Genomic DNA, 55,151 nt, shown 5'->3' with positions numbered 1-55,151 from the left:
TGGGTGTCGCGCCGAGTTCCGCTGCCACCTCAGCGAGGTCGACCATCGCGATCCGGTGAGAGTTACTCCGCGGTGTCGAACATCCATTCCTGCCGGGGGTCATGCATCTGGGGTGTATCGACCACGACCTCGGTACCGGCCGCGAAGTTGCCGTCTCGGGCGGAGAGGGCCACCCTGGGGTCGTAAGGCATCAGCATTTCGTAGTTGTATGCCCACAGTTGGTTCAGGCTCTCCGGTCGTTCCCGCCTACGGGCTTGAGCTACGGATGCACCAGGCGCGATACTGGCGCCGCCCTCGTATCCGACGACTTCCAGGACCAGTCCACTGTTCTTGTTGACGAGGAACCCGTCGTCATATTTCCACAGTTGGTTGGCGCTACTGCCGGACTTCCGGTGCCAGACAACCGCCTTCGCGCCTTCCGCGGTGCTGCCGTATTTGATGTCCACCACAAGGCCGCTGGAGACGTTTCGGATGTAGAAGAAGCCTTCGGGAAATACTCCATCTCGGGCGGCGGCGGTGGGTGCCACGACTACGGCGGACAGCAGCAGGGTCGCGATAGCACCTATCAAGACCATCAGACGCGAACTGGGCATTCATCCTCCACGGAATCGATGGATCTGTGGTCGGGACACCTTCCGCACGTCAACCACGCGCGAACTCACTCGCGCATCATTCCCCACCCCTGACACTGCACATGGATTCCGGCCAGCCACGTCAGCGTGTCGGCCGAGCCCCGCGCGACATCACCAGCCGCTCGGCACCGACCACCCTCGCCGGTGGTGCCCTCGACACAGGCCAGCAGTTCTGCCTGTGTCGACCCCCATGTCCTCAGAACCGAAACCTATGTCCGCACTCCGCAACAACCGCCGAAAACAAACCCCGAACGCCGAAACCTATACCCGGACAGAACAGCAGCAGCGAGCAGCCACGCGCCAGCGACAACGGACAACGGACAACGGACGCAGCGGGCAACGGCGGCAACGGGCAACGGGCAACGGTGGCAGCAGGCAGCAGGCCGTCTAATCGTTCGAGCACGCCGCACCGACGACGCCCGGCCGAAAACTGTGGCAACACTCTGGTGCCAACCGCAGCCCGCCACCACTCAGACCCGACAAACTCGACTACCCCGCAACCGGAGAACCGACACCCGGCCAGAACCCAATCGGTGAGAACGAGCCGGCAACGCAGTCGATGAAGAAGGGTAGAACGATTCCGACGATGATCCGTTCCGTATCCGCCGACGTCGCTTGAATAGTCGAACACGATGTCGAACACGATAAGGAGACGATTGGCATGTTCGATGATGACCTTGCACAAATTCTGGTGGACCGGGCTACCACGTTCCAGCGGGCTCTCGTCGCCACATCATGCTTGAACCGAGCGGTCGCCCTCACGCACGACGAGTGGACCGACCGTGCGGTACCTGGCTTCCGTCAACTCATCGATGACTCAACGGAATTCTGTCGGGCCCGAGCGGTCGGCGGTCGGCCCCGGACTGGTGCGGATCTCCTGGACGCACGATTCCGCGAGATTCTCGGCCCGGACGATTGGCCTATCGACGAACCCGACGGTCTCGCGGCCTGGCTCATCGACGTGGTCTCGATCGCGGACTATGTGATGCGGACGTGGAACGAGCCCGACCTGAGCGATTCTCGGTGCTTCAATGTCCTTGTCGCCTCCTATTCCCTAGCGGGAATGTTGAACGACGATGCTGTTCAAACCGGCGCCGAGGACCTCGGCGAGCTCGAGGTCACGAGGCAGATCGCCGACCTGCGAGCGGTCACCAGCCTGCACGATCCGATCGGCGTCGACCAGCTGGACTCGCTGATGACGGAATCGGATGCGCTCCGTGAAGCGTATAGGCGAAGATTCCAGGATGTTGTCTCTGAGTATGAATCGGAGCAATGACTGAGCCACCTCGCAACCGCGATGATTCCGAGCGTCACCGAAATCGCCTACCTTGCACCGTGATAGCTGTGCTCTCCGGACTCGCTCCGACCACATTTGATCCTGGTCAAGTGCCGACGACAGCACCAGCGCCCCTAGCGGGTGCGATGACGCCAAGCTCAACACCAGGGGTGTGTGACTGCACGACTCGATCGCTGTGAAGGACTACGCGGCGGCCGGCAGGATAGGAGCGTAGGCCAGTCGGTAGCGTCGCGGGGTGGACTCATTGCGACAGCTGCGGTACTTCGTCGCCGTTGCCGAAGAACTGCATTTCGGGCGTGCGGCCGAACGTCTCGGTATCGCGCAGCCGCCGCTGAGCCAGCGCATTCGCAAACTCGAGCAGGATCTCGGCGCGCGCCTGTTCGATCGGGACAGCCGACGGGTTGAACTCACCGAGGCGGGCCAGATCCTGCTCGCCGAATCCCGCGATCTGCTGGCCCGCTGGGATCGGGCGCAGCGGCTGGTCGGCAAGGCGCATCGGGGTGAGATCGATGCGCTGCGGGTCGGGGTACCGCCCGAGTTGGCCGGACGGGTGCTTGCCGCGATCCTCACCGCCTTCGAAAGCCGCGACGTCCAGGTCGATCTGCAGGAACTGACCACTGCCGAACAGATTCGGCTGCTCGCCGACCGCCAGCTCGATGCCGGGCTGCTGCAGCATCCGGTCGATGTGGTCGGCCTCGAACTCGGCCCCGAAGTCGAGACGCCGCTGGGCGTGGTGCTGCCGCGCGACTCGCCGCTGGCCGCTCGCTCCGCGCTCACCCTGGCCGACCTGGCCGGACTCGGTTTGGTCATCTTTCCGCGGGCCGCAGCGCCCGGACTCTACGACGCGACCCTGCGCACCTGCTGGGAGCACGGCTTCCGCCCCAGTCGGGTCCAGCACGCCCGCAATCCCGAATTCGTGCTCGGCATGGTGCTTTCCGGCCGCGGTGTCGCCTTCGACCAGGGCATGGTGGCGCAGAAGGAGCCCAGAGTCGTCTGGCGTCCGCTGACCGACACCTTGAGCTGGCGGCTCTCGCTGGCATGGCCCGCTGCGGCGCCGCATCCGCTGGTGCGCGAACTCGCCGACCTCATCGTCGCGGTGATCCAAGGCGACGGCGCGTCGCGGCCCGCACCCGCTCAGGAGGTGGCGCAGCGGCCGTGGAATGTCGTGTTCGGCAGGTCGTGACGGATGCGCTGAATCGCAAGCCGCGCGGCCGCACCGATCGCGTGATCGACGTCGGGCAATCGTTGCACGAGGGTGTCGGCCCTGGTGAATACCGCGACGGCATAACGACTTCCGCAGGGATACTCCACCACGCCGATCTCATTGCGAATCGCGGGCAGTGAACCGGTCTTGCCCCAGACCGATACCTCCGGCGGGAAGGCCGCGGCGAGTCGATGCCAATTGAGCTGGTGCGCCATGAGTTCGCGCACCCACCGGCAGGCCTCGGCGGGGCCGGCGCGGTCCCGGCCGAGCAGGGTGAGCAGGCGGGTCATATCGCGCGGCGTGCTCGCGGTGGTGCGGTGCGGGTCCATGGCTCGGGTGCCGAGCACTTCCGACACACTCAGGGTCGGGAAGCGGCGCGCGAATTCGGCGGTATCGGATGCGCCGATATCCTCGGCCATGGTCTGCACGACGTACCGGGGCGAGCCGACGATCCGGGTGCCGGTCAGGCCCAATTCGCGGACCAGCGAGCGCACATTGTCCAGGCCGACGCGATCGAACAGCAGGTCGGCGGCGGTGTTATCGCTCACCGACAGCGCGAAGAACGCGGCATCGCGCAGGCTGAACTCGACATCGTCCAGACAGCCCGCGGTACCGACCCCGCCGAGCCGGTCCGCCGCGGTCGCCCGCACCCGATCGGTCGGATCGAGCTGACCGGCCACGACCTGACGCGCGAACTCCAGTACCAACGGCACCTTCACCACCGAGGCCAGCACGACCGGTTCGTCGGCACCGAGACCCGCCGCACCGTCGCAATCGAAACATCGGGCGTGCACCCAGCCGCGCACGCCGACCTTGTCGAAGATCTCCCGCACGCCTGCCAAACTTCCATACGGGATCGATCGGAGTCATCTTGACTCTCCCGTCGATGGAGGGTTCACGCTCGTGAGCGTCCGGAATTTCGACACGGAGGACCCCGATGAAACTCGACCTGGCCAAGAGCGATAAGCACTACTACGACGCCACTGCGCAACCGCAGCTGCGCACCTTCGACACCTACGGCTATCTGACGGTCACCGGTTCCGGCGCACCCGGTGGCGAGGTGTACACCGAGGCGGTGCAGACGCTGTATCGAACCGCCTACGGCGCCAAGAAGATCGCCAAGGCGGATGGACAGGATTTCGTGGTACCGAAGCTGGAGGGCCAGTGGTGGGTGGATTCCGATGAGCCGCCGCTGTCGGTGCCGCGCGAACAGTGGCAGTGGAAGTTGATGATCCGGATGCCCGATGCCGTCACCGCCGAGATGGTCTCCGGTGCGACGTTCGAGCGACTGACCGAGGGTGAGTCGATCCAGGTCATGCACATCGGACCGTATGCGACCGAACCGGAGACGCTGGCTCGGATGGAGGCGTTCATGGCGGCCGAGGGTTTGCTCATGAACGGCCGCCATCACGAGATCTATCTCTCGGATCCACGCAAATCCCCGGCCGCGAATACCCGCACCATCCTGCGCCATCCGGTTCGCCGCGCCTGACGGCAGTCAGTTACCCGATCAGCACGCCCGCCCGAGATAGCCGAGCAGCCGCCGGTGCGCCGGCGCATCCGCGGGCACGGCGACCTCTGCATCGAACATGCCCGGCTTGCGGAAGCCGTCGAGACCGCCCATGGCATGCATGGTGGTCAGCAGTTCGGCGCACAGTTCGTCATCGGCGAGGTCGGTGCGGTCGATGGCCACCGCGATATCGATGCCGTGCGTGACGACCTCGGTGAGATGGACCATGGCGGCGGCCGGACCGGGGAGATCGCCGAGCGAGAAGTGAACGGTACCGGTCAGGGCGTCGGGGCGATGCCAGGCGGCGCGGTCGACCTCGGACGCCGCGGCGAAGGCGCCCTGCGGATCGATACCGAGCCAGTCGTCATCGTGTCCGGCGCCCGCATCGGTGCCGCTCAACTCGGCGGCGAACAGGTGCATCCCGCCGACGGCGTGGTTGAGCACGGCGTGCACATCCCACTCCTGACAGGGCGTCGGCGCCGCCAGCCGGTCGCTGTCGACGGCGGCGACCACGATCGCGCCTGTCATATCCAGAGCGCGGTCGATCTGTCCGATCACATTGTCCATGGGCATCCTTCGCTCGAAGAGTTCGCAGAATAGGTAGCACGACCAGGTGACATCCAAACTCGATCCAACGCCGCCCAGATCACGGAATCCAGCACGACAAGGACCCGAACGGGTTGCGCTGCTTCCCTTCCGGCGATACCCATGGGGTCCGAAACCGAAATGTCAACCGGTCCTGCCGGGTTCCGGATGCCCTCGATGTCCGCGCGGTCGCGGACGAGGATTTCGGACCTGCCGCTGCCGACCGGCGGTCCTGGACCGGCGGCCGGCAGCAGCCGAAATGCGTTATCCGAGAACCGGATAGTTGGAACGGATCACCGACAGCGGGTCGCGGGCACGCTTGATCTCGCGCAACCGCGCGAGCGTGGTCTCGTCGAACGCCGCCGCGGCCGTCTCTTCCGGGGTGAGGAAGGTGAACGGCTTGCGGCCGCTGATGTGCGCACCGATCGCATCGACGATTTCGGTTCGTCGGGCCGTGACCGCCGCCTTCAGGTGCGGCAGTCCGAGGCCGAGCGCGTAGAGCAGGTACGGCTCGGCGACCGGGCCGCGCGCGCCGCCGTCGGCGACCGCGGTGGCCAATGCACCACCGAGATGGCGGATCTGGATATCGACCAGTGGGGCGACGGGTTCGTCGAGCAGGGTTTTGACGACCGCGTCGCCGAGGTCGGTGAGCAGTTCGCCACGCGAGATGGACGGGCTCGGATCGGTCGGCTCGGTGGTGATATCGCCGAGGTACGCCACCGACATCGCACCGCGCTTATCGACGATCGGCCCGTCGATCGCGTCCAACCGGGTCAGCAGTGACCGACCCAGCGCTCGATCGCCGAGGTAGGCGACATCCAGCGCGACCATTGGCGGCGCATCCGGAAACTGGAACCGGTGGAACCACACCGACAGTTCGTCGGGTGCGTCGGCGGTGATCTCCTGGAATGCCTCGAAGACCTCCGCTGTGCGCGCACCGTGCCACATCACCCGCCCGCCGTAGAGACCCGGAGCCGGGAAGAGATCGAACTCGAGCCCGGTCACCACCGCGAAATCGCCACCGCCACCACGCAGTGCCCAGAACAGCTCCGGATCGTTCGCGGCGCTCACCCGCGTCACCGCGCCCTCGGCGTCGACGATCTCGAAGGCGCGCACCGCATCCGAAGCCCAGCCGTACTTGCGGCCGAACCAGCTCAGCCCGCCGCCGAGGGTATATCCGGTCACACCGACCACCGGGTTGCTGCCCGCCAGTCCGGTCAGCCCGTGCACCGCGGCCGCGGCCTGCACCGCGCCCCAATTCGCACCGGCGCCGACCTTCGCCACCCGCCGCTCGGCATCGATCTCGACGCGGTCCAGTCCCCCGGTGCGCAGCAGAATCGCATCCTCGATCCCACCTGAGGCTCCGTGTCCGGTCGGCTGCGCGATCACCGGCACTCCGGCCCGGCGCGCGTGCGCCACGACGGCGGCAACGTCCTGCGCGTCGGCCGCCCGGACCACCGCGGCAACCGGCTGGGTGACCACGGTGGACCACGGCTGTGCCGCCGCGTCGAAGCCGTCCTCGCCCGGCACCAGCACCCGGCCGGTCAGATCAGCGCGCAGATCCTCGAATGTCATTGCTATTTCCCTCACTTCGCAGCTGTGCCCGAAAGCACCTGCGGCCCGTGGATCGTGCCGCGCTACCCCATTGACGAAATACGACCGGCAAACATAACAACGGCCACCCGAAGTGATCGGGTGGCCGTTGTCACAGCGTGCGGTATCAGCTCTTATCGGGCCGGTCGTCCGGCTCGGCGCCGTTCTGCTCGAGCCGGGTGATGCCGGGCTCGGTGCCCTCGTCGGCCTCCTGATCCGGCTCGGGATGGTCGGGCTCGAAGGTCGCGGGCAAACCCTTGATATGCCGGTTCATCGACCGCACCAACAGCACGGTCCCGGCGAGCAGCACCAGAATGATCACCAGACCCAGCGGCGATGCCTTGCCGAACTCGGGTCCGGTCGGCGTGCCAGGGGCTTGGGCGAGCAGAGCCAGCATCACCGGTGCTCGTCTTCGATACCGGCGAACAGGTCGGTCTCCGGGCGCGAGGTCGGCACCCGCGACTCGGCCAGTTCGAACTCCTCGGTCGGCCACAGCCGCTGCTGCATCTCCATCGGAATCGCGAAGAACGCGCCGTTGGGATCGATCTGCGTGGCGTGTGCGCGCAGGGCGTCGTCACGCTGCGGGAAGTATTTGGCGCATTCGATCTGCGTGGTCACCCGGGTCATCCCGTCCGGGCGGCCCTGGCGGTAGGTGCGCATCCGCTCCAGCCACTCCTGTAACGGGAACGGCTCGCCGATCCGCTCGTACTCCGTGGCGAAAACATCCAGGCGCGCCATGGTGAAGCCGTGGTCGTAGTAGATCTTCAGCGGCTGCCACGGCTCGCCCGCGTCCGGGAATCGCTGCGGATCGCCCGCCGCCGCGAATGCGGCCATCGACACCTCGTGGCAGCGGATGTGATCCGGATGCGGGTAGCCGCCGTTCTCGTCATAGGTCGTCATCACATGCGGTTTGAACTCGCGCACCACGCGGACCAAGGCCTCGACGGCCTCTTCCAGCGGGACCAGCGCGAAGCTGCCCTCCGGCAGCGGTGGCGGCGGATCGCCCTCGGGCAGGCCGGAGTCGACGAATCCGAGCCAGGTCTGTCGCACACCGAGTGCGGCGGCCGCGGCATCCATCTCCTCGCGCCGGATCTCCTCGATCCGCTCCAACACCCCGGGGGTGTCCATCGCGGGATTGAGGATGCTGCCGCGTTCGCCGCCGGTCAGCGTCACGATGAGGACGTCGTGGCCCTCGTCGGCGTAGCGTGCGGTCGTCGCGGCACCCTTGCTCGATTCGTCGTCGGGGTGGGCGTGAACCGCCATGAGGCGAAAGCCACTCACGTCTCGTTCACCTCAGAACTCACCGTCATACCTCGTATCTCCGCCGCCGGGGTCCGATCTGCCTGTCCCTATAGTTCCATTCGACAGACTTTTGTTCCGACGTACCCCCCGGGAGTGATGCACCATGAGTGATACGCCCGGTGCCGCCGCTTCAGCACCCGCCGATCGACGTACCGACCGGTACGGTACGACGCCACGCCCGAGTCGCCGCTGGATTCCGCTCGCGCTCGGCGCGGTCGTACTCGCTGCGGGCCTCGGGGTCGCCTACCTCGGATTCCAGAAGTACGGCCCGAACGATATCGACGCCGAACAGCTCGGCTACACCGTCGTCGACGATGCCACGATCTCGGTGCATCTCAAGGTCACCCGCAAGGATCCGGAGCAGCCGGTGGTGTGTTTCGTGCGCGCGATGGCCAGGGACGGTTCCGAACTGGGCCGCCGCGAGGTGCTGATCGAGCCGTCCAGCAGTGGCACCATCGAGCTGACGACCATCGTCCGGGCATCCGCTCGGCCGGTCTCGAGCAGTATCTACGGCTGTAGCGATGATGTCCCGAAGTACCTGCGGGCGGGCTGATTCCGGTAACTACCCCATCACAGCATCCACAAAATGAACGCCGACCTGCATGTTTGTGATTCATGCTAAAATGGCGTGATACACGGTTCCGGGGCTCGGAGCCGTGTTTGCTGCATTGGCGGCCAGCGCTGTCAGTTCCGGGTGTGTGAGTTTGCCGGACCTGAAGCCTGTCGGGGTTCGATGAACTTCCCCAGGATGGCACTAGCCGTCGGCTGGTGCGTGCCCGCCCCCTGTGGGCACTGCAGCGGATCAGGGAACCCGGCCTCGGCCGGGAACAACTACTAGGGAGTGATCGAGATGACTGAGACGCAAGTGACTTGGCTGACCCCGGAGTCGCACGACAGGCTCAAGGGTGAACTCGACGCGCTCATCGCCAATCGTCCGGTCATCGCCGCCGAGATCAACGAACGCCGCGAAGAGGGCGACCTCAAGGAAAACGGCGGATACCACGCCGCGCGCGAAGAGCAGGGTCAGCAGGAAGCGCGCATCCGGCAGCTGCAGGAGCTGCTGAACAACGCCAAGGTCGGCGTTGCGCCCACCAAGTCCGGCGTCGCACTGCCGGGTTCGGTCGTCAAGGTCTACTACGACGGCGACGAGTCCGACACCGAGACCTTCCTCATCGCGACCCGCGAAGAGGGCATCAACGATTCCAAGCTCGAGACCTACTCGCCGAATTCGCCGCTCGGTGGCGCGCTCATCGACGCCAAGGTCGGCGACACCCGTGAGTACACGCTGCCCAACGGCAAGACCATGAAGGTGACGTTGGTCAGCGCGGAGCCCTACCACAGCTGATCTCCGCCCCGAAACGAGCGGCCGCATCCGACAGATTCGGATGCGGCCGCTCGTTCGGTTCATGATCAGTTCGCCAATGCCTGTTCGATATCGGCGAGCAGGTCGCTGACATCCTCGATGCCGACCGAGAGCCGCACCAGATCGTCCGGCACCTCCAACTGCGAGCCGGCCGTGGAGGCATGTGTCATCGCGGCCGGATGCTCGATCAGCGATTCCACACCGCCGAGCGATTCGGCGAGGGTGAAGATCTTGGTGCGCGAGCAGAATTCGTGCGCGGCGGCCTTGCCGCCGTTGAGCCGGACCGAGATCATGCCGCCGAAGCGCTTCATCTGCTTATCGGCGATGAAGTGGCCCGGATGCTCGGCCAGGCCGGGGTAGATGACCTTCGAGATCGCCGGATGCCTGGTCAGGAATTCGGCGATGGTCTCGGCGTTGTCGCAGTGCCGATCCATCCGCACCGCGAGGGTTTTGGTACCGCGCAGGGTGAGGAAGGCGTCGAACGGACCGGGCACCGCGCCGGCGCCGTTCTGCAGGAAGGCGAATGCCGCGTCGAGCTCCGGATCATTGGTGATCAACGCACCGCCGACGACATCGGAGTGCCCGCCCAGGTACTTGGTGGTCGAATGGGTGACGATATCGGCGCCGAGCAGCAGCGGCTGCTGCAGATACGGCGTGGCAAAGGTGTTGTCCACCACCAGTTTCGCGCCCGCGGTGTGCGCGATATCCGCCAGCGCCGGGATATCGCCGATGCTCAGCAGCGGGTTGGTCGGGGTTTCGATCCAGATCAGCTTGGTATTGGGCCGGATCGCGGCGCGCATCTCGTCGACGTTGAATACATGGGCGGGCGAATGCTCGATGCCCCACTGGCTGAACACCTTGTCGATCAGCCGGAAGGTGCCGCCGTAGGCGTCATCCGGGATGACGATGTGGTCGCCGGGGCGCAGCGTCGCCCGCAGCGCACAGTCGGTGGCGGCCATGCCAGAGGCGAATGCCCGTCCGTAGCGGCCCGATTCGAGCGCGGCGAGGTTCGCTTCCAGCGCGGTCCTGGTCGGGTTGCCGGTGCGGCCGTATTCATAGCCGTCGCGCAGCCCGCCCACCCCGTCCTGGGCGAACGTCGAACTCGCGTAGATGGGCACGTTCACCGCACCGGTCCGCGCTTCGGGGTCGTATCCGGCGTGCACGGCTCTGGTGGAGAATCCCAGCTCACTCATGCCGGTCAGCCTAGCCCCGGGCGATCTGCGGGCTATCGGCCGGTGGGCCCGGATCATCGTTGTGTACCGATCCCGGCTTTCGCCAGGCGTGCGGCGGTAGGTTGAGCTCATGCTGAGCGTTGATGAACTGTTCGCGATCGATGCCCTGTTGACCGCGGACGAGTGCGAGATCCGCGATACCGTCCGCACGTTCGCGAACCAGCGGTTGCGACCGCATATCGCCGATTGGTTCGAGGCGGGGACCTTTCCGGCCCGCGAGATCGCGCCGGAACTCGGCAATGTCGGGTTGCTCGGGATGCACTTGGATGGCTACGGGTGCGCCGGCCTGTCGGCGACCGCTTACGGTCTGGCCTGCCAGGAGCTCGAAGCGGTCGATTCCGGTGTGCGCAGCATGGTCTCGGTACAGGGCTCACTCGCTATGACCGCGATCCACAAATACGGCTCCGAGGAGCAGAAGCAGCACTGGCTGCCCGAGCTGGCGGCGGGACGCGCCCTCGGCTGTTTCGGCCTGACCGAACCGGACTTCGGCTCCAATCCGGGCGGTATGCGGACCCGAGCCAAGCGCGACGGCACCGACTGGGTGCTGAACGGCTCGAAGATGTGGATCACCAATGGATCGGTGGCCGATATCGCGGTGGTGTGGGCGCAGACCGAGGACGAGGGCAAACAGGTGGTGCGCGGATTCCTGGTACCGGCCGGCACGCAGGGATTCAGTGCCCGCGAGATGCATCACAAGCTGTCGCTGCGCGCCTCGGTGACCGCGGAACTGGACTTCGACGATGTGCGACTGCCGGCCGATGCGGTGCTGCCGCAGTCCCGCGGACTGAGCTCCCCGCTCGCCTGCCTGAGCGAGGCACGTTTCGGCATCATTTTCGGCGCACTCGGTGCGGCCCGCGACTGCCTGGCCACGACCATCGAATACGCGCGGACCAGGGAGGTATTCGATAAGCCGCTGGCCGCCTACCAGCTGACCCAGGCGAAGCTGGCCGATATGGCCCTCGAGTACGGCAAGGGGCAATTGCTCGCGCTGCAGATCGGCAGACTCAAGGATCGCGGCGAGGTGCTGGCCGAGCAGATCAGCGCGGGCAAGCTGAACAGCACCAGAGAGGCCATCGCGATCGCCCGCGAGTGCCGGACCATTCTCGGCGCGAACGGCATCACCCTGGACTATCCGGTACTGCGGCATGCGAACAATCTCGAGTCGGTGCTCACCTACGAGGGCACGGCGGAGGTGCACCAACTGGTGCTCGGCAAGGCCCTCACCGACGCGAACGCCTTCCGGTAGCGCCAGCGCATACATAGCGAATCGCGACTGGATGGATAGAAGTTTTTGCTCGGCCCCGTGTTGCTCGAGGGGTCGGCGCGAAGGACTTTGAACCGCCTGCACAAGACGCACGGGGTACCGGCGCTCGCCGCGGCCGCGGATCTGCCCGGGCTCTCGACAGCGCTGGACCAGCACGCCGCGGCGGTGCGCGACCTTCTCGAACATGGCATCGAGGCGTCGGCAGGGATTCCGACCAGCGTGTTGCTTGCGGGTTATGCGCGGGGGTTGCTCGATCAGGCACGCGATACCGACTTGCGGCCCACGCTGCCGCGGGAGACGTCGGACCCGACCGACACCGACGCCGGCCTGCGCAGGACACCGCCGACCGATGTGAGCGGCTGGAGAAACGCCGGATGGCTGCCATTGCGGCTGGCCGGTGTCTGTCTGCACGCGAATAACCAGCAGGACCGACAGCGATATCCGTCGCGACTGGACCGGTCGCGACGGTTATCGAAAGTTGTTCGGGCGCCTGGCTTTTCGCTGGGATATCCGGCGCATTCTCAATACATATCGCGCGGATCGCCGTACTGCAGGTATTCACCTCGCCCTGATCAGGGGCATCCATGCGTGCGGCGTTCGAGCCCTGATTCGCCGAATCATGCTGGGCAACTGGCATATTGGAGCGTGTTCCGAACTGGTCGGCCTACTTCACATCACCGCTCGCATCATGTGGAGAACATTGTTACTACCGGTCATCGCTGTGCCATCTTCGTGTCACCGATTCGCCAAGGCAGATAGTGCAAGCTGTATCCGCACTCGGTTTCGGGAAGGCCTCACAGCATAGGGGGCAGACAGCGTCCCGGATCAACGCGGCGAATCCGAGTGCACCGACCGCTTATTCGGAGGTGCACCATGTACATGCCGTCGCTCGATCTGGGGGCCCATCATGTTCGTGCGTAACCGCGCGCCGATCATCGAGGGCGTCACAATGTTGCCGGACCAGCGCGAGTTGGTCAATGCGTTCGGCGGGCAGCCGCCCGACCCGGACCATGACCACCCCCTGCTGCCGTTCGCGCGCAAACTCGCCGAACTGCACCGGCAACGCCACCACGACCCGCTGGCCACCGCCGGAATCGATTGCCGCCGAGCCGAACTCGTCGCCGCTATCGATAACTGGGTGCACACCCGGGTGCCGCGTCGACAATCCACCGCGCATATCCGCGCCGGAGCGATCGGCGCGACCGTGGATCGCATGGCCGCCGCCCACGTGCACGCCAGCCACCTGCTGCACACCGCCGACAAGGTCGCCGATGACCGAGTGCACGCGGCCTGGTATCGCCTCGCCCTGCTCGTCGACCATTGGACCGACCTGATAACCGGTTCCGCACACGGTGATTCGCGGGTCCGTCAGTCGGCGTAGTCCGCCTACCCGACCAACTCGGCGGCGCGAACTCAGATAGATCCGGTGCTGAGGAATCCGAGCAGATCGTGTCGAGTGATCACACCGACCGGCTTACCGTCCTCGACCACCATCAACGCATCGGTATCCGAGAGCGCCTTGGTCGCGGCCGAAATGGGTTCGCCCGAACCGATCAGCGGGAACGACGGACTCATATGCTGGGCCACCGAATCGGTCAGCTGCGCACGCCCTTCGAAGACCGCGGAGAGCAGATCGCGCTCGGTGACGCTGCCCGCGACCTCACCCGCCATCACCGGCGGTTCGGCGCCGACGACCGGCATCTGCGAAACCCCGTACTCGCGCAGGATCTCGATCGCATCGCGCAGGGTCTCCGAGGGATGGGTGTGCACCAGATCGGGCAGCGCGCCCGACTTACCGCGCAGCACATCCCCGACCAGCGGCTCCGCGGTGCCGTCGAGACGTTCGCGCAGGAAGCCGTAGGAGCTCATCCACTGGTCGTTGAAGATCTTCGACAGGTAGCCGCGGCCGCCGTCGGGCAGCAGTACGACGACCAGTGCGTCGGGATCGCGGCGCGCCACCTCGATGGCCGCCACCACCGCCATCCCGCAGGAGCCGCCCACCAGCAAACCCTCCTCGCGCGCGAGCCGACGGGTCATATCGAAGGAGTCGGCATCGGAGACGGCGATGATCTCGTCGGGGACGGCCGGGTCGTAGGCCGAGGGCCAGAAGTCCTCGCCGACACCCTCGACCAGATATGGCCGACCGGTGCCACCGGAGTACACCGAACCCTCCGGATCCGCGCCGACGATCTGCACCTTGCCGCCGGAGACCTCCTTCAGATACCGGCCGGTGCCGGTGATGGTGCCGCCGGTGCCCACGCCCGCGACGAAGTGGGTGACCTTGCCGTCGGTATCGCGCCAGATCTCCGGACCGGTGGTCTCGTAGTGGCTGTCCGGGCCGCCCGGGTTGGAGTACTGATCGGGCTTCCACGCGCCGTCGATCTCGCGAACCAGCCGGTCGGAAACGCTGTAGTAGCTGTCCGGGTGGTCCGGCGGCACCGCGGTCGGGCACACCACCACCTCGGCGCCATAGGCGCGCAGCACGTTGCGCTTATCCTCGCTGACCTTGTCCGGGCAGACGAACACGCACTTGTAGCCGCGCTGCTGCGCGACGAGCGCGAGCCCGACACCGGTGTTGCCCGAGGTCGGCTCGACGATGGTGCCGCCGGGCCGCAGGGCACCGGAGGCCTCCGCCGCCTCGATCATCTTCACCGCGATGCGGTCCTTGGAGCTGCCGCCGGGATTCAGATATTCGATCTTGGCCGCGACGACGCCAGCGTTGGGCCCCACCACCGCGTTCAACCGAACCAGCGGCGTATTGCCGATGAGGTCAACGACATGATCAGCGATGCGCATGCCCCTATAGTTGCAGAAGGGTTACCACGGCGTTCGCGACGGCCCCGGCGGCGCCACCACAGTGTTTTGCGCCACAAACGCACCCGATGCCTCTTCCTTGCCTAGGATCGCGATCATGAGGCAGCCGAACATCGCTCGCGCCGCGACAGTTCTGGCCGGAGCAGCACTGGCCGCGGGAGTCGTCGGGGCGGCACCAGCCGATGCCGCGACCGTCGAATTCCCGCAGGTACCGACGCTGGCCCACGGCGGCATCTGCTGGACGAGCATCCACACCTGGGCCGAGACCAGCCCACAGTGGCCGGGCCGGGCCATACTGAATGTGCGCGCGGATCCGGTGGCCGGTGTCGGGCCGGGCGACTATCCGCTGGCCCCACTCTGCGAGGTCCGCACCACCGTCGCATGGCGCAACCTGAATACCGGTGCGACGGGTGTCTACGAGAACAACGTCGTCACCGGTCTCTACGGCAGCATTCAGTACGCCCTGTTCCAGGACACCGGTCCGGGTCGTGTCGAGGTCACCGTCAGCACCGACACCGCGAGCGTCCCGGCGCACGGCACCTTCGACGTCCCAGCCTGATCCCGCTGGCCGGGACTCGACCGCCGCAGTGACAGTCCGGCGTGCGGTTGCCCGCCGCGCGGCGACGAGCACCAATGTGGTGCCGGGGCCGCATATCCGGTGAGTAGGACCGCCCAGTTCAACCAACCGCAGGTCGCCGATCACCACGTACTATTTCTAGTCGTGGCACCTCGAATCAGTTGGCGGACCGCCGCGGTGACGAGTATGGCTACCGTGCTGGCCGGATCCAGTGCGGGCACCGCGTCTTGGGCCGCATATCGACTCCTCATGGCGCAGGCCGGGGCGGCGCGCGGCGTGATCGGGCGCGATACCACCAAACCGCCGGAAGCCGACGGTATCTATTCGGCCGGATGCGACGCCCCCGAGCCGTGGCGTCCCGGTCGGCCGGTCGACGTCCACCTGATGGTCTTCGGTGACTCCACCGCCGCGGGCGTGGGCTGCGTGACCGCCGAAGAGGTACCGGGTGTTCGCATCGCCCGCGGGCTGGCCGAGACCACCGGCATGCGGATCCGGTTGAGCACCAAGGCGATCTCCGGTGCCACCTCCAAGGGGCTGGCCGGACAGGTCGACGCCATGTTCGTGGCGGGGCCGCCGCCGGATGCCGCGGTCATCTTCATCGGCGCGAACGACATCACCAAGAAGCATTCGATATCCGCGTCGGCGCGCAGGCTGGGCGCGGCGGTCGCGCGGCTGCATGCGGCCGGGAGCGTCGTGGTCGTCGGCACCTGCCCGGATCTGGGCACCGTCGGCGCCATTCCGCAACCCCTGCGCACGATCGTCCACAACTGGAGCATTCGACTGGCCAAGGCACAGTTCGCGGTCACCCACACCGCGGGCGGCAGCCCGGTGCCGATGGGCGATCTCGGACCGGAATTCCTCACCGCGCCGGACCGGCTCTTCGCCGACGACGGCTTCCATCCTTCTGCCGACGGCTACGCATTGGCCGCCGCGCACCTGCTGCCGATCCTGGTAACGGCACTCGCGCAGCGGCGCGCGGAATCGCCGCAGGCCCGCTCGGCCGAACGTCGCGGCATCACCGCTCGGCTGCGCGGACTCATCGAATCACCGGGGTGGCGACTGCGCCGCTCAGCGGATTCGGTACACATAGAAGTGCCAGTACAAAACTGAGCAGCGAGTACCTAAGGAGCCCTCATGCCTGAGGCAGTTATCGTTTCGACCGCCCGCTCACCCATCGGCCGGGCCGCAAAGGGGTCGCTGGTCGATATGCGGCCCGACGATCTGACCACCCAGATCGTGCGCGCGGCGCTCGACAAGGTGCCTGCCCTGGATCCGGCCCAGATCGACGACCTGATCCTCGGCTGCGGCTCACCCGGCGGCGAGCAGGGCTTCAACATCGCCCGCATCGTCGCGGTGCAGTTGGGCTACGACTTCGTGCCCGGTACCACCGTGCACCGCTACTGCGCCTCATCGCTGCAGTCCACCCGGATGGCCTTCCACGCCATCAAGGCCGGCGAGGGTGATGTGTTCATCTCCGCCGGCGTGGAGACCGTGTCGCGCTACAAGAACGGCTCCGCCGACAGCTGGCCGAACACCAAGAACGCGCTGTTCGCCGAGGCCGAGGCCCGGACCGCGAAGACCGCGGAGGGCGGCGCTGGCATCTGGCACGACCCGCGCGAGGACGGCCTGATCCCGGACGCCTACATCGCCATGGGCCAGACCGCCGAGAACGTCGCGTCGTCGACCGGCATCACCCGCGAAGAGCAGGACCGCTGGGGCGTGCGCTCGCAGAACCGTGCGGAGGAGGCCATCAAGACCGGCTTCTTCGAGCGCGAGATCACCCCGATTACGCTGCCCGACGGCACCGTGATCTCCAAGGACGACGGCCCGCGCGCCGGAGTCACCTACGAGGCGGTCAGCCAGCTGAAGCCGGTGTTCCGCCCGGACGGCACCGTCACCGCCGGCAACTGCTGCCCGCTCAACGACGGTGCGGCCGCACTGGTCATCATGAGCGACACCAAGGCCAAGGAGCTCGGTCTCACCCCGCTGGCGCGCATCGTATCCACCGGTGTCTCCGGCCTGTCCCCCGAAATCATGGGCCTCGGCCCGATCGAGGCCGTCAAGCGTGCGCTCGCGCTGGCGGGTAAGTCCGTCGACGATATCGACCTCTTCGAGATCAACGAGGCCTTCGCGGTGCAGGTGCTCGGCTCGGCCCGCGCGCTGAAGATCGACGAGGACAAGCTGAACGTCTCCGGCGGCGCGATCGCGCTCGGCCACCCGTTCGGTATGACCGGCGCCCGCATCACCACCACGCTGCTCAATAACCTGCAGACCTACGACAAGCAGTTCGGCGTGGAGACCATGTGCGTCGGCGGCGGCCAGGGCATGGCGATGGTCATCGAGCGCCTGAGCTGATCGGGTAGTCGACTCACGAAATCGCTACAGCGGCTCCCCACCTCGATGGATGGGGGGCCGTTGATGCTATCCGCGAAACTTGTTCGCGGACAGCGGAAATCGTCCGAGGCTCGGTCCGGCCCGGATCGAATGATCCTAGGCCGGACCGGGATTCGCCTGCGGGTCAGTTGAGCACGGCGTCGAACATGCCGGGCTCGTAGGAGCCTCCCCGCATGCGCACGATCACGCCGAGCCGGTTGGCCGCGTTGATCATGGCAACCAGGTAGACCAGCGCGGCGATCTGGTCGTCGTCGTAGTGCTTGCGCACCCCAGCCCAGGTCTCGTCGGACACGCCGTGATGGGCGTCGGCGAGCCGGGTGCCCTCCTCGGCCAGCGCCAACGCGGCCCGCTCGGCCTCGGTGAACACCGTGGACTCGCGCCAGGCGGCGACGAGGTTGATGCGGACCGCGGTTTCACCGGCGGCCGCGAGATCCTTGGTGTGGACGTCGGTGCACCATCCGCAGCCGTTGATCTGGCTGGCGCGCAGTTCCACCAGTTCCAGCGTGGACTTGGGCAGTGTCGACTGCATGATCGCCATGCTGGTGTTGGCGAACCGCTTGCCGATCTTCGCGCCGAGCTCGTTGTCGTTCAGGTTGAAACGGGGTTCCATGATCTGGTCCTCACTCGTGGTGCTGAATTGAACGACCATGAGACGGCGGCGACCAGATCCGCGTAACAGCGCACTGACGTGACGTACACCACTCCGGTTCAGTGTTATCGGACGGCAGGGTCCGGCGTCTGGTGGGTGACACAGTCGAGAGGAAGCAGGTGCCACTCATGGCCGATACGTCGTCGACCACGCCCGAGGCTCGCGGCGGGAGCACAGGCCGCGGCGATCGCCCGGATACCGCTACCGAGGCGTTCGTCGCCCATCGCAATCTGCTGTTCACCGTCGCCTACGAAATGCTCGGCTCGGCCGCCGACGCCGAGGACGTCCTGCAGGAGACCTGGCTGCGGTGGACGGGAGTCGACCTCGACACCGTGCGGGATCAGCGCGCATACCTGGTCCGGATCGCCACCCGCCAGGCGCTCGACCGGCTACGGACACTCGGCCGCCGCAGGGAGTCCTACGTCGGACCATGGTTGCCCGAGCCGCTGCTGACCGCGCCCGATGTGGCCGAGGACGTCGAACTGGCCGACAGCGTGTCGATGGCGATGCTGCTGGTGCTGGAGACGCTCACGCCGACCGAGCGGGCGGTGTTCGTGCTGCGCGAGGTGTTCGATCTGGACTATGACGAGATCGCCGAAGCCGTCGACAAGAGCCCGGCCGCGGTCCGCCAGCTCGCGTACCGGGCGCGGGCACACGTCGCCGCGCGCCGACCGCGCGGCATCGTTTCCGCGGCCGAGACCCGAGACGTACTCGAGGCGTTCCATCGAGCGATCGAAACGGGCGATCTACAAAACCTGTTCGACATCCTCGCGCCCGATGTCGTCCTCCTCACTGACGGTGGCGGGGTCGTGCGGGCTGCACTGTCGCCAGTCGTGGGGGCCGACCTGGTGGCTCGCGTGCTGGGTCGGATCGCCGCCACGACGTCGCTGCGGCCCGCGCAAGTCAATGGCCATCCGGCGCTGATCATCCAGCTAGAGGGCAAGGTCGACACCATCGTGGCAATGCGCATCGACGACGGCCTCATCACCGGGCTCTATGCCGTGCGCAATCCCGAGAAGCTGTCGCGTATGCAGCGCGAGACCGCCCTACGCCGCTGATGTCACAGTCCGCACCCGGGTTCCGTCTACTCAGCGAACATGCAGTTGAACCTGTTCCCAAGGAGCCCATTCCCATGCACACCGCATACCTGATCGTCACCGTCCTGGCCGCCGCTTGGGTTGGCTTCTCCGGATTTTCGCTGCTGCGGCGGGCAAAGTTCGTGGTCGAGTCGCTGATCGAATACGGCGTTCCCGAATCCTGGTGGACCTGGCTGGGTCTTGCCAAGACCGCTGGCGCGATCGGACTCATCGTCGGCCTGTGGATCCCGGTCATCGGTTACCTCGCCGCAATCGGCATCGTGCTCTACTTCGCAGGCGCCATCATCACCAACATCCGGGCCCGCGCCTACGCCAGCATCCCGTTCCCGCTGCTGTACATGGTTCCGGTCATCATCGCGACAGGACTGGGGATCGCCGCCTGATCCGCAGCGGGTTGCCCCGAGTATTACTCCCGAGGTAATCGACTCGACTACCTCGAGACGGAAATATAAAGGACACCAAGGCAACAACCGCTTCAGGAGATACCGATGACCGCCTACGCCATCGCCCATATGCACGACGTCAACGTCGGCGCCGATATCGTCGAATACCTCCGGCGCATCGACGCCGCGCTGGCCCCGTTCGGCGGCAAGTTCATCGTGCACGGTGGCCGACAGGTCACCGTCGAAGGTCCGGCGAACAGCAATATCGTGGTGATCGAATTCCCGGATTTCGAGGCCGCCGAGAACTGGTACAACTCCCCCGCCTACCGGGAGATCCTCCCGTTGCGCACCGAGAATGCCCCGGGCGCGACGCTGCTGGCCGAGCGTTGCGACGACGACCATCTGGCGACCGATGTGCTCGGCGACCTGACTGTGCCGGAAGGAGTTACGGCCCCGGTCGCCTGGATTACCAGGGCAACCGGGGCCGCATCGTCAGCCGGACCGGATGGCCGGATCAGTCGTTGTTGAAGTAGCTGAGCAGGCGCAGGATTTCGATGTAGAGCCAGACCAGGGTGACGGTCAGGCCGAGGGCGACGCCCCATGCGGCCTTCTCCGGAGCCTGGGCGCGGATCAGTTGGTCGGCGGCGTCGAAGTCGAGCAGGAAGCTGAACGCGGCGACCGCGATGACGACCAGGCTGAAGACAACGGCGAGGGGGCCGCCGTCACGCAGGCCGAGACCGCCGTCGATGAAGAAGCTGGCGATCAGGTTGCCGACGATGAGCACCAGGATGCCGATCATCGCGCCGAAGATCATGCGGGTGAAGCGCGGGGTGACGCGGATCGCACCGGTTTTGTAGACCACCAGCATGCCCACGAAGACGCCGAAGGTGCCGAGGACGGCCTGCGCGATCATCGCACTGCCGCCGACGCCGCCGAATTCGATATTGGTGAACATGAACGACAGCGCGCCGACGAACAAACCCTCGAAGACCGCGTACGAGAGCACGACGACCGGGTTGTCCATCTTCCTGGCGAACGTCGCGACCAGCACCAGCACGAAGCCGATCAGACCGCCGCCGATGACGAACAGCGGGGCCAGTGCGGTATTGGCGTTGGTGAGGCCGTAGGAGACGATGGCCGACAGCGCCAGGACACCGAGGGTGATGGCGGTCTTGGTGACGACATCGTCGATGGTCATGGCCCGGGTGGTGGGGGCCTGCTGATACGGCTGCTGGTACTGGGGGTACTGGCCGTACTGCTGGCTCATCTGGCCCGCGCTCGTCACCCCTGATCCGAAGTTGGCATAGCCACCGCCCTCTTGCCGAGGAAGTTGACGGAATACCGGATTGCTAGTGGTGCGCACCGTGAATGCCTTTCTGGAGTCGTGGTCCACATCGCCGTCGCCGATCGTTGGCGACTGCTTGCAGGTCGCTCGAAGATCGGTCCCGAGCCGTGTCTTTCGAGCCGGTCGCTCGATATCCAACTAGGTTGTCCAACGTGTATCGGCCCGCTCGAGTTCCCGAGCAACCCTTAGGTACGGACAAATCGGACTCTACTACCGCTGGACGTCGTGCAGCCCACGCACGGATCGCGTGACCGTGAATTTCCGATTGCGGCCGATCACCTCGGTCTGGCCGACCATGCGCTGAACCACGCCGCGATAGTTCAGATGTGAGTTGTACACCGTCCACAACTCACCGCCGGGCCGCAATACCCGGCCGGTCTCGGCGAACATCTTGATCGCCGATCCGGTGTGCACGGCCGCACCGACATGGAACGGCGGATTGCACAGCACCAGATCGGCGCTGTTGTCGGCGGCCGAGGACATGGCATCGTCACGCACCACCGTCACACGATCGGCGACCTGGTTGGCCTCGGCGGTCGCCCGCGCCGATGCCACCGCCGCCGCCGACTGATCGGTGCCGACGACGCGGATGCCGGGCCGCGCCTTGGCCAGTGCGACGGCCAGAATGCCGGTACCGCAACCGAGATCGATGGCGTCGCGGGCATCGGGTTTCATCCATTTGAAGTGCTGCAACAGGAATCGAGTTCCGATATCCAATGTCGCGCCGGAGAACGCGGCACCGTGCGCGACCACATCGATATCGATATCGTCGATCCGCTCGCGCACCGGAAATGGCGGCGCGGCAACGGGTTTCGGACCGCTCACCAAGAGCGTGCGCGACTTCTGCCGCCCCCGGCTCGCGCGCACCTGCGAGAACGATTCGGCCAGCACATCGTTCATGGATTTGGTCAGGTATTTATCGCGGCCGCCCGCGATAACCACCACCGCGGGGCCCGCGTAGCGGGCGATCGCATCGGCGACCTCGGTCAGTCCGGCGAGCATGCGCGGTAGTCGCAGCAAGACGACCTCGGCGTCGGCGAGCAACCCTTCGGAAAGCGGGTGTGCGGCATAGCGATCCGCGAGGCCGAGCATGCGGGCATTGTTGGCGAGCGCGAGTTCGCCGGTGAGCAGGTCCTGATGGACCCGGACATCGCGCAGGTCGTGCCCGGCGATCGCACCGAGAGTGAGCGCGCCGTAAGCGTCGCCGATCACGGCGATCCGGCCGCTGCCAGCGGCATTGATGGCGTCCGCGGCCACATCGAGGATCAGCCGGTCGGCGGCATCGACGGCGTAGAGGTTCAGCGCCTCCACATCCGGATACCGCCGCAGCCGGCCAAGTACGTCCTCGACATCTCCCACACCTCAAGTGTGCTAGATCGTTGCCGATACATCGCGGCCGACCCGCCCTATCCGCGACACCCCGGCGGCAAACACCGGGTCGGCGCAAATCCCGTGCAGCACGGTCGGCGGCCAATACCATCAGCCACATGCGTAACAGGATGGTGCTGATGATCGCCGCCGCGGCGATGGTGCTCGTTGGCTGCGGCGATGGCGGATCCAGCTCGAACACCACGACCGCGCCCACCACGACCGGCACATTCACCGACGCGCCGAACAGTGCGCCGCGCGATGCCCTGCCCAAGCGCGGGACCCCATCCCGTGACGCGGGCGTGACCGTGACCGGTATACGGATCGGACATCATCCCGGATTCGACCGCGTGGTCTACGAATTCGGCGGCGCCGGCACGCCCGGCTGGATCGTGCAGTACACCGAGCGGGCCATCCAGGACGGCAGCGGCAAAGTCGTCGATGTCGCGGGCGCCTCGATTCTGGAGGTCCAGATCACGGGTTCGGCCTATCCATTCGACAACGGTGTGACGCCGTACTCCGGTCCCGATCCCGCCACCGACCCCAGCGCACCCGCCATCGCGGGCGTCTACCGGACCAGTGTCTTCGAGGGCACCACCCAATCGTTCATCGGGGTGAATGCCGATCGCCCGGCCTTCGCGGTGAGCACGCTGACCGATCCCACCCGGCTGGTCATCGATATCGCGACCGCATAGCCGGTGTCTATACGGCCAGGGGGTATCGAGGGTCGACCGTCCGGCCCGTTCTAGAATGGCGGCGTGGTCGAACAGCACCTGCCTGCGCGCACCACCGGACTTGTCCGGGTGCTCGGTGTGCTGGTGCTGCTCGCGGGGATCGTGGCAATGCACGCTGGGGTTTTCGCGGTCGCGCCCGCGCATGGCGACCACCAGGGCACAACGACTATGGCCAAGCCCGCCGACAATGCCACCGCCGGATCGGACTGCACCGACGACGGTTGCGGCAACGCACATGGCGGCATGCACGCCTGCGTCTTCATCCTCACGGCCATGGCATTGGCCCTGATGCTCGTCCTGCTCTACTGGATCACCCTCGATCGACCGGGTGGCGGTGTGTCGACACCGCGCCAGTGGCGGCCGGTACGCGAACGCGCACCACCGTGGACCGTGCTGTCCCTGGCCGAATTGTCGATTCTGCGGATCTGACAGGCCCACCGCGCCCGCAATCACGGTCGCGGCTTCCGCCTGTCCGACATCCGGTCAATTCTTCAGGAGCACAGACATGTCCATCACCCGTAGCCGAATCACCCTTGCCATCGCCGCAACCAGCACCGCCGCAGCACTTTTCGCCGCTGGCTGTAGCGACAACGACTCCATGCCCGGCATGGATCACGCTTCCTCGTCGAGCTCGGCGACCTCCGGAAAGCCCGCCGCCCGAACCGATTTCAACGATGCCGACGTGACCTTCCTGCAGATGATGTACCCGCATCACGCGCAGGCGATCGAGATGGCGCGGCTGGTCCCGAGCCGCACGCAGAACGAGCAGGTGCGCGCGCTCGCCGCGGATATCGAGAAGGCGCAGGCGCCGGAAATGCAGCAGATCACCGAGCTGCTCGAGAGCTTCGGTAAGCCCGCGCCCAGCAGCACCGGACACAATATGGAGATGCCGGGCATGACCAGCACGATGAATATGCCCGGCATGACCACAATGCCCGGCATGACGACGGTGCCCAGCACCTCGAGCATGCCGGGAATGATGTCGAACGAGCAGATGAACGCGCTGGCAGCGGCCTCAGGAGCCGATTTCGACCGGCAGTGGATGGAGCTGATGATCGAGCACCACACCGGCGCGATCGCCATGGCGAATACCGAACTCGCCAACGGCGTCGATCCGGATGCGAAGGCACTCGCCAGCGCCATCCGCACCGCCCAGCAGGCCGAAATCAGCACCATGCGCGGCCTGCTCGGCCAGCGCTGACCCATCGCCACCGGGCGCACCGGGACCAGCGCGGTCCCGATGCGCTCGGTGCTGCCCTCCTGCCGCCTCCAGCCTGACCTGCATCTTCAGGCCCGCTGGATATCGGTTGGTCATCGATCTGGGTCCGGTCGGCTGACGTCGACGGTCGCGAACAAGTACGGTCGTTACGTCCGGCCTCCTTCGCGCCTCCAGCGGCCGGGTGTTCGGAGGGGAGAGAGGGGAAACCGACATGCGACGTCTAGAACGTGCGGGCCTCGTCGCCGCCGCGGCCGCGACCGCGGCCGGCGTCCTGACCATCGGCGCGTGCTCGAAGCAGATCACCGGCAGCGCACAGGTCAACCAGACCGAACTCGCCGCATACACCTCCGAGGTCACGGCATCGTCGGTGGCCGCATCCTCCTCGCGCGCGGCGGCGGCCGAACGGGCCACCGGTACCGCGTGCGATACCTTCACCACCGCGAACAGCAGCTCGATCAGTAGCTTCAACGACTACATCGACGCGAGCAATGGCAAGGGCATCAACGACCCGGTGACCAATGCCAAGGCCAATGACGCCGTTACGGCGCTGCGCAATAACGCGCGCACCATTGATTCGAAGGTGACCTCCGAGGTGCCGTTGACCGTCGCGACCCCGCTGCGCAGCTACCGCGACGACACCAACGCACTCGCCGACACCCTCGATCGGCGCGCGCCGACCGATACCCTCAATGCCGCGATCGATAAGTTCAACGCCACCAAGAACATTGCCGAGGACGCCTGTAAAGGCCACTGACCCAGCTCATTTCGGCGACACAGCTCATATCGCGTTCTTCTCGGCGCGCACCGAGAAGTCTTCGAGCAGTTCGTTGAACGCAGCGCCGGTATCGGGCGGGCGGTATCGAATCGCTGCTGACCGGCAATGCATCCGCGGCCGCCCGACGCGACGTTGCGGTGCTGAGCGCGGAAATCCGGCAGATGCCAACGGCGGCAGCGGTTGCCGAGGAACTGGTGGTCGAATACCGAGGGTGAATCAGGCGCCCGGCGGGACGATCGGCTGCTGGGACGATGGCTGCTGCGGCCCGCGTGGCTGCGGGCGACGGCCACGACGTTCGAACAGGACGAGCGCCACGCCGCTGAGCGATGCGATGATGGCGACGAGCGCGAAGATGTATGCCGCGCCGGGGAAGCCGACCACCCCGATGGCCGCGGCGGCGATCGCGACGAGTCCGCCGATGATCAGTAGGACGAATCCGGGCCAATTTCTGGCGTCCGCCAACGTAATTCCGGGCTGCGGCTCATTTGCGCGAGCGATATCCGGAGCGTCGTCGAGCGGGGGAATTTCCCACGGCCCTTCCGCTGTCATGGTGGTACCTCACATTTCGGTCTCAGGCTGGGTGCTCGATGCCTGATATCTATGGGGATGCCCCCAGCGCGCCGATCCGAAACAGCCAGGTCGGATACGTCCCGGTGCGAGTGAGGATGCGCGCGAGCACGCGGGTGAGCCCGTCGGCCGGATCGGACGGCGTGGTCTGCGCACGCCAGGCGATGATCTGATCGGGTCGCACGAGCAGAACGCCCTGCTCGGGAATTCCGACCTGCCGCAACCAGTCCGGCGCATCGATCACCATGGCCTGCAGGGGGTACGAGCAGACGATCGGCAACACTGTGCGCAGCCCGCAGCCACGGCGCACCGTTCGTCCGGCCCATTGTTGCCAGACCATCGCGGTCCGGCTGGAACTGCCGGTTCGCGAGTCGATTCCGTCAGCGGGCCAGGCTCTGGAAGGCGGTGCGGTAGGCGTGCGGACTGGTGCCGACAACTCGTTTGAAACGGTCGCGGAAGGCGGTGGGGGAACCGAATCCGACCCGGGTGGCAATGCGATCGACCGGATGGTTGGTGGCTTCGAGCAGGTATTGGGCCTGACGGATGCGGGCTCGGTGCAGCCACTGCAACGGGGTGGTGCCCGTCTGTTCGCGGAAGCGTCGGTTGAGAGTGCGTTGGCTCATACCGGCATGCGCCGCAACATTTTCCAGGGTGAGGGACTTCGCGGCATTCTCTTCGAGCCAGCGCAGCAGCGGTTCCATCGACGCGCCCTGCGGCGTCGGCGGCTGGTCGTGCACGATGAACTGGGCCTGTCCCCCTTCGCGCTCCAGCGGCATCACCGCCAGGCGGGCCGCATCGGCGGCCACCGCCGAACCGTGATCACGGCGAATCATGTGCAGGCACAGGTCGATTCCGGCGGCGGCGCCCGCCGAGGTGAGGAACTGACCGTTATCGACGTAGAGCACGTCGGGGTCGACATCGATCGCCGGGTAGCGGTCGGCGAGCGTGGGTGCGGCCAGCCAGTGTGTGGTGGCGCGCAAACCGTCGAGCAGTCCGGTGGCGGCGAGGGTGAACGCGCCGACGCAGATCGAGGCGATGCGGGTGCCGTTCGCCGCGGCCGCGCGCAGCGCGTCGACAACATCGGTAGGTACCGGCGCGGTGGGGTCCGAGCAGCCGGGTACGACGATCGTGTCGGCCTCGGCCAGTGCCTCCAGCCCCCAGCGGGCCCGGATGGTGAACAGTTCGGTCTCGACAGTCGGTGTGGCGGCGCAGACGCGGACCCGGTAGGCCGGACGGCCGTCGGGCAGTCGACAGCGGGTGAAGGATTCGATCGGCGTGGACAGGTCGAAGGGCAGGACCTGGTCCACTGCGAGGACGGCCACGGTGTGCATGCCGATACCCTAGGCGATCAGCGGATTCCCGCCAAGCGGTCTGACCTGGACAGATTGATCGAATGTGCATTTCAGCCGTATTGGCGAGAATCCGTTGCTATATGGCAATTCCGCCAGTTCCCGCACCGCTTCTCGATCACTAGCGTCGGCAGCACCGACAACGAGAAGGAGCTGATCCGGGTGCTCGCCCAGTTCGTACTATTCGACGGATTCGACCCGCTGGATGTCATCGCGCCGTTCGAGGTGCTCGACGCCGCACATCTGGTGACCGACGGCGGACCGACCGCCGAATTGGTCTCCGCCGAGGGCGCGCGCCGGGTGCCGAGCTTCCAGCCGTGACGAAACTTCTACTCTCCCTGCATGTTCTGGCCGCGATCATTGCCATCGGCCCGGTGACGGTGGCCGCCAGTATGTTTCCGGCCACCGTTCGCCGAGCGCTCACCACCCCGACCGACCAACACCACCTGGCCACCGCCCGCACCCTGCACCGCATCTGCCGTGTCTATGCCGCCATCGGCCTCGCGGTCCCGGTCTTCGGTCTGGCCACCGCGGCGAGCCTCGGTGTCCTGACCGATATCTGGCTCACCGTCTCCATCGCCTTGACCGGGATCGCCGCCGGAATCCTCGCCCTGGTGATCCTTCCCGATCAAACTCGCATCCTCGCCGCCCTGTCCGGCACGACACCCCAGCCCGCCCCCGCCCCCGCCCAACTGGCCATGTTCACCGGCATCTTCAACCTTCTCTGGGCCGTGGTCACCGTGCTGATGATCGTCCGACCCGGCTCGACGACAGGGGCATGAGCCGGGGTGGCGGGGTCACGGGATGAGGACAACCTTGCCGGTGACGGTTCCGGTTTCGGTTTCGGATTCGGCGAGTTCCATCGCACCGGCGGCCTCGGCCAGCGGGATACGCGCAGCCACCAGCGCGCGCAGGATTCCGGCCGCGGCCAGGTCGAATACCGCGGTGAGATCCGCGGCGATCTCGGCGCGGAATCGGGCTCGATTGCGCTTTCCCGCCCAGAGGTTGAAGAAGTGCGCATTCCGCTTGTTGGGCAACAGGTTCCACCAGATCAGGCGCCCACCAGTGCGAGCACCGGGAAGCGCGAGTTGCCGGGATCGCCTTCCTCAGCGCTTCGGATCGACGTGACGGATACCTGCGCTCAGCATTCGTGCCCAATCGCTGTCGAGACTGTCCAGTCCGAGCGTGGTGATCAGATGGCAGAGTTGGCCGTAGGCGATGAAACGCTGCACCGCATCATCGGCGGCGCCGGATCGCGTCTTCGCGAAGGTCGTCACACGCTCTAGCCCGCGCCGCACGGCCTCGGCGACCTCCGGAATGTCGACCGCCGATTGCGCGTGCACCTGCAGTAACAACAGGTTTCGATCGGCGATCAGCTCCGCGTACGCCGCGCCCATCTCGTACAGGATCGCGTCGGGTGCGGCACCGTCGACCCGGGCCGCACCCGCCGATAACGCCGCCTCCACCAGCTCGTAGCACCGATCCAGCGCCGCGACGAACAGTGCGACCTTGCCGGGAAAGAGCTTGAACACATAGGCGGGCGAGATGTTCGCCCGCGCCGCAACGGTATTGATCGGTGTGCCGTGATATCCAGCCTGTGCGAATTCAGCGATCGCGGCATCGACCACCGCTTCGCGCCGGATCTCCGACGTAGAAAGTGTGATACCGCGTCTGCTCATGTGAGTGACTATACACTCACTGTTCGGTGCGCTGTCAACCCCGAGATTGTCGGACCCCGCCGCTACCGTATGCCCATGGCGGATACCGAGCGCGCGGTGCGGCATGGGCAGTTGCTCACCGGTCTGCTGCGTGCGGATGCGCGGCCGTCCGAGATCCGTTGGCAGCTGGTGGAACTCGCACAGCTGCAGGCCAGCGTCGCGGAATGTGCCGGGCGGGTGGAGTTCTACTCGCGGATGTTGGCCGAAGGGCGCTCTACCGCCGCCGCGCATGCGCAGAGCGTGCTTGCCGAATTGCATTCGGAGGGAGCGCTCGCGAGCGAGGACGTGGTTTCGCTCTCGCGAGCGGTACTCGCGCGCACCGAGAAGAAACTGGTGCGCACACAGTTGAGCTGGTTGGAGCGGGCGGTTCGGGGTGCGCCGGGGTGTGCTTCAGCGGCGGCGCGAGTGCTGGCGGAAGCCATCGAGACGACCGCGGATATCGCGCTGCGCGAGCGGATGGCGCGGATCATCACCCGGCAGCTGCGGGCGGCGGACGAGCGGACGCGGGCGGAGTTGGCGAACGCGGCGCGGGTGTGGGAGATCGAGGAGCGCTTTCCGCTGCCGCCGCGGGCTCCGCTCGTTCGAATCACGGTCGCGGACACGGCTGTGGAGATGGTGGAGTTGTACCGCCGGGTGACCGCGCGACATCACGACGGCTGGTCACTGGATGAGCGCTTCCTCGATGGCATCATCCGTTTCACCTACCGGGATCGTGACTCGTTGTCGGCGGCTCTCGGCCCGCTCGTCGACCACGAAGTTCCTGTGGCGCAACAGGATCCGTCGTGGTGGCAGCGACAACAGCAGCGTCGATGGTGCAATAGGCAGCCGTGGTCGATGCGTACCCTCACCGCGATCGCCACGGGCGCACTGCGGTATCCGCCGCGCGGGTCTACCCGCTCCACGCCACTGGCCGACCGCATGGCCGAGTGGGGCACCCTGGTGCTGGAAGGTGCTGTGCTACCGCCGTTCTCGCTGGCCACACCCACTTTCGACAATGGCGCGATCGATGCCGCCGAACTCGTCGGACGGCTCGGCGAATACGCCGAGTTGGGCCTGCGGCCCGGTCCGATCGACTTCGCCCAAGCGCTGGTGCGGGTCGCGCCGACATCGCGACCCGAGGTGTTGTTGATGGCCGACGCACTGCGGTCACCCGAGGGGGCACGCCTGGCCGCTTGGCTGCGCAGTGGTCACTCCGGGGTGGAGATCGACGCGTTCCCGAAGTACCTGAGCGCGGCGTTGCGTGGCCCGCCGCCGAATGAGCGCTGGTACTCCAGCCCGCTGCCCGAAGACCAGCTACCCATCCCGGAGATGCAGGCCGCGTGGCTGGCAGCGGTGGACCGAGATCGGTTGCCGCGCATCGTGAATCTGCCCGGCACCAAGGGGCCGCAGGTGCATCGGGCGGTCATGAACGCACTCGTGAGCGAGGACGACCGCGACCGCACCGTGGGCGTCGACGCACTGGTCGTCCTAGCTGGCGCCGACGAACTCCGACCGGATCTGCTGGCGCGGGCGATACCCGTTCGCGCACCCGCCGGACGACTCGCGAGTTCCCTGCGCGATACCCGACGCGCGCTGGGCGCACACCGCACCTGGCCCCTGCTCGCGGCCATCCTGCCCGTGCTGTTCGCGAGCAACCCGACGCCCGGCCTACCCGACCTGGTGGCGGTTGCGGCCGACTGCGCCCGTAAATCGGGCACCCGCGCTGACGTACCCGGGCTCGATATGGTGCTGCAGCGCGGCGGTTCCAGCCGATTGGCCGGGGCGGCCCGCGCACTGTTGGTCGCCTTGTCGAGCAGTTGACAGCGGCGTAGGTCCCGACAAGCGCCTAAGCGCGGTCGGCCCAACGCTCGACCCAAACCTGTAGTGGCCCGAGCGCCGCGACGAGTTCAAGGCCGTCGGCGGTGAGGCGGTACCCCTGCGAATCCGTGTCGACGATCGCCACCTCGCGCAACTCGCGCAGCCGATCGTTCAGGACGCTGGCCGACACCCCGCCGGTCAGACTCTGCAATTCACGGAAGGTAACGCTGGTTCCGTCACGCAACTCCCACAGCACCCGCAGCGTCCAGCGACGTCCGAGGAGATCCAGCAGCGCCATGATCGGGCGGCCGGTGTGTGATCCCCGGACGGGTTTCCCGACCACCGGCATATTGTCCGCTTCGGATTCCGAAGCTACCATCGAGACCGTCCTTGCTCTGTTTTTCGAAGCACGAAGGCCAGTCTAACGAGGTTTGATCAATGACCACTGAATCCACACCCCGAATCGCCCCGCTGCGCCCGCCCTACGCCCCCGATATCGACGCGCAACTGAAGAAGTGGATGCCGCCGCAAGCCGCGGTCGAGCCGCTCGTGCTGTTCCGCACGCTGGCAGTGCACGATGAACTCTTCGCGCGCATGCGTCCACTCGGCGCGGGAATTCTCGGCCACGGCCGCGTGCCGCCGCGCGAGCGCGAGATCGTCATCCATCGCACCTGCGCCCGGGCGGGCGCCGAGTACGAATGGGGCGTGCACGCTGTGGTCCAGGGTCCGCAGGTCGGCCTGACCGCCGCCCAAATCGACGCAGCCGCGGTCGGTCCGGCCGACGATCCGGCGTGGACCGCCGCGGACAGCGTGCTGGTGCGCATGGCCGACGAACTCCACGACACCGGGGATATCTCCGATGCTGTCTGGACCCGGCTGACCGAACGCTACGCCGACGACCAAATCCTGGAACTGATCATCATCGCGGGCTGGTATCGCTTGCTCAGCACCGTGATCAACAGTGCCCGTATCGAATTCGAACCCTGGGCCCGGCACTTTCCGGCGCGAAGCCGTCAGTGTGGCGATACCGTCAGGTCGTAGACCGCGATATTGCCGATGTGCACCGCTTGATAGTGCTCGGCCACCCAGTCGCCGATGTCCTTGTGGCCGATCGGCCGCCACAGCTCATCGTTGGGCGCCGCAGCCGGGGCGTCGCCTTGATCGGGAACCCGCCAGGAATCGGGCAGCTTCACTTCCTGCGCAAGGTAATAGGTGACCTGATGGCTGCGCACCAGTTCCTGGAACTGACCGAGTGTCGGCACCGGATCTTCGGAGGTGAAGCCGCCGATCGCGATAATCGGTGTGCGACTGGCCAATTCGAGGGTGGCCGCAGTCGACGAGCGGTCAACGGCGGCCGACCAGCGCGTCGTCGTATCGCTGAGCATGCTCACCACTTGCGGCTCCGCGAAATCGCCGCCCATGAACCGGCGCATCTGCGATTGGGCTGCATTTGCCGGGCCTGGCTTCTGCTTGCGAGCCGGGCCTACCGTCGGACCGCCGCCGGTATGCGACTGCGGCAGCGTCACCACCGCATACGCCGTCGACCCACCGAGACCGGCTAGCACACCCGCGATCACCAGCACCGAGGTCACCCAGTCGCGCATCCGGCGCCGCCCGGCCGCCGGAACCGATGCCACGAGCAGACCGACCGCCGCGAGCACTGATATCACGAGGATGGTCCACCGCAGCCAGGGCTGCCAGTCCGAGTTGCGCTGCAGGACAACGAATGCCCATACCCCTGCGGTCAGAATGAGTGCGGCGGAGCCGATTCGGCCGAAGACGCCGTCGCGGCGACGCCACATTTCGTGCACACCGAGTGCGAACATTCCGGCCACGGCGGGTCCGATCGCCAGGGTGTAGTACGCATGCATGCCGCCCTTCATGGTCGAGAAGGCGACGCCGTCGATGATCAGCCACAACCCGAAGGTCAATGCCGCACCACGCACCAGATCGGTGCGCGGCGCACGCCACCGTGACGCCAGCACCAATCCGAAGGCGAGGATCGCCGCGGGCAGCAGCCAGGAGATCTCATAGCCGATTTCGCCGGTGAACAACCGGTCCGGTCCCGAGCCGAAGCCGCCGAAGCCCTGTCCCGGTCCGGCATTGTGCGGCATTTCGTAGCCGGGTGGCAGCTCGAAGCGGTTGCCGCCCTTATGGTTGCGGCCGAGGAAGCGCGCGAACCCGTTGTAGCCGAGCACCAGATCCATGAAGGTGTTGTTCGTCGACCCGGCCAGATAGGGCCGCGAGGATTCCGGCCACAGGATGGTCAGCACCACGAACCAGCCGGACGAGACGATCAGCGCTCCCGCCGCGGCCAGCAGGTGCAGCAGGCGCGTCCGCAGTGCGGTGGGCGCGACGACCAGATACGCGATGCCCAACGCGGGCAATACCATCAAGCCCTCGAGCATCTTGGCCAGGAATGCGAACCCGAGCGCCACGCCGGCCAGCATCAACCAGCGCACGCCGGCATGCCGCAGTGCGCGGATCGTGCAGTACGCACCGGCCGTCATCAGCAGCACCATCACCGCGTCCGGATTATTGAACCGGAACATCAACGCGACCACCGGCGTCACCGCGAAGACGGCACCGGCGAGCAGCCCCGCGCCGCGGCTCGCGGTCGCCCGGGTCACCGCCCCGTACATCAGTGCCACCGTCGCGACCGCCATCAGCGCCTGCGGTATGAGCATGCTCGCGCTGCTGAAGCCGAAGAGTTGACCGGAAAGCCCCATCACCCATTGCGATACCGGCGGTTTGTCGACCGTGATGAAGTTCCCGGGATCCAGCGAGCCGAAGAGCAGCGCCTTCCAGTCCCGCGAGCCCGACCAGGCCGCGGCGGCGTAGAAGCCGTTGCCCATGGCATTGACGGTGATATTCCACAGATACGCCGCCGCCGTCCCGATCAGCAGGACGACCAAGCCGATGCGCTCCCACCGGCGTATGGGTGGCAACGCCGTCGCGGCGACGGGCGGGGTCGGGTCGGGCGGGGTCGTCTCAGGCAGGGACGCCGGGGCACTGGTCACTGTCACCCGAGGAGTATCACAGCCGTTCTGGTGGACCGCCTTGGCATTTGCTGTCAGTCCGCTGTGAGCCTGCCCCTAACCCCTGTGACCATGGGATTTGGGGCGTTCGACGCCGTAACAGGGGGCGATACGACTCGATCTCACCACTGAAGCCGTGGTGTGTGGAGGGTTGAATGCGTCGTTGTTCGAAAAGTGTTGTGGTGTCGGCGATCACCATGGCCGTAGTGCTGTTGACGGGTCTTTCGGGTGCGCTCGCCCACGCCACGCCACCGGAGTTGAAGCATTGTGAACTCACCGATGGACGCACGCCGCACATCGCGACACCGGAAGAGGTCGGCCTCGATTCGACGGCGCTGCGGGCGGCCATCGGATTCGCCTCGGATCCGACGCGGCGCAATATCCAGGTGTTCCGCAATAACTGTCTGATCGCGACCGGACCGAACAACGCGCAGACCGGCGGTGTGCCGTGGAATCTGTGGAGTGCGACGAAGAGCGTGGTCTCGCTGGTCACCGGCATCGCCGTCGACGAGGGCCGACTGCGGATCGATGATCCGATCGACGTCTATCTACCGCCTGGCATCGGCGACGCCGAGCACCGCGCGATAACCCTGCGCAATCTGCTCACCGAATCCTCGGGGCTAGAGGTCTCCGTACTCGCCGAGGGGATCACGGGGCTGGCCCAACTCGATCCGAATGTGGTGGCACAGGCCATGGCGCGACCGGTCGAGCATCCGCAGGGCACGGTCTGGCGCTACAGCCAGCGCGCCGTCGATCTGCTCGCCTATGTCGTGCAGCAGGCCGTCGGCGTCGACTTCCAGGAGTATGCGCAGCGAAAACTGTTCGACCCGTTGGGCATCCGGAACACCGACTACTACTGGGGCCGAGACCGCAGCGGAAATACCTATGGCTACGCCCATCTCGTGCTGCCGCCCGACGATTTCGTCAAGCTCGGACTGCTGGTCGCCAATCGCGGGAATTGGCATGGTATCCAAGTCATTTCGACCGACTACCTCCAGCAGGCCAGTCGACCGTCGCAGACCAGCCCGTGCTACGGCTTCCTTTTCGTCGTCAACGGACCCGACTGCACCGCCGAATTCCCCGGCCTGCCAGCCGATGCCGTCAAGATGTCGGGCATGATGCGCCAGGACAGCTACATCGTGCCGAGCCTGGACCTGGTGGTCAGCTGGACCGGTGTCACGGTCCCCGGCGGTGGGGTGAGCTTCCAGAATGACGCGCTGCGGGCCATCAACGCGGCCTTCCGCGAACCGCGACTGCCCGATCCCGGACCGTATGTGCCGCAGGAGGGCGTCAGCCTGGACGATCCGATGATCACCAACCCCGATGCCGTCCTCGACGCACTCGGTATCGGCCCCAAAGCCTATCCGGGCTGCGGTCCGCTCCTCTGCCTCGGCAAGAAACCGGCCGCGCCGTTCGCGGACTGGCCGCCCGGTTGCGTCATCGTCGGCTGCGTCGGCCCCGCCCCGACTCCCGGCATTCGCTGAACCTGTTCAGGCGGCCGGAATTTCGCGTTGGAACCAGTCGAGGATTTGCGGAAGTGCGACGCGGGCGGTAGCGGAATGGTCGATATCGCCGAGGTCGGTGAGGGTGGCGCGGTCGGTGCGCATGGCTTGCCGGCAGTGTTCGGCGTTGGCGTAGAGCACATTTCGGTCGCCGCTGGCGGCGTAGAGGTGGACCGGCACGCGTGGGGTCCAGTCGCAGGTGCCGTCGCTGGCGGCCACCGCCGATTGCGAGGTTCCGGTCGGATGTTGGGCCTGGGCCAGGAATGTCGGTGTCAGTAGCAGTTCCGGGCGCACGGGCAATGCGGTGCCGATAGTGATCTCGTTCTGTTGTCCGTCGAACAGTTGCTCGATGCGCTCGGCGATGGGTTCGGAGAATGCGTCGGCGGGTCGGTCGTAGAGGTGGTAGATCCGGTTCATCGAGGTGATCCAGTAGGCGAGGTAGAAGACAGCGATCGCCGGAGTGACCCGGCCCTCGATGGCGCCGGGCGTCTCGACCTGCTGTACGTCGTAGGGCCCGCTGATCGGTGCCAGCGCGGCCAGGCCGAAGCCGGGGGCGTCACCGGCCTGTAGCGCCTTGCCCAATGCCGTCGCGGCCTGCCCGCCCTGGGAGAAGCCGGTGACGAGAATGTCCGGGTCCAGGTCGTGCTGCCGTTCGGCGGCCATGGTGCGGGCGGCGCGCAACAGGTCGACCGAGGCGCTGACCTCCGAGGGTGCGTGCGTGTAGGGATGGAAGCCGGGGCCTTCGCCGAGACCGAGGTAGTCCGGCGCGACGGCCGCATAGCCCGCCGCGGCGAACATGATGGTGCGGGCCCGATCAGAGCGGGTGCCGTTCACCGAGGGCGCGTCGGACTTCAGCACCAGCGTGCCGTGCTCGTAGGTGACGACGCGCAGCCGCCGGGAATCGGTGCGCGGCAAGACGATGAGTCCGCTCGCCGTTGTCGGGCCGCCCTCCGCAGTGATCGTGCGATAGACGACGCGATAGGCATCGACGCCATTGCGCGCCGGAGCGCCGATATTCGCAGTGCCCAGATACGCCGTGGTCTGTTCCGTCGACAACTGCTCGACCGGGGTGGTGGAGACCACGTCGCCGCGCGGTACCGCCGGGGCGGGTGTGTTATCGGAACCGCAGGCGGTCACCACCGAAAGCAGCAGTGCCGCAACGAACACTGCGATGGCCGAACGCGGTGTGCTGAGCATGACTTCGGGCTCCTCTCGAACGGCCACCCGGACCGGCGGACAGCGACGCTGTCCTCCATCGTGGCACTCCGGGGACGCGGTTCGCGCGACACGCCATCACATCGGACATGTTTGCCATATATTCGCTGTCATGTTATGAACCAGTCGATCGACCGCCCTTTCGGCCCGATCACCGAGCCGATGGCGGGTTTCGTTTGCAGGTCCTTATGTGTGAGCGAAGGGAGCGTTGCGCTGTTCGCGAAGAGTTCGCCCGTTCGAAAGTCGGTTATCGTGCCCGCTCTTCTCATCGGCGCGGTGTTCGGCGTGATCGCTCCGGCGCACGCCGACGATGGCCCCCCGGATGGCAGCACGCCACCGGCCGGGGCCAACGATTGGGAGTGCCGACCGTCGGCGGCGCATCCGCAACCCGTAGTCCTGGTCCACGGCACCTGGGGTAATCAGAATTCCTGGGACGTGCTCGCACCGGAGCTGAAAGCGCAAGGCTACTGCATATTTTCGCTCGACTACGGCCGCGCGGCATCCAGTGTCCGAGGTGCGGAACCGGGCGTGTACGGCACCGCGGACATTCGCAATTCGGCCAAGGAAGTCGGGAGATTCGTCGACTTGGTGCGCGAGGCGACCGGTGTGCCGAAGGTGGATATCGTCGCGCATTCACAGGGCGGTCCGCTGGTCCGGCAATTCCTGCGCTTCGAGGGTGGCGCGAACTATCGCGATCCAGCGGAGAACAAGGTGGACCATCTGATCACCATCGCGGCGACCAATCACGGCACCACCGCGGAGGGACTCGGTTATCTGCTGCCGACCGGCAGCGCACAGGCGCCCATCCTCGGCCTCGTCGCCAAATATCTCGGCACGGCCGCGCTGCAACAACTGATCGACAGTGAATTCCTGCGCAGTCTCAATGCCGGGGGCGATACCGAGCCGGGTGTCGAATACACGGTGATCGCCAGCCGTCTCGATCGGGTCGTCACCCCGCCCGAGGCCACCTTTCTCACCCCCGGTTTCGGCGCCACGGTCGACAATATCTGGGTGCAGGATCTGTGCCCCGACGATGACTTCAACCATGGCGCGCTCCCGGAATCGCCCACTGTCGGCTATGTCGTGCAGAAAGCACTGGATCCGTCCTATATCGGACTCCCCTGCCATAGCTGACGTGCACGGATTGCCGTCGCCGACGCAGTTGCGTTAACGCTGTTATCGTCGATAGCGCCCCTGGCGCCGGTGGTGGGACCGCGTGCCGCACCGTTCCACGCGAGAAATGATCTTCCGTGAAATACGTTCCGCGCATCGTCCTATTTCTGGCGATTCCCGCCATGCTGTTCCTGCTGCCGTGGTGGACCTTGATCGGCGCGACGACCGATGGCCCGCTGTTCTGGCTCGGCTCGGCGATTTTCCTGGCCGGATTCGTGAGTTTGCCCGCGTCGATGTTTCTGGGTCATGGACCGCGACAGTCGGATGCGGCGTCGATTGTCGGCGACACGCTGCTCGGCGTGATGTGGGTGCTGTTCAGCTGGTCGGTGTTCGGCACTATCGTCGGGCTGGGGTTGGCCGTCGGCGGGGTGGACGATCCGGCCCGCTCCAGAATCGTCGCCGTCGGTGTACTCGCGATCGCCGCGACGCTGACGGTCTGGGGCGTGATCGAGGCGCGCCGTGTGCCTCGGGTTCGCACGCTCGATATCGCGATCCGTGGACTCGGACCGGCGTTCGACGGACTGCGCATGGTGGTCATCACCGACACCCACTACGCCGCGCTCGACCGGTTGCGCTGGTCGGAGCGGGTGGTCGACGTCGTCAATGCCCAGCAGCCCGATATCGCCTGCCACGCCGGCGATCTCGCAGACGGCTCGGTGGCGAAGCGGCATCCGCAGGTCGACCCGCTCGGCAAGATCGAGGCCCCGCTCGGCCGGTTCTACATCACCGGCAACCACGAATACTTCGGTGACGCACCGGGCTGGATCGACCATATGACCTCGATCGGCTGGCAGCCGCTGCACAACCAACACGAGACGATCACCCGCGGCGACGATCGGCTGGTGCTGGCCGGTATCGACGACCCGACCGGCGTCGGCCTGCCCGGCCACGGCCCGGACCTCCCCGCCGCCCTCGCGGGTGCGGACCCGGATGCACCGGTCGTCCTGCTCGCCCATCAACCCAGGCAGGTCACCGAGGCCGCCGCCGCGGGCGTCGCCCTGCAGATCTCCGGTCACACGCACGGCGGCCAGATCTGGCCGTTCCACTACCTGGTCCGCCTCGAACAGCCCGTCGTCGCCGGCCTGTCCCGGCACGGCGACACCCAGCTCTACACCAGCCGCGGCACCGGCTTCTGGGGTCCACAGCTGCGGGTCTTCGCGCCGAGCGAGATCACGGTCCTCGTATTGCGCAGCGCCTGAACGTAATTCGGCCCTTGGAAAGGCAGCCCCGCCCACGGGCGTTTCGTATGCACCGGCGACGATGCTCGAGGGCACCGGCCTGGCTTCGGGTGTGGCGATTCGGCTTCTTTCCGTCGGCGGGCCGCGCCGACGGAGGTTTACCCGCGCCGCTCTCGCGTTAGCGTGTCGGGATCTTCCTCGAGCCCGACCTGCGCCATCAACTCGATCACGCGGCGCTGAGCGGTCCTCCAGTCGATCGCACCGCGCCTGCGTGGCTCATTGCCCAGAAACACGTTCTCGGTGATCGACATACCGGGCACCAGTGCGATCTCCTGGTGAATGATGACGATGCCGGCCTGCTCGCTGGCGCGGATGTCGCCGAACCGCACCTCCTGGCCCTCGTAGACGATTTCGCCGTAGGTGCCGTGCGGATACACGCCGATGAGGACCTTCATCAGCGTCGACTTCCCCGCACCGTTTTCCCCGCAGATGGCATGGATCTCACCGTGTAAATCCATTTGCTTTACAAAGCCAACGCCTGCAGCAAGACGGCCGGACATGCACAGCGGGAAGACCCTCGGCGCATCCACAGGTTCGGAGCATCGTCCACGGTCGGGCTTCCGTGTCTCAACACGCCACAGCCAGGTCGAATCCGGCCCATGAAGCCCCGATGCCAGTGGGTTCGACATTCGCTGATGGGCCCGCTCGACGGTTACGATCCGTGTGCGGCGAACGAGCTCACAGCGATCCTGATAAATCCATTTGCTTTACAAAGTCGCGGCCTTGCAGCAAGATGATCGGCGCGCAGCGGAGAAAGGATCCTGGGTGCAATCAGGCACGAATCTCCCCAAGGTGGGGCGGTACAACCGGGCGGTGGTGCTCGACCAGATTCAGCTCGCCGACGGCATCAGCAGACGGGAGATCGCTGAGTGCACCGGCCTCACGGCGCAGACCGTCTCGGGAATCGTGCGGAAGCTGCTGGACGAGGGCATTGTGCGTGAGGACGGAGCCAACCGAGTCGTCAGCGGCGGGCGACCACGCACCACCCTGCGGATCAACCAGGACGCTGGGAGCGCGGTCGGGCTCCATTTCGACCCTGCCGAGCTCACCTGCGTTGTGGTCGACCTGCTCGGGCAGCCACTGGCCACCAAACGGCGCCCGGCACCGCCGGGGGCCGCTCCCGCGGATGTTGTCGCGGCAATGGCGGATCTGGTTCGCGACGTGCTCGCCGAGGCGGACGTGCCGAGGAGCCGGGTGCTCGGCCTCGGTCTCGCCAGCCCCGGCCCGATCGACCAGGATCTGGGCATTGTTGTCGCTCCGCCTCGGCTCATGAACTGGACGCGAGTGCCGATCAAGCAGATGCTGAGTGAGGCGACCGGCCTTCCGGTGACGATCGACAACGATGCCACGGCCGCCGCAGTCGGTGAGCGGTGGGCCGGCGCCGGGCGTGGCGTGGCGAATTTTGCGTACTTCTTCTTCGGCACCGGCGTGGGCGGTGGTCTCGTCCTCAACCACCAAGTCCATCGGGGCGGCTCACTCAATGCCGCGGAGTTCGGACACACGTCCGTGCTCGAGGACGGTCCCCCGTGCTACTGCGGCAACCTGGGCTGCCTCGAGACTCTTGTCAGCCCTGAAGCGATCGTCGCCGAAACTTACCGGCGGCTGTGCGACCAGCCCACCGGCAGCGTGCTTTCGGAACCGTTCCGCCGCGATCCGGCCACGCTTAACCATGCCCTCGTCCGGGTCGCCGCCGCAGATGGCGATCCCCTCGCGACTGCGGTCATCGACGAGGCGGCACGACACGTCGCCACCGTTGCGGTCAACGTCGTGAACATCACCGACGTGGATTTGATCGTGCTCGGCGGTGCCGGCATCCGCCATGTCGAACAGCGCTACGTCGACGTCGTCGCCTCGGCGGTCTCCACCAGACCCCTGGCCCGGCATATCCGAGTCGTCGACGTCACGCATTCACCATTGGGCCCGGACGCCGCTGTCGTAGGTGGTGCCGCTCTGGTTCTGCACGACGCCTTCTCGCCGCAGCTGTCGGTGCTTCTCCCGGACTGACCGCAACCCAAGAAGGACGTTCAATGGATCAGGAAGTCGTGCTCGCGGTCGACATCGGCGGCACCAAGATCAGCGCCGGCCTGGTCGGTTCAGATGGACAGGTGCGCGGACACGCCGCGATCGCCACACCCTGCACCGAGCCCGATATCAGCGAGGCACTCCGCAGCTTGCTCACATCGGTGGCCGACGGTGCGCGACCGCGCGCCGTCGGAGTGGCCTCGGCCGGGCCTATCCACCCGCAGCACGGCACCGTCAGTCCCGTCAACATCCCGGCGTGGCGCACTTTTCCATTGGTCGACCTGGTCGGCGCCGTCCTGCCAGAGGTCCCTGTCACCTTGGTTGGCGACGGCATCGCGGCCGCGGTGGGCGAGCACTGGGTTGGCGCCGGGCGCGGCGCGGCAGCCATGCTCGGAATCGTCGTGTCAACCGGCATCGGCGGCGGCCTCGTCCTCGACGGCGCGCCGTACCCGGGACCGAGCGGCAACGCCGGCCATCTCGGACACACGGTCGTCGACCCGGCAGGCCCGCCCTGCTCATGCGGTGCGAACGGCTGCGTCGAGGCCTACTCCAGTGGCCCGTCGATGGTCCAGTGGGCCCGCGAGCACGGCTGGGCCGGACCAGACGCCCGCGCCCTCGCCGCCGATGCCGCCAGAGGAGAAGCAGTCGCCCTGAACGCGTTCGATCGCGGCGCCAAGGCACTGGCACGCGCCATCAGCGCCACAACCACGCTCTGCGACCTCGACCGCGTCGTAATCGGTGGCGGTGTATCAGCTGCGGGCCGAGTGCTGTTCACTCCCCTGCGACAGCACCTCAGCCGCCTGGTCACGCTCGACTTCGCGCGACGGATGACCGTACATCCCTCTGCGCTCGGAGGCCACGCGGGCCTGCTCGGCGCCGCACGCAGCGCACTCCTCGCTTCCCAGGACAACACCCCAGCTCCCGCTCGACACCCCCGGTGGCCGGCTTGTATCAGCCACAAGCCATCTGCCTGACCCGCCACCGCTGCGATGTCCTCTGCGCCATGCTCGAGACCGAACAGCCCTACCGAATCCCCGAAACTTCCGCCTGACGAATACCGTAGGGAACCCCGGTAGGTCCGAAAACACCAACGGTCTTCTGGAGTGGTCCCCAGAAGTTGGACACCGTAAGTATGTGTCCAACTCAGGAGGGCAGGCCGGTGTACTCGAGAAGCACGTTGAGTCATGCCGATGCAGTCTCGGCGATCGAACTGTTCGAGCAGGGCTTCACCGCGAAGTCCGCGTCCCTGTCCCTTGACCTCGCCCCAAACCCTGTTCAAATGGCGTCGGCGATGGCGCGTGTGGATTTGCGGCTGCCCGAGTACGACGTTGCCGGACCGCTACGCCGCCGCCGCGCAGATGACCTGAGGCCCCGGACAGCATGCCGCAGCCCGGCCCCGACTGGCTTCGGCTACGCCAGTGGACCTACGCCCGGACCTCGTTGAGGTAGTTGTAGATCGTATAGCGGGTGACGTCGAGGCGTCCGGCAAGGTCGTCGACGGCGTCCTTGATGAGAAAGAAGCCGGCCTCGTCCAGTTCGCGCACGACGGCCGCCTTGTGACGTTTCTTCATCAGATCCACTGGGATGCCGACCTTCCCCACCGCGCGGTCGACGAGCAACCGTTGCAGGCTGTCGACATCTGCGGGAAAGATTTCCGGTTCGCCGTTGCCGTCGGCGGGTGCCGCGGTGTCCAGGCTGTTGACGCACAGGCAGCCGATCGCCGCCCCGTCCGGGTCATGCAGGAACAGCGTCGACGAACGGATCGGACGGCCGTCGGGACTGTGGGTCCGATAGTTCGTCAGATCCTGGGTAGTGCCGCGGCGGACCAGGCTGAGCAGCAGGTCGGTCATCGGGCCGCCGACGCTGCGTCCGGTCAGGTCGCCGGCGATCGCGATGATCGAGTCCGGCAGCCGGCTCAGGTCGTGCATCAGCACCTCGTTGCCGGGACCGAGCATGGCGGCCAGGCCGTGCACGGCTGGGACCAGCGCGGTCAGCACGTCGGGGGTGGCCCCCGTGGCCGCGGGCGCCGGCAGCGGTTTCCGCGGACGGTGCAGTGTTTCCAGCGCTGAACGCAGCAGGTCCGCGCTGGCGGGCGGGGTTGAGGCGTGCGGCGACAGGCGAACGTGCTCCGGCCGGACCGTCGCGGCGATCCCGGCCGAGGTGAGAGCAACACCGACCTGTTCGGCCGAATGGCCGGGCAGGGTGAATGCCAGGATTCCGGCCCGTCTATCCACAGCGGACACGATCTGCGCGCCGAGACCGGCAAGCACGTCGGAGAACTCGCCGATCCGCTCGCCGATCCGGGCCGCGATCACGCCGGGCCCGGCCTCCTCGACCAGTTCGAGCGCCGCGGCGAACGCGCCCGAGGTGATCGGGCTGAGATTAGTCATCGACCACGCGGCGGCGGTGGTATCCGGCGGACGGATCTCGTCGTTGAACAGCCCGGGGTCACGGGCACCGGTCCAGCCTGACAGCACCGGGTCCATCCGCTCCAGCGCCCGGTCCGACAGCACGGCGAACCCGGTGCCCCACCCAGCGCGCAGCCACTTCTGGCCACCCACGACGAGGATGTCCGCGACCTGCCACGGTTCCTCGGTGACGCCGAAGCCCTGGATGCCGTCGACGACCAGCAACCGGTCACCGACGACGTCGCGCAGCGCGGCCAGATCGGCGCGGTAGCCGGTGCGGAAGTCGACCGCGCTTACACTCACCGTGGTGATCTCGTCGGTCAGCCCGGCCGCGACTCGCTCCGGCGTGACATACCCACCTGCCAGCCGCCGGACGACGAGCCGGCCGTCCTGCTCGGCACGCGCCCATGGGTAGGTGTTCGCGGGGAACTCCGCGGCCGACACCAGCACTTCGCCGCCGAAGTGGAATGCCGCTTGGAACAAGCCGAGGCTGGTGTGCGGGAGCAGCACAACGTGGTCGGTATCGGACCCGGACAGTCGTGACACGGCCGCTTTGGCGCGGATCTCCTGCAGCATCAGGTTGTCTACCGTGGCTGGACCGGCCGTGGTGGCCTCGTGCAGCAGGTTCGCGGTGGTGTCCAGCACGGCATGCGACGGCGGACCGAACCGCGCGAAGTCCAGATATCCGGCGGGCTCATCGAACTGCAGCAGGTACCGCGGCGAAATCCGCGTCACTGAATTCACGACAGAATCCTCGCGAGGAACTGGCGTGTGCGGTCGTGTTTCGGTGCGCTGAGCACCTCACCCGGTGGCCCGGTCTCGACGACCGCGCCGTCGGCGAGGAATACCACCTCATCGGCCGCCTCGGCGGCGAAACTCATCTCGTGCGTCACCACGACCATCGTCATCCCCTCTTTCGCCAACGTGCCCATTACTTCGAGAACGTCACCCACCAGCTCCGGGTCGAGCGCCGAGGTCGGTTCGTCGAACAGCATCAGCTTCGGGCGCATCGCCAGCGACCGAGCGATCGCCACCCGCTGCTGCTGCCCGCCCGACAGCTGCGCCGGGTAGGCGTCGGCGCGGTGTGCCAGCCCGACTCGGTCGAGCAGCTCCAGTCCCTGCCGCCGCGCGCTCACGGCGTCAACACCCAGCACACGGACCGGCCCTTCGACGACATTCTCCAGGGCCGTGCGGTGGGCGAAGAGGTTGAACCGCTGGAAGACCATGCCGATGTCGCGTCGCTGTCGGGCGACCTCGTGCTCGCGCAGCTCGTACAACTTGCCGTCGCGTAGCCGGAAGCCGATCGGCTCGCCGTCGACCCAGATCTGGCCGCCATCGATGGTCTCGAGGTGGTTGATACACCGCAGGAAGGTGCTCTTCCCGGCGCCGGAGGGACCGAGTAGGCAGACGACCTGTCCCTTGCGGACTTCCAGATCGATTCCGCGCAGTACTTCGGTGTTGCCGTAGCTTTTGCGAACGTTCACGGCTCGAAGCAGGGGGCCGGTCACGGGTTACTCCTTACTAACGGCACGCCCCGCAACGCCTTCGCGGCGCGCGCCATCGGCCCTCGGTCGGCCGTGCCGAACGCACGCTCCAGCTGATGCTGGCCGATCCCGGCGACGGTGACCACGACCATGTACCAGACCGCCGCGGCGAGCAAGGTCTCCATCACCAACAGGTTGTTGGACGATATGTTGTTGGCCGCGTGGATCAGCTCGGTCACGCCGATCACCGACGCCATCGACGTTCCCTTGAGCATGTTGATGAAGTCGTTGCCGGTGGGCGGGATGATCACCCGCATCGCCTGCGGCAGTACGACCCGCCGCAGCGTCATCCCGGGTGTCATACCGATCGACTTGGCCGCCTCGGTTTGTCCACTGTCGACACTGTTCAGTCCGGCGCGCACGATCTCGGCCATGTATGCGCTCTCGTTGAGCGCCAGGCCGAGGAAGGCCGCGGTGAACGCGCTGATCAGAACATTGGTCTGTTCGTGGAAAAGGAATGGAATGGAGATCACCGGGAAGACCAGCGCCAGGTTGTACCAGAGCAGGATCTGGAGCAGGACGGGCAGGCCGCGGAATAGCCAGATGTAGCCGCCCGCGAACCAGCGCGCCACCGGGTTAGCGCTGCGTCGCAGCAATGCGATGACGACGCCGAGCACGATCGCCACACCCTGCGAGAGCACTGCCAGCACAATGGTGTTGACCAGGCCGGTCACCATCACGCGATACCACAGGAACTCCGGTACCCGAGCCCACTCGATCTGCGCGTTGCCGAGCGCGATGCCGAGTACCACCAGCAGGGCGACGATCACCGCGGCGGCGATCCAGCGACCCCAGTGCCCCAGGCGGACTATCGGCAGCTCAGCTTCCGCCATTGATCACGGCCTCCTTGATCGCGCCCTTCTCCACACCCCACGCCTGCAGGATCTTGCCGTAGCTGCCGTCGGTGATCAGCTCGGTCAGTGCCTTCTGTACGGCCTCGGCCAGCGGCCGGTTCTGCTTGTTGATACCGATGCCATAGGGACCGCCGTTGATCGGCTCGCCCGGCACGACCTCGAAGAACTTCCCATCGCCCGCAGTGCGGGACACGTAGATGGCGGTGGGCAGGTCGTTGACGATCGCCTGGACCCGGCCGGTGCGCAGCTGGGTCTGGTTCTGGTTGTCGCTCTCGGTCTCGGAGACGTTGAGAGCGGCCTTGCCTGCCTGCGTGCACTTCGTGCTCTGGTCCGCGGCGAACTTCTGCTGGCTCGTTCCCTGGACGACCGCGACGTTCTTGCCGCACAACGTATCCGGCCCGGTGATCGCGTCCGGGTTGCCCTTGCGGATCATGATCGCGATGCCGGAGGTGAAGTAGTCGACGAAGTCGATCTGCTGCTGACGTGCTTTGGTGTCGTTCATCGCCGCCATGGTCAGGTCGACTCGACCGGACTGCAGGCTGGTAATCAGCGAATCGAACGTCATGTCCTGATACTGGACACCGACGCCGAGCTTTGCCGCGATCGCCTTGGCCAGATCGACCTCGTAGCCGATCGGAGTCTTGCCGTCGGCGGCATAGAAGTTATTGGGCGCGGACTGGATATACGACCCGAGGTGCAGCGCGCCCGCCTGCGCAACCGCCGCCGGCAGGCTGGCATTGAGCTGCGGATCCTTGGCCACCGCCCCGATGATCGCGGCGGTGTCCGGGACGTTGGCGCTAGGTGCAACCGACGTCGTACCGCCGCCGCTCGGCTCGCCCCCACAGGCGACGAGGAAGCTGACCAAACCTGCCAGTAGCGCGATGTGGCGCACATAGGTTCGCGACATGGCGGACCTCCGTTCTCTAGATAGACGGCGACATTACGCTCGCTTGTTGAAGAGATCAACAGATTGTTGAAATTGCTGACACGGATGGCTGCGACGAAATCCAAGCCCGCCACCAACGGCTCAGCACAGCCGCCGACGGGCTGCCGTCGATGATGGCCCACCTGCCCCGGGTGCTGAAACTGTCGACGATCGGGCGCAGCTGGGAAGAACTGGCGGGCAGGCCCGTGACGAGCACTGGTCGCACGAAGAGTATTTGGCCGCGTCGCTGCATTCGATTCGCTCGCGGAGGGTGGCGATGCCGGGCGCGCGTCAACACCGCGACCCAGGCCGGTCAGGGGCCGATACCGCTAGTGCTGCGTTCCTTAAAGGTAATAAATAAAGCGGTGGCGTAGGGCCCGGGGTTTGAGCGATGGTCTGCCCCAGACCCATGTCGTGCGCGAGCGTTGAGGGCGGCGGTGGCCTGGCGGGTGGCGGTGGCTTTCCCGTCCCAACTCGCCGTGATCATCTGTGCCCGCCGGATCCAATCCCCCGGCGCATGCCGAGCCGCAGCCAACTTGCGAATTCGCGCACGAGTCCGCATGACGACGCATTTGCGGGCACCGCGGCTCGGGCCAGTGCCGGGCCTGGTGCCGGGTTCGGCCAGCGGCCATACGGCCCAGTGCGACGATAGATCGGCGGCTTGACGGTTACCGGGTGGGGGTATAGCTTCCCGCGCAGGGCGGTCGCAGCGGTCGCCCGGATCCCCACCGAGACGAGGTCGTGGTGAACGCTATCGGGCATGCGCTATCGCTGGCCGGGTCGATGACCTGGGAGATCCTCTGGGCGTTGATCCTCGGCTTCGCGCTCTCGGCCGTCGTGCAGGCGGTGGTGCGCAAGTCGACCATTCTGCGACTGATGGGCGACGACCGCCCGCGCACCCTCGCCATCGCGGCCGGGCTCGGCGCGGCCTCCTCGTCGTGCTCGTACGCGGCCGTGGCCCTGGCTCGTTCGCTGTTCCGCAAGGGTGCGAACTTCACCGCGGCGATGGCCTTCGAGATCGGCTCCACCAATCTCGTCATCGAACTCGGCGTCATCCTCGCGCTGCTGATGGGCTGGCAGTTCACCGCGGCCGAATTCGTCGGCGGGCCGATCATGATCGTGCTACTCGCAGTGCTGTTCCGACTCTTTGTGCGGTCGACGCTGGTTGGCGAGGCCCGCCGCCAAGCCGATCGCGGTCTCACCGGATCGATGGAAGGCCATGCCGCCATGGATATGTCGGTAGCGGCCGAAGGTTCCTTCGCGCACCGAATGCTGTCACGATCGGGGCTGACCGCGGTCTCGCATGTGTTCGTCATGGAATGGGCCGCGATTCTGCGCGACCTCGTCCTCGGTCTGCTCATCGCGGGGGCCATCGGCGCGTGGGTACCGGAGACGTTCTGGCAGAACTTCTTCCTCACCGATCATCCACTGCTGTCGGCCCTTTGGGGACCGATCGTCGGCCCGCTGGTGGCAATACTGTCGTTCGTCTGCTCGATCGGCAATGTGCCGCTGGCCGCGGTGCTGTGGAACGGCGGCATCAGCTTCGGCGGCGTGATCGCCTTCATCTACGCCGACCTGCTGATCCTGCCGATCCTGAATATCTACCGTAAGTACTACGGCACCCGGATGATGCTGACCCTGCTCGGCACCTTCTACGCCGCCATGGTCGGCGCTGGGTATGCGGTCGAAATCCTCTTCGGCGCAACGATTCTCATCCCGACCGAGCGCAACGCCATGGTGATGACAGAAGGAATCAGGTGGAACTACACCACCTGGCTCAATATCGCCTTCCTCATCCTCGCCGCACTGCTGGTCACGATCTTCGTACGCACCGGCGGGATTCCGATGCTGCGCATGATGGGTGGTGCACCCGACACCGAGCACGATCACGATCAGCATGACCACGGATCACCGCACGCCGGAATGTAATCCGTTCGCGGTAACCGAAACCATCTTGTCAACGCACCGTGCCGAGGTGTCGCGCGCTCGTCGCCTTCATCGCCCCGCCACTTTCAGCAGGATCTTGCCGCCACGGAGGAGATGTTGCACCGCGTCCTGGATATGCTCGAGGGGGTACACGGCCGCCACGGGGACAACGAGGGCGCCGTCGGCCACCAGCGGTGCCGCCTCACGAATGACAGGCACCACCTTGTCGCGGTAGTCGAAGTCGCCGACAAAGAATCCGCGGACGGTGAGGTGCTTGCCGACCAGTGTCGAGGTGTCGACCCACATGGGTTCGTCCCTGGCCCAGGAATAGCTGACCAACCATCCACCGTCGGACAGCAATTCGAGCAGCCGCGACACCCCCGGACCACCGACGGCTTCCACTGCCAGCGCCACTCGCGCGTCGCCGATCACTGCTCGAACATCGCCGACCGCATCGGGGTCGTCGACGTGGACCACGTCCGCCCCGGTCTCTGTGAGCTCGGCGAACGTTGCGTCGTCACGGGCCAGGTTGATCGTCTTCAGTCCACGAAGTTTGGCCAGCGCGATCAATGACCGTCCCACACCGGAGTTCGCGGCGTTCTGAACCACCCAGTCACCGGGCTGCAGGGGGGTGCATTCACTGAGCATCAACCCTGCCGCCGGGGGGTTGCTGCCCAGCATCGAGTACTGCTCGATGTTGCCGCCGGCGGGGAGTGCGAACAGGCCGTCGGCGGGCACGACGAGCCGCTCACGCCACGCACCGGCATACAGGGGTAGCACGACCAGATCGCCGACTTGAAGTCCATCGACCTCGGCGCCAGCGGCAAGCACGCGGGCGACCCCCTCTGCGCCTGGTATGTGGGGCAGGGGTGGTCGCGCCAGCATGCCGGTGACAACCAGTAGGTCGTGTTTGTTCAACGGCGAGATCTCAACGCTCAACAGAACCTCATGCGGACCCGGTGGCGGCGGCTCCTCGATGTCGACGACGCGGAGCACCTGCGCGGGGTCGCCGAACTGTTCGATCTGGATGGCGCGCATAGTAATTCCTCTCCATCGAAGGTGGGGGCCGCTGTGTGAGCGGCTGCCTACCGAGGCTGCTGATCAGCGGCTCCTACCTCTAGCTGCATGGCTGCTCACGGAGCGAACCGTCGAAACCGAGTTATGTCGTGGTGACACCGGACCGATGACGAGCGGGCCGCGCCGGTCCGGCGTCGAGAACCACTCATCCGCAGAGGTGTTGTGCCACAACCGATCTCAAAACAACAGCGGCGACGAAGCCGACAGCGAAGCCGCCCACCCACACTGGAGCCGACCGAGAGTTATGACGGTATGAGCACTATGACGGCCCTGACGCACTCTTGGAGCATGGCGCTAGCAAACTCCGGCCACAGCCTCCGAGTCGCCGGAAAAAACGTCTCTACCAGTATATATAAGATGTGGTGGGCGGGCAGCGTGACGCGCCGCGCCGGAGAAAGGCGATGTGCTGCTCAACCCGGATATGCAGGCCAGCGGTATGCCGCACCGGTTCCTCTGGACGCCGCGAGGAGCACACCAGGCTGGTCGTTCTCGCTGATGCCAGGACCTTTGCCGAGCCTGGCCGACCGCTGACCGCTGTCGACCTTTACGACACCCCGGGGCAGCCCGCCGTCCTTCCCCGCCGCATGGTCGGATCGCTCGCGTGCAACCTCGAGATCAGCAACATGGACTTTTACGAGTTCGTGGCCGTGGAGGACACGGAGCCGTGGTGGGCGGGCTCCTGAAAAAGTAGATCGCCGAGGCGGCGCTCACCGCGCCAGTGCGATCGCTCGAACTCAGTCTCCGACATAGCGACGCCAGGCCAACTCGAGCTGGGCCGCCATATCGATACTCGAGTCGATCAGCCACCGCGCCTGCAGGCCGTCCGCGAGGGCGAAGAACATGGTTGCCGCGGCGTCGGTGTCGATATCGGCTGGCAGTGTGCCCGCGGTCTGCATCTCCCGTAGCGCGTAGGAGAAGCCTTGGGTGCCAAGGCGATAGCGTTGCCGCATGTAGTCATGGGCCGGATGGTCTGGATCCGATGCGGCCGCCTGCATATGGGTGAACAATTCGATCAGTCCGGGCACCTCGGCATTGCGGCGGACCACCTCGATGAACGCCTCGGGCGCGGGGCCGCGTACAGCGGCGACGTCGGATTCGTCGCGCTTGCGCAGGACAGCAACGAACAGCTCCTCTTTCGAGCCGAAGTAGTGCAGGAGTCCGCCCTGGCTGAGTCCGACCGCCTCGGCCAGCTCGGCGACCGAGGTAGCCGAGTAGCCGCGCTCGGCGATGGTGCGCAGCGCGGCTTCGAGGATCTGCTCCCGTCGTTCGATGCCCTTGCCGTAGGGACCCCGTTTCACCACCGGGCCAGTGTAGGCACGCGGCCGGATGACCTTGCCACCGAAAACCGAGCACTGTACGGTTTTCATCCGAGGTCCCTCGACGAACTGGAGCACCATCCGATGCGACTGCGTGCCCTCTGGGTAGCCGCCTTGGCCGCAGCACTCCTGCCGAGTTCCCCCGCATTCGCGCGACCGGAACCGCCGGCGCAGGTGGCGCCGCTCGGCGCGGACTTCCTCTGGGGTGTGGCGGCCTCGGGCTACCAGTCCGAAGGCCATGCGCCGGACAGCAATTGGAGCCGCTACGTCGCGGCGGGCACCACCGATGACCCGTACCGGGATTCGGTCGACTTCTACAGCCGCTACGCCTCCGATATCGATCTGGCCGCGAACCTCGGCGTGAAGGTGTACCGCATCAGCGTCGAATGGGCGCGGGTGCAGCCGCAGCCGGGAGTGTGGTCGGAGGAGGGATTCCGCTTCTACGACACCGTGATCGGGAAGATCGAGGCCGCCGGTATGCGACCGATGATCACCCTGGATCACTGGGTGTTCCCCGGCTGGGAGGTCGACCGTGGCGGCTGGCACAACCCGGATATGGTGTCGGACTGGCTCGCCAATGCCCGCAGTGTCGTCGACCGCTATGCCGCCGACAACCCGCTGTGGGTCACCTTCAACGAGCCGACCTTCTACGGTGTGAACGAACTGCGCCACGGCGGACTCGCGGCCACCGATGTGCCCGGTATACAGGACCGACTCGCCCAGGCGCACAACGCCATCTACGACCACATCCACCAGGTACAGCCCGGCGCGATGGTCACCAGCAATGTCGCCTACATCCCGGCGGGCGAGGACGTGATCAACAAGCCGTTCATCGATAAGGTCGCCGCGAAGCTCGACTACATCGGCATCGACTACTACTACGGCATGTCCCCCGACACCGTGACGGCCCAGGTGGACAATCTGACGAAGCTCTGGAACAACCCGCTGCAGCCGGAGGGCATCTACTATGCGCTGCAACACTATTCGCGTCAGTTCCCAGGCAAGCCGCTCTACATCGTGGAGAACGGCATGCCCACCGAGAACGGTATGCCGCGCGCCGATGGCTACACCCGCGGCGACGACCTGCGCGACACCATCTACTGGATCCAGCGCGCGAAGGCCGACGGTATGAACGTCATCGGCTACAACTACTGGAGCCTCACCGATAACTACGAATGGGGCAGCTACACACCGCGTTTCGGCCTCTTCACCGTCGACGTACCGACCGACCCGACACTCACCCGCCGGCCCACCGACGCGGTGCCCGCCTACACCGCGATCACCCGGAACAACGGCATCCCGGGTGACTACCGCCCGACCCGGGCACCCCAACCCTGCTCACTGGTCGACGCGGCGGCCAGTTGCACCGATCCGGTGACCGTGCCCCGCTGACGTCGCGTAGCCGCCGAGCCATTGTGTCACGGTTGTTCGAGTTCGATGCGACGTGCGAGCGCTCGACCGGCGGGGAGGTCGCCGACGAAAGCGCGTAGACAGCTGTTGACGAGGTGGAGGTCGTCGCCTTGTGCGCTGTCTCGGATGCGTTGGTAGAAGCGCTGTTCGATATCGGCAATGCGATCGGCGACGTCGCGTCCCTCGGGGGTGAGGGTGAGTTCGATGTGGCGGCGGTCGTGTACCGCAGGTCGCCGGTCGACCAGCCCGGAGGCGCACAATCGGTCGACCAGGCGACTGGGGCTCGTGCCGGTTTCACAGACGAGCAGTTCGCCGAGTCCGCTGAGGGTCAGCGGTTGATGGTCCTGCAGGACCCGTAGTACCTCGCCCTGGGCCGTGGTAACGCCAAGGGGTTTGAGTCCTTGGCCGGTGAGGCGGGCTCCTTCACGTTGAGCCGCCAGGACGAGGTACCGGAATTCTTCAGCGTCGTGCACCGACGACCTTGGGGTGATCGACGCGATCGGTCAGGAATTTCGCCACTGCGGCAGCGTATGTACCCGGATGCGAGAACCGGAACATGTGCCCGGTCCGCGCCAATACGACCTCGCTCGCATCGGAAATACCCTCGCGCATCACTTTCGCGGGAGCGTCGCCGACGATGACGTCGTGTTCGGGGGTCAGGATCAGGGTCGGGACGGCGACCTGGTCGAGTTTGTCGACGTAGTAGGCCGACAGGGCCGCATGGAGGCGAGCGCCGTAGGACTCCGCGGGAGTGTTCTCCCGAAATACCCGACGGCTCTCGGCCTTGCTCCAGGGCACCTGACCCTCACCGTCGAACGGGGAGGCCAGCCGCTGGGCGTGCGCCCGCAGCACGATGTGCTGGTAGGCACCACCGCGCATCTTGCCCAGTGCCTGCATCGCGATCTTCCAGAACGGGGTGGCCGGGTTGGCGGCGAATCCTCCCGACATCACCAGTCCGCGTAGACCTTTCGGTCGGCGAACCGCCAGGGCCAGCCCGACCTGAGCGCCGAAGGAGTCGCCGACCAGAACGTAGTCGTCGAGATCGGCGACCGCGTCGGCGACGAAGTCGGCATAGACCTCCATATCGTCCACTGCCTCGGGCAGTTTCAGCAGTCGCGCGGGTCGGTCGGCCAGGGAGTCGAACCTGCTGATGTCCCACGGAGCGCCGGACATGCAGGGGATGAATACCAGAGTCGGGTTCTTCGATGTGTTCGTCATGCCAGATACGTTACACGACACGTATGTCGTGTAACATAACGATATGGCAACCTTCGAGAACACACTGACCATCGAGCGCCCCATCGCCGCGGTCTTCACCTACCTCGCGGAGTTCGAGAACATCCCGCGGTGGAACTACGCCATTACCGAGACCCGCAAAACCTCCGCGGGCCCGGTCGGGGTGGGGACGACTTATCTGCAGACCCGATCGATCCCCCGACCAGCCGTCGAGGCGTTCGAGGTCACGGAATTCCAACCCACGCAACGGCTGCGGATCCGTGGGCAGTTGGGCCCATTCCCCGCGGTGGTTTCCTACGATCTCGAGTCCGCCGCCAACGGCACCCGGCTGCGAAACACGGTCGAACTCGGATTACCGGGGCCCTTGCGACTCACGGGTCCCGTCGTCACCGCACGGATCAAGTCCGCGGTACGGGCCAACCTCGATGTCCTGCGACAGCTACTCGAGGCGTAGCTCGTTCGCGAAACGGGTCTTCAGCAGGGCGGCGGTGGCCGCGCTGTAGGCGCTACTTGCTTCCACGGGTCGCAGCGTCGGATAGTTCGATCGGTGGGTGACGATAACGCCGTTCGGGAGGGTTACGGTGCGGTCCGGGACGGTGGCGACACAATTGCCGCCCGATTTGGCGACGAGATCGACGATCACCGTGCCCGGGCGCAGTGTGTCCAGTGCCGCGCCATCGAGCAGCAGCGGACCGCGGGTGCCACGGTGTACGGCAGCACAGACGATCAGGTCCGGCGGTTCGGCGGCGAGGTGAGCGAGGAGCCCAACTGGATTCGGCAGGAATGTCTCGGCACCGTACCGGATGGCCGCGGACTCCTGGTCCGGGCGGTTGCCGATCGCGGTCGGCTGGTCACCATGCGCGACCGCCGCGGCGATGGCGGAAAGTCCCGCCTGTCCACAGCCGAGGATCAGGGCGCGCACGGGCCCCTGGGCCGAGAACAGCTGTCGGCCTTGCGCATAGGCGACCGCACCCGCTATCCGGCTCATGGCGGAGAGGGCATCGATATCGGGGCGCGAGTGCGGAACGGTTTCGTAGCCGATCGATTCGATGCCGCGCTCGCGCAGCCCCGCGATCACGTCGTGACGATGTAGCGGATCCTGGAATCCGATGAGGGTGGTACCGGGACGCACCGAATCCAGTGGGTAGGCCGGAGGTTTCACCCACACCACGATGTCGGAGCGGGCGAAAACCTCAGCACGCTCGGCTATCCGCGCACCGGACGCGCGATAGTCGGCATCGCCGAAGCCGATCGACCGGCCCGCATCGCGCTCCACGATGACATCCATATTCGCGAGCCCGCGCACATCGTCGGGGATCAGCGCGACGCGCCGTTCCTCGGCCGCCGTCTCCCGCAGCACTCCGATAATCATCGCGCGGCAGCGTGTTCCAGAACCGGCAGACCACGCTCGGCCAGCACCTTGGGATAGGTCAGCCCGGCCCGGATCTCCCGAATCAACTGTTCGAGCCGGTCGAAGAGCTCATCGACCAGTTCGGCCG

General features: G+C 66.3%; 61 protein-coding genes and 1 pseudogene (2 of these 62 cut by a window edge). 31 read left to right on the top strand and 31 right to left on the bottom strand.

Annotation, left to right across the window (positions count from 1 at the left end; all coding sequences use genetic code 11):
- Together ACQP1G_RS06810 and ACQP1G_RS06805 are read right to left on the bottom strand one after the other, a co-directional pair.
- Positions 1-46: the start of an aldo/keto reductase gene (locus ACQP1G_RS06810; RefSeq protein WP_433199565.1), read on the bottom strand. 149 nt of this gene lie to the left of the window's left edge; only the first 46 of its 195 coding nucleotides appear in the window; the start codon lies at positions 44-46; the stop codon falls past the left edge of the window.
- A 16-nt stretch (positions 47-62) separates the two neighbouring features.
- On the bottom strand, positions 63-593 hold the full coding sequence (locus ACQP1G_RS06805) for an RICIN domain-containing protein (RefSeq protein ID WP_433199562.1): 531 nt from the start codon (positions 591-593) through the stop codon (positions 63-65).
- A gap of 1,102 nt (positions 594-1,695) precedes the next feature.
- Here ACQP1G_RS06805 and ACQP1G_RS06800 point away from each other — a divergent pair.
- A complete protein-coding gene (locus ACQP1G_RS06800; RefSeq protein WP_433199559.1) occupies positions 1,696-1,908 on the top strand; it encodes a hypothetical protein in 213 nt (70 codons plus the stop codon).
- 256 nt (positions 1,909-2,164) lie between these two features.
- A complete protein-coding gene (locus ACQP1G_RS06795) occupies positions 2,165-3,112 on the top strand; it encodes a LysR substrate-binding domain-containing protein (protein WP_433199557.1) in 948 nt (315 codons plus the stop codon).
- On the opposite strand, the gene ACQP1G_RS06790 is transcribed toward ACQP1G_RS06795, so the two are convergent.
- Positions 3,064-3,966 carry a serine hydrolase gene (locus ACQP1G_RS06790; RefSeq protein WP_433199554.1) on the bottom strand — a complete coding sequence of 301 codons (903 nt, stop codon included), beginning with the start codon at positions 3,964-3,966 and terminating at the stop codon, positions 3,064-3,066. The two genes, ACQP1G_RS06795 and ACQP1G_RS06790, sit on opposite strands and share 49 nt — an antisense overlap.
- 104 nt (positions 3,967-4,070) lie before the next feature.
- Here ACQP1G_RS06790 and ACQP1G_RS06785 point away from each other — a divergent pair, with 104 nt between their 5' ends.
- Entirely contained in the window at positions 4,071-4,625 is a 555-nt protein-coding gene (locus tag ACQP1G_RS06785; protein WP_433199551.1) for a GyrI-like domain-containing protein, read from the top strand.
- 18 nt (positions 4,626-4,643) lie between these two features.
- Here ACQP1G_RS06785 and ACQP1G_RS06780 read toward each other — a convergent pair whose 3' ends face one another.
- From ACQP1G_RS06780 to mca, 4 genes are all read right to left on the bottom strand, one after another.
- Positions 4,644-5,210 carry a TIGR03086 family metal-binding protein gene (locus ACQP1G_RS06780; protein WP_433199548.1) on the bottom strand — a complete coding sequence of 189 codons (567 nt, stop codon included), beginning with the start codon at positions 5,208-5,210 and terminating at the stop codon, positions 4,644-4,646.
- A gap of 282 nt (positions 5,211-5,492) precedes the next feature.
- On the bottom strand, positions 5,493-6,803 hold the full coding sequence (locus ACQP1G_RS06775; RefSeq protein WP_433199545.1) for an FAD-binding oxidoreductase: 1,311 nt from the start codon (positions 6,801-6,803) through the stop codon (positions 5,493-5,495).
- 145 nt (positions 6,804-6,948) lie between these two features.
- A complete protein-coding gene (locus tag ACQP1G_RS06770) occupies positions 6,949-7,218 on the bottom strand; it encodes a hypothetical protein (RefSeq protein ID WP_433208228.1) in 270 nt (89 codons plus the stop codon).
- Entirely contained in the window at positions 7,218-8,102 is an 885-nt protein-coding gene (gene mca / locus ACQP1G_RS06765) for a mycothiol conjugate amidase Mca (protein ID WP_433199542.1), read from the bottom strand. Before mca ends, ACQP1G_RS06770 begins: the two co-directional genes overlap by 1 nt.
- Before the next feature lie 124 nt (positions 8,103-8,226).
- Between mca and ACQP1G_RS06760 the strand changes: the two genes are divergently transcribed.
- Both ACQP1G_RS06760 and greA read left to right on the top strand, forming a co-directional pair.
- Entirely contained in the window at positions 8,227-8,676 is a 450-nt protein-coding gene (locus ACQP1G_RS06760; RefSeq protein ID WP_433199539.1) for a DUF4307 domain-containing protein, read from the top strand.
- A gap of 297 nt (positions 8,677-8,973) precedes the next feature.
- Positions 8,974-9,468, top strand: coding sequence for a transcription elongation factor GreA (greA, locus tag ACQP1G_RS06755; protein WP_433199536.1), 495 nt, complete (start codon positions 8,974-8,976; stop codon positions 9,466-9,468).
- Positions 9,469-9,533: 65 nt separating this feature from the next.
- Here the strand turns inward: greA and ACQP1G_RS06750 are convergent, their stop codons facing one another.
- Positions 9,534-10,679, bottom strand: a complete 1,146-nt coding sequence (locus tag ACQP1G_RS06750) for a cystathionine gamma-synthase (protein WP_433199533.1) — start codon at positions 10,677-10,679, stop codon at positions 9,534-9,536.
- A 109-nt stretch (positions 10,680-10,788) separates the two neighbouring features.
- On the opposite strand from ACQP1G_RS06750, the gene ACQP1G_RS06745 reads away from it, so the two are divergent.
- The 3 genes from ACQP1G_RS06745 (at position 10,789) to ACQP1G_RS06735 (ending at position 13,363) form a co-directional block, all read left to right on the top strand.
- On the top strand, positions 10,789-11,964 hold the full coding sequence (locus ACQP1G_RS06745; RefSeq protein WP_433199530.1) for an acyl-CoA dehydrogenase family protein: 1,176 nt from the start codon (positions 10,789-10,791) through the stop codon (positions 11,962-11,964).
- A gap of 57 nt (positions 11,965-12,021) precedes the next feature.
- Positions 12,022-12,741 carry a DUF6401 family natural product biosynthesis protein gene (locus ACQP1G_RS06740; RefSeq protein ID WP_433199527.1) on the top strand — a complete coding sequence of 240 codons (720 nt, stop codon included), beginning with the start codon at positions 12,022-12,024 and terminating at the stop codon, positions 12,739-12,741.
- A 148-nt stretch (positions 12,742-12,889) separates the two neighbouring features.
- Positions 12,890-13,363: a DUF4254 domain-containing protein gene (locus tag ACQP1G_RS06735; protein ID WP_433199524.1), complete on the top strand. Its 474-nt coding sequence runs from the start codon at positions 12,890-12,892 to the stop codon at positions 13,361-13,363.
- A 32-nt stretch (positions 13,364-13,395) separates the two neighbouring features.
- Here the strand turns inward: ACQP1G_RS06735 and ACQP1G_RS06730 are convergent, their stop codons facing one another.
- The gene (locus ACQP1G_RS06730; protein WP_433199521.1) at positions 13,396-14,778 is read right to left on the bottom strand and encodes a cystathionine beta-synthase; all 1,383 of its coding nucleotides are present in this window, start codon (positions 14,776-14,778) and stop codon (positions 13,396-13,398) included.
- A gap of 115 nt (positions 14,779-14,893) precedes the next feature.
- Here ACQP1G_RS06730 and ACQP1G_RS06725 point away from each other — a divergent pair, with 115 nt between their 5' ends.
- The 3 genes from ACQP1G_RS06725 (at position 14,894) to ACQP1G_RS06715 (ending at position 17,728) form a co-directional block, all read left to right on the top strand.
- Entirely contained in the window at positions 14,894-15,355 is a 462-nt protein-coding gene (locus ACQP1G_RS06725; RefSeq protein ID WP_433199518.1) for a hypothetical protein, read from the top strand.
- Positions 15,356-15,559: 204 nt separating this feature from the next.
- Positions 15,560-16,483 carry an SGNH/GDSL hydrolase family protein gene (locus ACQP1G_RS06720; RefSeq protein ID WP_433208225.1) on the top strand — a complete coding sequence of 308 codons (924 nt, stop codon included), beginning with the start codon at positions 15,560-15,562 and terminating at the stop codon, positions 16,481-16,483.
- A gap of 24 nt (positions 16,484-16,507) precedes the next feature.
- Positions 16,508-17,728, top strand: coding sequence for an acetyl-CoA C-acetyltransferase (locus ACQP1G_RS06715; protein ID WP_433199515.1), 1,221 nt, complete (start codon positions 16,508-16,510; stop codon positions 17,726-17,728).
- A gap of 163 nt (positions 17,729-17,891) precedes the next feature.
- Here ACQP1G_RS06715 and ACQP1G_RS06710 read toward each other — a convergent pair whose 3' ends face one another.
- Positions 17,892-18,377: a carboxymuconolactone decarboxylase family protein gene (locus ACQP1G_RS06710; protein ID WP_433199511.1), complete on the bottom strand. Its 486-nt coding sequence runs from the start codon at positions 18,375-18,377 to the stop codon at positions 17,892-17,894.
- Between the two features lie 167 nt (positions 18,378-18,544).
- On the opposite strand from ACQP1G_RS06710, the gene ACQP1G_RS06705 reads away from it, so the two are divergent.
- The 3 genes from ACQP1G_RS06705 (at position 18,545) to ACQP1G_RS06695 (ending at position 20,424) form a co-directional block, all read left to right on the top strand.
- Entirely contained in the window at positions 18,545-19,474 is a 930-nt protein-coding gene (locus tag ACQP1G_RS06705; protein WP_433199508.1) for an RNA polymerase sigma-70 factor, read from the top strand.
- Positions 19,475-19,548: 74 nt separating this feature from the next.
- Positions 19,549-19,896 (top strand): DoxX family protein, encoded by a 348-nt coding sequence (locus ACQP1G_RS06700; RefSeq protein WP_433199505.1) that lies wholly within the window; start codon positions 19,549-19,551, stop codon positions 19,894-19,896.
- Positions 19,897-20,001: 105 nt separating this feature from the next.
- Complete coding sequence (locus ACQP1G_RS06695; protein ID WP_433199502.1) at positions 20,002-20,424, top strand: DUF1330 domain-containing protein; 423 nt, start codon at positions 20,002-20,004, stop codon at positions 20,422-20,424.
- On the opposite strand, the gene ACQP1G_RS06690 is transcribed toward ACQP1G_RS06695, so the two are convergent.
- A complete protein-coding gene (locus tag ACQP1G_RS06690) occupies positions 20,411-21,259 on the bottom strand; it encodes a Bax inhibitor-1/YccA family protein (protein ID WP_433199499.1) in 849 nt (282 codons plus the stop codon). The two genes, ACQP1G_RS06695 and ACQP1G_RS06690, sit on opposite strands and share 14 nt — an antisense overlap.
- 192 nt (positions 21,260-21,451) lie before the next feature.
- Positions 21,452-22,600 carry a class I SAM-dependent methyltransferase gene (locus ACQP1G_RS06685; RefSeq protein WP_433199496.1) on the bottom strand — a complete coding sequence of 383 codons (1,149 nt, stop codon included), beginning with the start codon at positions 22,598-22,600 and terminating at the stop codon, positions 21,452-21,454.
- A 128-nt stretch (positions 22,601-22,728) separates the two neighbouring features.
- Here ACQP1G_RS06685 and ACQP1G_RS06680 point away from each other — a divergent pair, with 128 nt between their 5' ends.
- From ACQP1G_RS06680 to ACQP1G_RS06665, 4 genes are all read left to right on the top strand, one after another.
- A complete protein-coding gene (locus ACQP1G_RS06680) occupies positions 22,729-23,304 on the top strand; it encodes an AMIN-like domain-containing (lipo)protein (protein WP_433199493.1) in 576 nt (191 codons plus the stop codon).
- 63 nt (positions 23,305-23,367) lie between these two features.
- Positions 23,368-23,772 carry a DUF6153 family protein gene (locus ACQP1G_RS06675; RefSeq protein WP_433199490.1) on the top strand — a complete coding sequence of 135 codons (405 nt, stop codon included), beginning with the start codon at positions 23,368-23,370 and terminating at the stop codon, positions 23,770-23,772.
- A 76-nt stretch (positions 23,773-23,848) separates the two neighbouring features.
- The gene (locus ACQP1G_RS06670) at positions 23,849-24,544 is read left to right on the top strand and encodes a DUF305 domain-containing protein (RefSeq protein ID WP_433199487.1); all 696 of its coding nucleotides are present in this window, start codon (positions 23,849-23,851) and stop codon (positions 24,542-24,544) included.
- Between the two features lie 229 nt (positions 24,545-24,773).
- Complete coding sequence (locus ACQP1G_RS06665) at positions 24,774-25,316, top strand: hypothetical protein (protein WP_433199484.1); 543 nt, start codon at positions 24,774-24,776, stop codon at positions 25,314-25,316.
- Between the two features lie 237 nt (positions 25,317-25,553).
- On the opposite strand, the gene ACQP1G_RS06660 is transcribed toward ACQP1G_RS06665, so the two are convergent.
- The 3 genes from ACQP1G_RS06660 to ACQP1G_RS06650 are packed head-to-tail and all read right to left on the bottom strand — an operon-like array spanning position 25,554 to position 27,235.
- Entirely contained in the window at positions 25,554-25,886 is a 333-nt protein-coding gene (locus ACQP1G_RS06660) for a hypothetical protein (RefSeq protein WP_433199481.1), read from the bottom strand.
- Between the two features lie 49 nt (positions 25,887-25,935).
- Complete coding sequence (locus tag ACQP1G_RS06655; RefSeq protein WP_433199478.1) at positions 25,936-26,244, bottom strand: hypothetical protein; 309 nt, start codon at positions 26,242-26,244, stop codon at positions 25,936-25,938.
- Between the two features lie 40 nt (positions 26,245-26,284).
- Positions 26,285-27,235: a GlxA family transcriptional regulator gene (locus ACQP1G_RS06650; protein ID WP_433199476.1), complete on the bottom strand. Its 951-nt coding sequence runs from the start codon at positions 27,233-27,235 to the stop codon at positions 26,285-26,287.
- Between the two features lie 180 nt (positions 27,236-27,415).
- On the opposite strand from ACQP1G_RS06650, the pseudogene ACQP1G_RS06645 reads away from it, so the two are divergent.
- Positions 27,416-27,562: pseudogene (locus ACQP1G_RS06645) on the top strand (DJ-1/PfpI family protein); the annotation flags it as partial.
- 8 nt (positions 27,563-27,570) lie between these two features.
- Positions 27,571-28,035 (top strand): hypothetical protein, encoded by a 465-nt coding sequence (locus tag ACQP1G_RS06640; RefSeq protein ID WP_433199473.1) that lies wholly within the window; start codon positions 27,571-27,573, stop codon positions 28,033-28,035.
- 15 nt (positions 28,036-28,050) lie between these two features.
- Here the strand turns inward: ACQP1G_RS06640 and ACQP1G_RS06635 are convergent, their stop codons facing one another.
- Positions 28,051-28,290 (bottom strand): zinc-binding dehydrogenase, encoded by a 240-nt coding sequence (locus ACQP1G_RS06635; protein ID WP_433199470.1) that lies wholly within the window; start codon positions 28,288-28,290, stop codon positions 28,051-28,053.
- A 69-nt stretch (positions 28,291-28,359) separates the two neighbouring features.
- Entirely contained in the window at positions 28,360-28,932 is a 573-nt protein-coding gene (locus tag ACQP1G_RS06630) for a TetR/AcrR family transcriptional regulator (protein WP_433199467.1), read from the bottom strand.
- Between the two features lie 75 nt (positions 28,933-29,007).
- Between ACQP1G_RS06630 and ACQP1G_RS06625 the strand changes: the two genes are divergently transcribed.
- The gene (locus ACQP1G_RS06625) at positions 29,008-30,771 is read left to right on the top strand and encodes a hypothetical protein (RefSeq protein ID WP_433199464.1); all 1,764 of its coding nucleotides are present in this window, start codon (positions 29,008-29,010) and stop codon (positions 30,769-30,771) included.
- A gap of 25 nt (positions 30,772-30,796) precedes the next feature.
- Here ACQP1G_RS06625 and ACQP1G_RS06620 read toward each other — a convergent pair whose 3' ends face one another.
- The gene (locus ACQP1G_RS06620) at positions 30,797-31,147 is read right to left on the bottom strand and encodes a winged helix-turn-helix transcriptional regulator (protein ID WP_433199461.1); all 351 of its coding nucleotides are present in this window, start codon (positions 31,145-31,147) and stop codon (positions 30,797-30,799) included.
- Between the two features lie 59 nt (positions 31,148-31,206).
- On the opposite strand from ACQP1G_RS06620, the gene ACQP1G_RS06615 reads away from it, so the two are divergent.
- Positions 31,207-31,809, top strand: a complete 603-nt coding sequence (locus ACQP1G_RS06615) for a carboxymuconolactone decarboxylase family protein (protein WP_433199458.1) — start codon at positions 31,207-31,209, stop codon at positions 31,807-31,809.
- On the opposite strand, the gene ACQP1G_RS06610 is transcribed toward ACQP1G_RS06615, so the two are convergent.
- Complete coding sequence (locus tag ACQP1G_RS06610; RefSeq protein WP_433199455.1) at positions 31,782-33,794, bottom strand: ArnT family glycosyltransferase; 2,013 nt, start codon at positions 33,792-33,794, stop codon at positions 31,782-31,784. The genes ACQP1G_RS06615 and ACQP1G_RS06610 overlap by 28 nt on opposite strands.
- Before the next feature lie 194 nt (positions 33,795-33,988).
- On the opposite strand from ACQP1G_RS06610, the gene ACQP1G_RS06605 reads away from it, so the two are divergent.
- On the top strand, positions 33,989-35,290 hold the full coding sequence (locus ACQP1G_RS06605) for a serine hydrolase domain-containing protein (protein ID WP_433199452.1): 1,302 nt from the start codon (positions 33,989-33,991) through the stop codon (positions 35,288-35,290).
- 6 nt (positions 35,291-35,296) lie between these two features.
- Here the strand turns inward: ACQP1G_RS06605 and ACQP1G_RS06600 are convergent, their stop codons facing one another.
- Positions 35,297-36,505: a hypothetical protein gene (locus tag ACQP1G_RS06600; RefSeq protein ID WP_433199449.1), complete on the bottom strand. Its 1,209-nt coding sequence runs from the start codon at positions 36,503-36,505 to the stop codon at positions 35,297-35,299.
- 270 nt (positions 36,506-36,775) lie between these two features.
- On the opposite strand from ACQP1G_RS06600, the gene ACQP1G_RS06595 reads away from it, so the two are divergent.
- Together ACQP1G_RS06595 and ACQP1G_RS06590 are read left to right on the top strand one after the other, a co-directional pair.
- Positions 36,776-37,657: an esterase/lipase family protein gene (locus ACQP1G_RS06595; protein WP_433199446.1), complete on the top strand. Its 882-nt coding sequence runs from the start codon at positions 36,776-36,778 to the stop codon at positions 37,655-37,657.
- Between the two features lie 116 nt (positions 37,658-37,773).
- A complete protein-coding gene (locus ACQP1G_RS06590) occupies positions 37,774-38,895 on the top strand; it encodes a metallophosphoesterase (RefSeq protein ID WP_433199443.1) in 1,122 nt (373 codons plus the stop codon).
- A gap of 137 nt (positions 38,896-39,032) precedes the next feature.
- Here the strand turns inward: ACQP1G_RS06590 and ACQP1G_RS06585 are convergent, their stop codons facing one another.
- Positions 39,033-39,464, bottom strand: coding sequence for an ATP-binding cassette domain-containing protein (locus ACQP1G_RS06585; RefSeq protein ID WP_433199440.1), 432 nt, complete (start codon positions 39,462-39,464; stop codon positions 39,033-39,035).
- A gap of 235 nt (positions 39,465-39,699) precedes the next feature.
- On the opposite strand from ACQP1G_RS06585, the gene ACQP1G_RS06580 reads away from it, so the two are divergent.
- Both ACQP1G_RS06580 and ACQP1G_RS06575 read left to right on the top strand, forming a co-directional pair.
- Entirely contained in the window at positions 39,700-40,938 is a 1,239-nt protein-coding gene (locus ACQP1G_RS06580; RefSeq protein ID WP_433199437.1) for an ROK family transcriptional regulator, read from the top strand.
- A 23-nt stretch (positions 40,939-40,961) separates the two neighbouring features.
- On the top strand, positions 40,962-41,930 hold the full coding sequence (locus ACQP1G_RS06575) for an ROK family protein (RefSeq protein ID WP_433199434.1): 969 nt from the start codon (positions 40,962-40,964) through the stop codon (positions 41,928-41,930).
- Positions 41,931-42,380: 450 nt separating this feature from the next.
- On the opposite strand, the gene ACQP1G_RS06570 is transcribed toward ACQP1G_RS06575, so the two are convergent.
- The 4 genes from ACQP1G_RS06570 to ACQP1G_RS06555 are packed head-to-tail and all read right to left on the bottom strand — an operon-like array spanning position 42,381 to position 46,669.
- The gene (locus tag ACQP1G_RS06570) at positions 42,381-44,108 is read right to left on the bottom strand and encodes an aminotransferase class V-fold PLP-dependent enzyme (RefSeq protein ID WP_433199431.1); all 1,728 of its coding nucleotides are present in this window, start codon (positions 44,106-44,108) and stop codon (positions 42,381-42,383) included.
- A complete protein-coding gene (locus ACQP1G_RS06565) occupies positions 44,105-44,872 on the bottom strand; it encodes an amino acid ABC transporter ATP-binding protein (protein ID WP_433199428.1) in 768 nt (255 codons plus the stop codon). Before ACQP1G_RS06565 ends, ACQP1G_RS06570 begins: the two co-directional genes overlap by 4 nt.
- Complete coding sequence (locus ACQP1G_RS06560) at positions 44,869-45,741, bottom strand: amino acid ABC transporter permease (protein WP_433199425.1); 873 nt, start codon at positions 45,739-45,741, stop codon at positions 44,869-44,871. Before ACQP1G_RS06560 ends, ACQP1G_RS06565 begins: the two co-directional genes overlap by 4 nt.
- On the bottom strand, positions 45,728-46,669 hold the full coding sequence (locus tag ACQP1G_RS06555) for an ABC transporter substrate-binding protein (RefSeq protein ID WP_433199422.1): 942 nt from the start codon (positions 46,667-46,669) through the stop codon (positions 45,728-45,730). Before ACQP1G_RS06555 ends, ACQP1G_RS06560 begins: the two co-directional genes overlap by 14 nt.
- Before the next feature lie 759 nt (positions 46,670-47,428).
- On the opposite strand from ACQP1G_RS06555, the gene ACQP1G_RS06550 reads away from it, so the two are divergent.
- A complete protein-coding gene (locus ACQP1G_RS06550; RefSeq protein ID WP_433199419.1) occupies positions 47,429-48,616 on the top strand; it encodes a permease in 1,188 nt (395 codons plus the stop codon).
- Between the two features lie 66 nt (positions 48,617-48,682).
- Here ACQP1G_RS06550 and ACQP1G_RS06545 read toward each other — a convergent pair whose 3' ends face one another.
- Positions 48,683-49,651, bottom strand: coding sequence for a zinc-dependent alcohol dehydrogenase family protein (locus ACQP1G_RS06545; RefSeq protein ID WP_433199416.1), 969 nt, complete (start codon positions 49,649-49,651; stop codon positions 48,683-48,685).
- Between the two features lie 440 nt (positions 49,652-50,091).
- On the opposite strand from ACQP1G_RS06545, the gene ACQP1G_RS06540 reads away from it, so the two are divergent.
- The gene (locus ACQP1G_RS06540) at positions 50,092-50,373 is read left to right on the top strand and encodes a DUF6924 domain-containing protein (RefSeq protein WP_433199413.1); all 282 of its coding nucleotides are present in this window, start codon (positions 50,092-50,094) and stop codon (positions 50,371-50,373) included.
- Between the two features lie 51 nt (positions 50,374-50,424).
- Here the strand turns inward: ACQP1G_RS06540 and ACQP1G_RS06535 are convergent, their stop codons facing one another.
- Positions 50,425-50,991 (bottom strand): TetR/AcrR family transcriptional regulator, encoded by a 567-nt coding sequence (locus tag ACQP1G_RS06535; protein WP_433199410.1) that lies wholly within the window; start codon positions 50,989-50,991, stop codon positions 50,425-50,427.
- A gap of 99 nt (positions 50,992-51,090) precedes the next feature.
- Here ACQP1G_RS06535 and ACQP1G_RS06530 point away from each other — a divergent pair, with 99 nt between their 5' ends.
- A complete protein-coding gene (locus tag ACQP1G_RS06530; protein WP_433199407.1) occupies positions 51,091-52,398 on the top strand; it encodes a family 1 glycosylhydrolase in 1,308 nt (435 codons plus the stop codon).
- Between the two features lie 26 nt (positions 52,399-52,424).
- Here the strand turns inward: ACQP1G_RS06530 and ACQP1G_RS06525 are convergent, their stop codons facing one another.
- Positions 52,425-52,889: a MarR family winged helix-turn-helix transcriptional regulator gene (locus tag ACQP1G_RS06525; protein ID WP_433199405.1), complete on the bottom strand. Its 465-nt coding sequence runs from the start codon at positions 52,887-52,889 to the stop codon at positions 52,425-52,427.
- Positions 52,876-53,634: an alpha/beta fold hydrolase gene (locus ACQP1G_RS06520; protein WP_433199402.1), complete on the bottom strand. Its 759-nt coding sequence runs from the start codon at positions 53,632-53,634 to the stop codon at positions 52,876-52,878. Before ACQP1G_RS06520 ends, ACQP1G_RS06525 begins: the two co-directional genes overlap by 14 nt.
- A gap of 43 nt (positions 53,635-53,677) precedes the next feature.
- Here ACQP1G_RS06520 and ACQP1G_RS06515 point away from each other — a divergent pair, with 43 nt between their 5' ends.
- Entirely contained in the window at positions 53,678-54,106 is a 429-nt protein-coding gene (locus ACQP1G_RS06515; RefSeq protein WP_433199399.1) for an SRPBCC family protein, read from the top strand.
- Here the strand turns inward: ACQP1G_RS06515 and ACQP1G_RS06510 are convergent.
- A complete protein-coding gene (locus ACQP1G_RS06510) occupies positions 54,092-55,024 on the bottom strand; it encodes a hypothetical protein (RefSeq protein ID WP_433199396.1) in 933 nt (310 codons plus the stop codon). The genes ACQP1G_RS06515 and ACQP1G_RS06510 overlap by 15 nt on opposite strands.
- Positions 55,021-55,151, bottom strand: the final stretch of a protein-coding gene (locus ACQP1G_RS06505) for an aminotransferase class I/II-fold pyridoxal phosphate-dependent enzyme (RefSeq protein WP_433199393.1). It continues 1,318 nt past the right edge of the window; the window shows 131 of its 1,449 coding nt (coding positions 1,319-1,449); its start codon lies beyond the right edge, outside the window; its stop codon occupies positions 55,021-55,023. The genes ACQP1G_RS06510 and ACQP1G_RS06505 overlap by 4 nt, the downstream gene beginning before the upstream one ends.

Origin of the sequence: Nocardia sp. CA-107356, assembly GCF_050946365.1 — a bacterium.
GTDB lineage: Bacteria > Actinomycetota > Actinomycetes > Mycobacteriales > Mycobacteriaceae > Nocardia.
The sequence above is the reverse complement of the archived record's forward strand: the minus strand, read 5'-3'. Positions and strand labels throughout refer to the sequence as shown.

Coding starts and splice junctions, on each gene's coding strand:
- ACQP1G_RS06555 (WP_433199422.1), bottom strand. CDS start 46,669: ATGTCGCGAACCTATGTGCGCCACATCGCGCTACTGGCAGGTTTGGTC.
- ACQP1G_RS06785 (WP_433199551.1), top strand. CDS start 4,071: ATGAAACTCGACCTGGCCAAGAGCGATAAGCACTACTACGACGCCACT.
- ACQP1G_RS06715 (WP_433199515.1), top strand. CDS start 16,508: ATGCCTGAGGCAGTTATCGTTTCGACCGCCCGCTCACCCATCGGCCGG.
- ACQP1G_RS06745 (WP_433199530.1), top strand. CDS start 10,789: ATGCTGAGCGTTGATGAACTGTTCGCGATCGATGCCCTGTTGACCGCG.
- ACQP1G_RS06545 (WP_433199416.1), bottom strand. CDS start 49,651: ATGCGCGCCATCCAGATCGAACAGTTCGGCGACCCCGCGCAGGTGCTC.
- ACQP1G_RS06650 (WP_433199476.1), bottom strand. CDS start 27,235: ATGCACACCGTGGCCGTCCTCGCAGTGGACCAGGTCCTGCCCTTCGAC.
- ACQP1G_RS06780 (WP_433199548.1), bottom strand. CDS start 5,210: ATGGACAATGTGATCGGACAGATCGACCGCGCTCTGGATATGACAGGC.
- ACQP1G_RS06730 (WP_433199521.1), bottom strand. CDS start 14,778: ATGCGCATCGCTGATCATGTCGTTGACCTCATCGGCAATACGCCGCTG.
- ACQP1G_RS06625 (WP_433199464.1), top strand. CDS start 29,008: ATGGCGGATACCGAGCGCGCGGTGCGGCATGGGCAGTTGCTCACCGGT.
- ACQP1G_RS06515 (WP_433199399.1), top strand. CDS start 53,678: ATGGCAACCTTCGAGAACACACTGACCATCGAGCGCCCCATCGCCGCG.
- ACQP1G_RS06775 (WP_433199545.1), bottom strand. CDS start 6,803: ATGACATTCGAGGATCTGCGCGCTGATCTGACCGGCCGGGTGCTGGTG.
- ACQP1G_RS06770 (WP_433208228.1), bottom strand. CDS start 7,218: ATGCTGGCTCTGCTCGCCCAAGCCCCTGGCACGCCGACCGGACCCGAG.
- ACQP1G_RS06665 (WP_433199484.1), top strand. CDS start 24,774: ATGCGACGTCTAGAACGTGCGGGCCTCGTCGCCGCCGCGGCCGCGACC.
- ACQP1G_RS06615 (WP_433199458.1), top strand. CDS start 31,207: ATGACCACTGAATCCACACCCCGAATCGCCCCGCTGCGCCCGCCCTAC.
- ACQP1G_RS06620 (WP_433199461.1), bottom strand. CDS start 31,147: ATGGTAGCTTCGGAATCCGAAGCGGACAATATGCCGGTGGTCGGGAAA.
- ACQP1G_RS06800 (WP_433199559.1), top strand. CDS start 1,696: ATGTTGAACGACGATGCTGTTCAAACCGGCGCCGAGGACCTCGGCGAG.
- ACQP1G_RS06630 (WP_433199467.1), bottom strand. CDS start 28,932: ATGAGCAGACGCGGTATCACACTTTCTACGTCGGAGATCCGGCGCGAA.
- ACQP1G_RS06530 (WP_433199407.1), top strand. CDS start 51,091: ATGCGACTGCGTGCCCTCTGGGTAGCCGCCTTGGCCGCAGCACTCCTG.
- ACQP1G_RS06510 (WP_433199396.1), bottom strand. CDS start 55,024: ATGATTATCGGAGTGCTGCGGGAGACGGCGGCCGAGGAACGGCGCGTC.
- ACQP1G_RS06700 (WP_433199505.1), top strand. CDS start 19,549: ATGCACACCGCATACCTGATCGTCACCGTCCTGGCCGCCGCTTGGGTT.
- ACQP1G_RS06540 (WP_433199413.1), top strand. CDS start 50,092: ATGTGCTGCTCAACCCGGATATGCAGGCCAGCGGTATGCCGCACCGGT.
- ACQP1G_RS06760 (WP_433199539.1), top strand. CDS start 8,227: ATGAGTGATACGCCCGGTGCCGCCGCTTCAGCACCCGCCGATCGACGT.
- ACQP1G_RS06660 (WP_433199481.1), bottom strand. CDS start 25,886: ATGACAGCGGAAGGGCCGTGGGAAATTCCCCCGCTCGACGACGCTCCG.
- ACQP1G_RS06710 (WP_433199511.1), bottom strand. CDS start 18,377: ATGGAACCCCGTTTCAACCTGAACGACAACGAGCTCGGCGCGAAGATC.
- ACQP1G_RS06750 (WP_433199533.1), bottom strand. CDS start 10,679: ATGAGTGAGCTGGGATTCTCCACCAGAGCCGTGCACGCCGGATACGAC.
- ACQP1G_RS06520 (WP_433199402.1), bottom strand. CDS start 53,634: ATGACGAACACATCGAAGAACCCGACTCTGGTATTCATCCCCTGCATG.
- ACQP1G_RS06695 (WP_433199502.1), top strand. CDS start 20,002: ATGACCGCCTACGCCATCGCCCATATGCACGACGTCAACGTCGGCGCC.
- ACQP1G_RS06560 (WP_433199425.1), bottom strand. CDS start 45,741: ATGGCGGAAGCTGAGCTGCCGATAGTCCGCCTGGGGCACTGGGGTCGC.
- ACQP1G_RS06680 (WP_433199493.1), top strand. CDS start 22,729: ATGCGTAACAGGATGGTGCTGATGATCGCCGCCGCGGCGATGGTGCTC.
- ACQP1G_RS06805 (WP_433199562.1), bottom strand. CDS start 593: ATGCCCAGTTCGCGTCTGATGGTCTTGATAGGTGCTATCGCGACCCTG.
- ACQP1G_RS06705 (WP_433199508.1), top strand. CDS start 18,545: ATGGCCGATACGTCGTCGACCACGCCCGAGGCTCGCGGCGGGAGCACA.
- ACQP1G_RS06735 (WP_433199524.1), top strand. CDS start 12,890: ATGTTCGTGCGTAACCGCGCGCCGATCATCGAGGGCGTCACAATGTTG.
- greA (WP_433199536.1), top strand. CDS start 8,974: ATGACTGAGACGCAAGTGACTTGGCTGACCCCGGAGTCGCACGACAGG.
- ACQP1G_RS06725 (WP_433199518.1), top strand. CDS start 14,894: ATGAGGCAGCCGAACATCGCTCGCGCCGCGACAGTTCTGGCCGGAGCA.
- ACQP1G_RS06575 (WP_433199434.1), top strand. CDS start 40,962: ATGGATCAGGAAGTCGTGCTCGCGGTCGACATCGGCGGCACCAAGATC.
- ACQP1G_RS06655 (WP_433199478.1), bottom strand. CDS start 26,244: ATGGTCTGGCAACAATGGGCCGGACGAACGGTGCGCCGTGGCTGCGGG.
- ACQP1G_RS06600 (WP_433199449.1), bottom strand. CDS start 36,505: ATGCTCAGCACACCGCGTTCGGCCATCGCAGTGTTCGTTGCGGCACTG.
- ACQP1G_RS06720 (WP_433208225.1), top strand. CDS start 15,560: ATGGCTACCGTGCTGGCCGGATCCAGTGCGGGCACCGCGTCTTGGGCC.
- ACQP1G_RS06670 (WP_433199487.1), top strand. CDS start 23,849: ATGTCCATCACCCGTAGCCGAATCACCCTTGCCATCGCCGCAACCAGC.